The organism is Psychrobacter pacificensis (assembly GCF_018336615.1).
GTDB classification, from domain to species: Bacteria; Pseudomonadota; Gammaproteobacteria; order Pseudomonadales; family Moraxellaceae; genus Psychrobacter; species Psychrobacter pacificensis.
The window spans coordinates 576716-634386 of sequence record NZ_CP048752.1 but is presented as its reverse complement, the minus strand read 5'-3'; the positions used below and the strand labels follow the sequence as shown (position 1 = coordinate 634386).

52 protein-coding genes (2 of these 52 running past the window's edge) are annotated in these 57671 nt (G+C 44.1%); 18 read left to right on the top strand and 34 right to left on the bottom strand.

Features of this window, described 5'->3' with window-relative positions:
• Nucleotides 1–117, bottom strand: partial view of a hypothetical protein gene (locus GYK50_RS02760; RefSeq protein WP_212564220.1) — the beginning only. It extends 183 nt beyond the left edge of the window; only the first 117 of its 300 coding nucleotides appear in the window; it begins with the start codon at nt 115–117; its stop codon lies beyond the left edge, outside the window.
• A gap of 245 nt (nt 118–362) precedes the next feature.
• On the opposite strand from GYK50_RS02760, the gene GYK50_RS02755 reads away from it, so the two are divergent.
• Nucleotides 363–1067 carry a hypothetical protein gene (locus GYK50_RS02755; protein WP_058024595.1) on the top strand — a complete coding sequence of 235 codons (705 nt, stop codon included), beginning with the start codon at nt 363–365 and terminating at the stop codon, nt 1065–1067.
• A 90-nt stretch (nt 1068–1157) separates the two neighbouring features.
• Nucleotides 1158–3044 carry a monovalent cation:proton antiporter-2 (CPA2) family protein gene (locus GYK50_RS02750; RefSeq protein ID WP_093071167.1) on the top strand — a complete coding sequence of 629 codons (1887 nt, stop codon included), beginning with the start codon at nt 1158–1160 and terminating at the stop codon, nt 3042–3044.
• A 23-nt stretch (nt 3045–3067) separates the two neighbouring features.
• Here the strand turns inward: GYK50_RS02750 and GYK50_RS02745 are convergent, their stop codons facing one another.
• The gene (locus GYK50_RS02745) at nt 3068–3997 is read right to left on the bottom strand and encodes a DUF2628 domain-containing protein (RefSeq protein ID WP_212564219.1); all 930 of its coding nucleotides are present in this window, start codon (nt 3995–3997) and stop codon (nt 3068–3070) included.
• Nucleotides 3998–4190: 193 nt separating this feature from the next.
• Between GYK50_RS02745 and trmB the strand changes: the two genes are divergently transcribed.
• From trmB to GYK50_RS02730, 3 genes are all read left to right on the top strand, one after another.
• Nucleotides 4191–5030 carry a tRNA (guanosine(46)-N7)-methyltransferase TrmB gene (gene trmB / locus GYK50_RS02740; protein WP_212564218.1) on the top strand — a complete coding sequence of 280 codons (840 nt, stop codon included), beginning with the start codon at nt 4191–4193 and terminating at the stop codon, nt 5028–5030.
• Nucleotides 5031–6066: 1036 nt separating this feature from the next.
• The gene (gene recA / locus GYK50_RS02735) at nt 6067–7119 is read left to right on the top strand and encodes a recombinase RecA (protein ID WP_071003057.1); all 1053 of its coding nucleotides are present in this window, start codon (nt 6067–6069) and stop codon (nt 7117–7119) included.
• 52 nt (nt 7120–7171) lie between these two features.
• Nucleotides 7172–8257, top strand: coding sequence for a regulatory protein RecX (locus GYK50_RS02730; RefSeq protein ID WP_212564217.1), 1086 nt, complete (start codon nt 7172–7174; stop codon nt 8255–8257).
• 90 nt (nt 8258–8347) lie between these two features.
• Here GYK50_RS02730 and GYK50_RS02725 read toward each other — a convergent pair whose 3' ends face one another.
• From GYK50_RS02725 to GYK50_RS02700, 6 genes are all read right to left on the bottom strand, one after another.
• Nucleotides 8348–9061 carry a YidB family protein gene (locus tag GYK50_RS02725; protein WP_212564216.1) on the bottom strand — a complete coding sequence of 238 codons (714 nt, stop codon included), beginning with the start codon at nt 9059–9061 and terminating at the stop codon, nt 8348–8350.
• Nucleotides 9062–9316: 255 nt separating this feature from the next.
• Entirely contained in the window at nt 9317–9766 is a 450-nt protein-coding gene (locus GYK50_RS02720) for a hypothetical protein (protein ID WP_212564215.1), read from the bottom strand.
• A 52-nt stretch (nt 9767–9818) separates the two neighbouring features.
• Nucleotides 9819–10100, bottom strand: coding sequence for an FAD assembly factor SdhE (locus GYK50_RS02715; protein WP_058024586.1), 282 nt, complete (start codon nt 10098–10100; stop codon nt 9819–9821).
• 94 nt (nt 10101–10194) lie between these two features.
• A complete protein-coding gene (folP, locus tag GYK50_RS02710) occupies nt 10195–11118 on the bottom strand; it encodes a dihydropteroate synthase (protein ID WP_212564214.1) in 924 nt (307 codons plus the stop codon).
• A gap of 164 nt (nt 11119–11282) precedes the next feature.
• Nucleotides 11283–13178, bottom strand: coding sequence for an ATP-dependent zinc metalloprotease FtsH (gene ftsH / locus GYK50_RS02705; protein WP_212564213.1), 1896 nt, complete (start codon nt 13176–13178; stop codon nt 11283–11285).
• Nucleotides 13179–13579: 401 nt separating this feature from the next.
• Nucleotides 13580–14212, bottom strand: coding sequence for an RlmE family RNA methyltransferase (locus GYK50_RS02700; protein WP_071003051.1), 633 nt, complete (start codon nt 14210–14212; stop codon nt 13580–13582).
• Between the two features lie 334 nt (nt 14213–14546).
• Between GYK50_RS02700 and GYK50_RS02695 the strand changes: the two genes are divergently transcribed.
• Both GYK50_RS02695 and GYK50_RS02690 read left to right on the top strand, forming a co-directional pair.
• Nucleotides 14547–14858, top strand: coding sequence for a YhbY family RNA-binding protein (locus GYK50_RS02695; protein ID WP_058024582.1), 312 nt, complete (start codon nt 14547–14549; stop codon nt 14856–14858).
• Between the two features lie 259 nt (nt 14859–15117).
• Complete coding sequence (locus tag GYK50_RS02690) at nt 15118–15843, top strand: DOMON domain-containing protein (protein WP_186473719.1); 726 nt, start codon at nt 15118–15120, stop codon at nt 15841–15843.
• A 414-nt stretch (nt 15844–16257) separates the two neighbouring features.
• Here GYK50_RS02690 and GYK50_RS02685 read toward each other — a convergent pair whose 3' ends face one another.
• Nucleotides 16258–16986 (bottom strand): CHAP domain-containing protein, encoded by a 729-nt coding sequence (locus GYK50_RS02685; protein WP_186473718.1) that lies wholly within the window; start codon nt 16984–16986, stop codon nt 16258–16260.
• 244 nt (nt 16987–17230) lie between these two features.
• Here GYK50_RS02685 and GYK50_RS02680 point away from each other — a divergent pair, with 244 nt between their 5' ends.
• Nucleotides 17231–17746: a hypothetical protein gene (locus GYK50_RS02680; protein ID WP_186473717.1), complete on the top strand. Its 516-nt coding sequence runs from the start codon at nt 17231–17233 to the stop codon at nt 17744–17746.
• 298 nt (nt 17747–18044) lie between these two features.
• On the opposite strand, the gene lpxC is transcribed toward GYK50_RS02680, so the two are convergent.
• From lpxC to GYK50_RS02620, 12 genes are all read right to left on the bottom strand, one after another.
• Complete coding sequence (gene lpxC, locus GYK50_RS02675; protein WP_186473716.1) at nt 18045–18962, bottom strand: UDP-3-O-acyl-N-acetylglucosamine deacetylase; 918 nt, start codon at nt 18960–18962, stop codon at nt 18045–18047.
• A 314-nt stretch (nt 18963–19276) separates the two neighbouring features.
• Nucleotides 19277–20482 (bottom strand): cell division protein FtsZ, encoded by a 1206-nt coding sequence (ftsZ, locus tag GYK50_RS02670; protein ID WP_186475482.1) that lies wholly within the window; start codon nt 20480–20482, stop codon nt 19277–19279.
• Between the two features lie 270 nt (nt 20483–20752).
• Nucleotides 20753–22090 carry a cell division protein FtsA gene (gene ftsA / locus GYK50_RS02665; protein ID WP_286708398.1) on the bottom strand — a complete coding sequence of 446 codons (1338 nt, stop codon included), beginning with the start codon at nt 22088–22090 and terminating at the stop codon, nt 20753–20755.
• A gap of 112 nt (nt 22091–22202) precedes the next feature.
• Nucleotides 22203–22997 carry a cell division protein FtsQ/DivIB gene (locus tag GYK50_RS02660; RefSeq protein WP_071003045.1) on the bottom strand — a complete coding sequence of 265 codons (795 nt, stop codon included), beginning with the start codon at nt 22995–22997 and terminating at the stop codon, nt 22203–22205.
• Nucleotides 22998–23510: 513 nt separating this feature from the next.
• Nucleotides 23511–24590, bottom strand: a complete 1080-nt coding sequence (locus GYK50_RS02655; RefSeq protein ID WP_286708399.1) for a D-alanine--D-alanine ligase — start codon at nt 24588–24590, stop codon at nt 23511–23513.
• A 34-nt stretch (nt 24591–24624) separates the two neighbouring features.
• On the bottom strand, nt 24625–26064 hold the full coding sequence (gene murC / locus GYK50_RS02650; RefSeq protein ID WP_212564212.1) for a UDP-N-acetylmuramate--L-alanine ligase: 1440 nt from the start codon (nt 26062–26064) through the stop codon (nt 24625–24627).
• Between the two features lie 86 nt (nt 26065–26150).
• Entirely contained in the window at nt 26151–27236 is a 1086-nt protein-coding gene (gene murG / locus GYK50_RS02645; RefSeq protein WP_093069410.1) for an undecaprenyldiphospho-muramoylpentapeptide beta-N-acetylglucosaminyltransferase, read from the bottom strand.
• A 277-nt stretch (nt 27237–27513) separates the two neighbouring features.
• Nucleotides 27514–28485: a glutathione synthase gene (gene gshB / locus GYK50_RS02640; RefSeq protein WP_071003766.1), complete on the bottom strand. Its 972-nt coding sequence runs from the start codon at nt 28483–28485 to the stop codon at nt 27514–27516.
• 64 nt (nt 28486–28549) lie between these two features.
• Nucleotides 28550–29266, bottom strand: coding sequence for an orotate phosphoribosyltransferase (pyrE, locus tag GYK50_RS02635; RefSeq protein ID WP_212564211.1), 717 nt, complete (start codon nt 29264–29266; stop codon nt 28550–28552).
• A 62-nt stretch (nt 29267–29328) separates the two neighbouring features.
• Nucleotides 29329–30327: a hypothetical protein gene (locus tag GYK50_RS02630; protein ID WP_071003041.1), complete on the bottom strand. Its 999-nt coding sequence runs from the start codon at nt 30325–30327 to the stop codon at nt 29329–29331.
• Between the two features lie 73 nt (nt 30328–30400).
• A complete protein-coding gene (locus GYK50_RS02625; protein ID WP_071003040.1) occupies nt 30401–31240 on the bottom strand; it encodes an SDR family oxidoreductase in 840 nt (279 codons plus the stop codon).
• Between the two features lie 60 nt (nt 31241–31300).
• Entirely contained in the window at nt 31301–33457 is a 2157-nt protein-coding gene (locus GYK50_RS02620) for an Lnb N-terminal periplasmic domain-containing protein (protein ID WP_212564210.1), read from the bottom strand.
• A 157-nt stretch (nt 33458–33614) separates the two neighbouring features.
• Here GYK50_RS02620 and ampD point away from each other — a divergent pair, with 157 nt between their 5' ends.
• The 3 genes from ampD to GYK50_RS02605 all read left to right on the top strand — a co-directional run bounded on the left by ampD (nt 33615) and on the right by GYK50_RS02605 (nt 36657).
• Nucleotides 33615–34238, top strand: a complete 624-nt coding sequence (ampD, locus tag GYK50_RS02615) for a 1,6-anhydro-N-acetylmuramyl-L-alanine amidase AmpD (protein ID WP_093069401.1) — start codon at nt 33615–33617, stop codon at nt 34236–34238.
• 124 nt (nt 34239–34362) lie between these two features.
• Nucleotides 34363–35913 (top strand): murein biosynthesis integral membrane protein MurJ, encoded by a 1551-nt coding sequence (murJ, locus tag GYK50_RS02610; RefSeq protein ID WP_093069399.1) that lies wholly within the window; start codon nt 34363–34365, stop codon nt 35911–35913.
• 129 nt (nt 35914–36042) lie between these two features.
• Nucleotides 36043–36657 carry a hypothetical protein gene (locus tag GYK50_RS02605; RefSeq protein ID WP_212564209.1) on the top strand — a complete coding sequence of 205 codons (615 nt, stop codon included), beginning with the start codon at nt 36043–36045 and terminating at the stop codon, nt 36655–36657.
• 11 nt (nt 36658–36668) lie between these two features.
• On the opposite strand, the gene GYK50_RS02600 is transcribed toward GYK50_RS02605, so the two are convergent.
• Nucleotides 36669–37280 carry a GNAT family N-acetyltransferase gene (locus GYK50_RS02600; RefSeq protein ID WP_212564208.1) on the bottom strand — a complete coding sequence of 204 codons (612 nt, stop codon included), beginning with the start codon at nt 37278–37280 and terminating at the stop codon, nt 36669–36671.
• Between the two features lie 245 nt (nt 37281–37525).
• On the opposite strand from GYK50_RS02600, the gene ribF reads away from it, so the two are divergent.
• Entirely contained in the window at nt 37526–38593 is a 1068-nt protein-coding gene (gene ribF / locus GYK50_RS02595; protein WP_093069396.1) for a riboflavin biosynthesis protein RibF, read from the top strand.
• 186 nt (nt 38594–38779) lie between these two features.
• On the opposite strand, the gene GYK50_RS02590 is transcribed toward ribF, so the two are convergent.
• From GYK50_RS02590 to GYK50_RS02575, 4 genes are all read right to left on the bottom strand, one after another.
• The gene (locus GYK50_RS02590) at nt 38780–39019 is read right to left on the bottom strand and encodes a DUF2789 domain-containing protein (RefSeq protein WP_212564207.1); all 240 of its coding nucleotides are present in this window, start codon (nt 39017–39019) and stop codon (nt 38780–38782) included.
• Nucleotides 39020–39306: 287 nt separating this feature from the next.
• Nucleotides 39307–40296 carry a malate dehydrogenase gene (locus tag GYK50_RS02585; RefSeq protein WP_178379285.1) on the bottom strand — a complete coding sequence of 330 codons (990 nt, stop codon included), beginning with the start codon at nt 40294–40296 and terminating at the stop codon, nt 39307–39309.
• A gap of 396 nt (nt 40297–40692) precedes the next feature.
• Nucleotides 40693–41334, bottom strand: coding sequence for a T2 family ribonuclease (locus GYK50_RS02580; RefSeq protein WP_058025029.1), 642 nt, complete (start codon nt 41332–41334; stop codon nt 40693–40695).
• 464 nt (nt 41335–41798) lie between these two features.
• On the bottom strand, nt 41799–43931 hold the full coding sequence (locus GYK50_RS02575; protein WP_212564206.1) for a lytic transglycosylase domain-containing protein: 2133 nt from the start codon (nt 43929–43931) through the stop codon (nt 41799–41801).
• A gap of 347 nt (nt 43932–44278) precedes the next feature.
• On the opposite strand from GYK50_RS02575, the gene miaB reads away from it, so the two are divergent.
• On the top strand, nt 44279–45772 hold the full coding sequence (miaB, locus tag GYK50_RS02570) for a tRNA (N6-isopentenyl adenosine(37)-C2)-methylthiotransferase MiaB (protein WP_212564205.1): 1494 nt from the start codon (nt 44279–44281) through the stop codon (nt 45770–45772).
• Nucleotides 45773–45873: 101 nt separating this feature from the next.
• On the opposite strand, the gene GYK50_RS02565 is transcribed toward miaB, so the two are convergent.
• The 4 genes from GYK50_RS02565 to GYK50_RS02550 form a co-directional block, all read right to left on the bottom strand.
• Entirely contained in the window at nt 45874–46110 is a 237-nt protein-coding gene (locus tag GYK50_RS02565) for a hypothetical protein (RefSeq protein ID WP_167669384.1), read from the bottom strand.
• 102 nt (nt 46111–46212) lie between these two features.
• Nucleotides 46213–46941: a LysE family translocator gene (locus GYK50_RS02560; RefSeq protein WP_212564204.1), complete on the bottom strand. Its 729-nt coding sequence runs from the start codon at nt 46939–46941 to the stop codon at nt 46213–46215.
• Nucleotides 46942–47095: 154 nt separating this feature from the next.
• On the bottom strand, nt 47096–48334 hold the full coding sequence (gene argE, locus GYK50_RS02555; RefSeq protein WP_212564203.1) for an acetylornithine deacetylase: 1239 nt from the start codon (nt 48332–48334) through the stop codon (nt 47096–47098).
• A 77-nt stretch (nt 48335–48411) separates the two neighbouring features.
• Nucleotides 48412–49065 (bottom strand): UPF0149 family protein, encoded by a 654-nt coding sequence (locus tag GYK50_RS02550; protein ID WP_212564202.1) that lies wholly within the window; start codon nt 49063–49065, stop codon nt 48412–48414.
• Between the two features lie 212 nt (nt 49066–49277).
• Here GYK50_RS02550 and GYK50_RS02545 point away from each other — a divergent pair, with 212 nt between their 5' ends.
• Together GYK50_RS02545 and GYK50_RS02540 are read left to right on the top strand one after the other, a co-directional pair.
• Nucleotides 49278–49718: a hypothetical protein gene (locus GYK50_RS02545; protein WP_071003030.1), complete on the top strand. Its 441-nt coding sequence runs from the start codon at nt 49278–49280 to the stop codon at nt 49716–49718.
• A gap of 98 nt (nt 49719–49816) precedes the next feature.
• The gene (locus GYK50_RS02540) at nt 49817–50269 is read left to right on the top strand and encodes a cell division protein ZapA (RefSeq protein WP_212564201.1); all 453 of its coding nucleotides are present in this window, start codon (nt 49817–49819) and stop codon (nt 50267–50269) included.
• 133 nt (nt 50270–50402) lie between these two features.
• Here GYK50_RS02540 and GYK50_RS02535 read toward each other — a convergent pair whose 3' ends face one another.
• The 4 genes from GYK50_RS02535 to GYK50_RS02520 form a co-directional block, all read right to left on the bottom strand.
• Nucleotides 50403–50699, bottom strand: a complete 297-nt coding sequence (locus tag GYK50_RS02535) for a hypothetical protein (protein WP_227675646.1) — start codon at nt 50697–50699, stop codon at nt 50403–50405.
• Between the two features lie 249 nt (nt 50700–50948).
• Complete coding sequence (gene glyS / locus GYK50_RS02530; RefSeq protein WP_212564200.1) at nt 50949–53042, bottom strand: glycine--tRNA ligase subunit beta; 2094 nt, start codon at nt 53040–53042, stop codon at nt 50949–50951.
• Between the two features lie 9 nt (nt 53043–53051).
• A complete protein-coding gene (gene glyQ / locus GYK50_RS02525) occupies nt 53052–54038 on the bottom strand; it encodes a glycine--tRNA ligase subunit alpha (RefSeq protein WP_186475479.1) in 987 nt (328 codons plus the stop codon).
• 451 nt (nt 54039–54489) lie between these two features.
• Nucleotides 54490–54702, bottom strand: a complete 213-nt coding sequence (locus GYK50_RS02520; RefSeq protein WP_071003026.1) for a PspC domain-containing protein — start codon at nt 54700–54702, stop codon at nt 54490–54492.
• 581 nt (nt 54703–55283) lie between these two features.
• Between GYK50_RS02520 and nadR the strand changes: the two genes are divergently transcribed.
• The 3 genes from nadR to GYK50_RS02505 all read left to right on the top strand — a co-directional run.
• Nucleotides 55284–56342: a multifunctional transcriptional regulator/nicotinamide-nucleotide adenylyltransferase/ribosylnicotinamide kinase NadR gene (gene nadR / locus GYK50_RS02515; RefSeq protein ID WP_212564199.1), complete on the top strand. Its 1059-nt coding sequence runs from the start codon at nt 55284–55286 to the stop codon at nt 56340–56342.
• A 115-nt stretch (nt 56343–56457) separates the two neighbouring features.
• Nucleotides 56458–57189 carry a nicotinamide riboside transporter PnuC gene (gene pnuC, locus GYK50_RS02510; protein ID WP_058025041.1) on the top strand — a complete coding sequence of 244 codons (732 nt, stop codon included), beginning with the start codon at nt 56458–56460 and terminating at the stop codon, nt 57187–57189.
• A gap of 212 nt (nt 57190–57401) precedes the next feature.
• A protein-coding gene (locus GYK50_RS02505) for an Mpo1 family 2-hydroxy fatty acid dioxygenase (protein ID WP_212564198.1) crosses the window boundary here: on the top strand, nt 57402–57671 show its 5' portion. The gene runs 165 nt beyond the window's last position; 270 of the gene's 435 nt are visible here — the first part of the coding sequence; its start codon is at nt 57402–57404; its stop codon lies beyond the right edge, outside the window.

Here is a 57671-nt window from a genome sequence, read left to right as displayed (position 1 = left end):
AAACCCAAGTGCGAGTATGACACCGGTACAAATGACGATAAAGGCTATTTTGCCAATCATCTTCAATGAGGCTCGCCACTTAGGACAAGCTGCCAGTTCTGATGAGTAGTTACTCATAACGGTCATTCTCAATAATCTGATTGGCTATAAATCATTGTTGTCTTACATAGTATTAAAAATGAAAACCTATGAGCCAATAAAAGAAGAAGGTTTCACTTAAGTTTGCCTAAAACTTGTTTCTACGATTGTAATAGCATGTTAAAACTGATGAAAAACCCTATCTCTCGACCATATTTTTGATATAAATTCTGTATACTTAAGACTGACTACCCCTTTTCACGATCTATTGATGATATAACATTATGTCTAGACGTTCCGCACCCTTTGTCGCCCCAGACTATATCGATGATCCTACGTCAAAAGACGGCAAAAAACACGCCAAAGTTTTGCTATCGACGCTGCAAGAGGACATTGCAAACTTTCGTCATGAGCAATTTCCGCCTGATATTTTGCGCCAAATTCGCGATATGCCTATCTATGAAGGCAACTTAGCAGAGGTACAGGCTTATCAGCAACGTTGGCAAAATCTACTTGAGCGCGCCAAGGATTTTTATCCAGCGGCCAATATGCCACCTGATTATCTGCCACTGCCTGCCAGTCTTGAGATACCGCAGTTTATCTACCATGTTCAGCGCCTACATTTAACCAAAACGCGAGCCAAGGAATCTAAAAGCTTTGGCTCAGTTGGGGCACTAACTGATAAATGTGGTGACTATACTGATGATGAAGTCGCTCGCATGACAGCGGTACTGGATAATGATGACGACGCTCGTTTGGTCGCTCATCGTGAGTTTATTGATCTGCGCGCTTATGTGTTTTGCCGCGATAGCAAGGGTGAGATGCTAGAGCCTGAACGGGTACGTTTTTATCGTACTGGTCTTATTGTCCATGCTTTGCCTGATTTTAAGATTGTCGACAGCAGGCAAACACCGCGCAAGCGCCGCAACGACGCTTATAACAATCCGCTTGCAGATAATGGTGTTTGGAAGATTTATCGCAAAAAATAATGTATGTTTATGCTATATTTTTTCGCGAGTCTAATTTTAGTTATACCCGTTTTAAATTGCTTATTTTGTCCTAATTTCTGAGGATTCCAGATGTTCGCTGCCGCCGCCGGCTCACCAAATTTAATGTTACAGGCCACTATCTTTTTGGGAGCAGCGCTGCTCTTTGTTCCCCTTGGTAAACGCTTCGGTATTGCAACGGTCCTAGGCTACCTCATCACAGGGCTTATATTGGGTCCAAGCGGTTTGGATGTGGCGGGTGATGCTGAAAGTCTACTGCACTTTTCAGAGTTTGGCGTGGTCATGCTGCTATTTATCATCGGGCTTGAGCTGCAGCCATCGCGGCTTTGGGCGCTGCGTCGCTCTATATTCGTTCTTGGCGGTCTACAGGTTGGGCTGACTGGTACACTATTGATGGGGCTATTGCACCATTTTTTCGCCTTACAGCTAGATACTGCTTTTATCGTTGGCTTTGGTTTAGCACTCTCCTCGACCGCTTTTGTGCTACAGATATTGACCGAAAAACAGCAACTTTCGAGCACACATGGCCGCGAAGCTTTTACTATCTTACTATTCCAAGATATCGCGGTTATTCCTTTATTAGCAGTCATTCCGTTCCTATCGGGGGTTCGTGAGCAAAGCTACGATTTACTGTATTTTGGGAAAGTATTTGCCGTGTTTGCTGGTCTCATCTTTGCCAGTCGTTATGTGGTTCGACCATTCTTTAAGTTTGTGGCCTCAAGCGGCGCTTCAGAACTACTAACAGCGGTCGCGTTGTTTATTGTCATGGGCGTGTCTATTTTGATGGGTCAAATTGGTCTATCAATGGCACTAGGTGCATTTTTGACAGGCGTGTTGTTAGCTGACTCTGAGTATCGACACGAGTTAGAAGCCAGTATCGAGCCGTTTAAAGGATTGCTATTGGGTCTATTTTTCATGTCGGTCGGTATGCTCACTGACGTCAAACTCATTTTGGCCAAGCCGATATTTATCATTGGCTGTGCCCTCGCCTTAATGTTTATCAAATTTGCAGTGATTGCAGCCATTGCCAAAGTATCTGGCAACCGCGGGCCAACCAGTATCAGATTGGGTGTGACCTTGGCACAAGGCGGTGAATTTGCCTTTGTTCTGTTCAGTGTCGCCACCGCCCAAAGTGTCTTACGTCCTGATCTTGCCAATACGCTAAACCTTGTTGTTACGATCTCAATGGCACTGACACCATTAGCCTTTTTGTTGTTAGAAAAAATAGGCGAACCATTATTTGCCAAACGCAAACCAAGTCGAGAATACGACACCATTCCCGATCATGAGCATCAGGTAATTATCGCAGGCTTTGGCCGAGTCGGTCAGATCATTGGTCGTGTGCTTCGTATGCATAATATTGAATTTACAGCCATTGAACGTTCTGCCAACCGAGTAGATTTCGTGCGTAAATTTGGTAACCAAGTCTATTACGGCGATCCAAAAAACCCTGAGATTCTACGAGCTGCCGGTATTCAAAAGGCGCGTGTCTTTATTTTGGCCATTGATGACCTAGAGCGCTCCATCACTACCGCTCAGTATTTACGCAAAAACTATCCTGAGTTGATTGTATTAGCCAGGGCGCGTGATCGTCAGCATTACTACCGCTTACGCGAAGTTGGTGTGCGTCACATTTGGCGTGAGACTTACTTGTCCTCTTTAGACATGTCGCGTGAATCGCTACAGCTACTCGGTATCTCTCCGGAAAAAGCTCGAGAGACAGTAAAAACATTCCGTGATTATGATGATGACTTAATTGAGCGTCAGCAAGCCATTTACGATGATGAAGCCAGCATGATTGAGTCTGCACAATCAGCGATGGCAGAGCTTGAAAGCCTATTTGATGAAGATATCGGCAAAGCGCGCAAGATGGATTTGACCGATTTCTACGACGCCTTAAAGAGCCAAGCGACGCCAGTTGACGAACCACACGATACCGCAACAGACTCTAAACACTAGCAAAAACTAGATAGGTATAGCCCCTAGTCAGATAGACAGTTTTTAGGGGCTTGTTTTTTATTTAGTGAGCTTGTGCAATCCCAGTTATCACTGTCTGGTATATGATAAAAAACCAATGTCTGCTCGTTCAGATAGCGGATTGGAAATGTCACGTTCTGGATCGTAGCAATCACCGCGCAATCCGTCTCTAGCACACCAGCCGCTTGACTATCGACATGCATACGTACCTGTTGCTGCTCGGTACTGAGTGGCAAATCTACAGGACACCGCCCAGTCTGCTGATAAATCAACGCCACTCGGTTTTGGGCATTTTTGGCAATGTCATAAGCATCAAATAGCACCTCATTTTCTTTTGGTTTGGCAATAATAGGTAAAAACTGCACCTTAATGACCAATAATGCAAAGGCGAAAAAACCAAACCCCAATGCTAAACCAAATAAACTGACGCCGCCTTCTTTTTTCAAATACGCTTGTTGTGCCGCCTCATCACGTGGATAATCGTTAATCGCATCCGCGATCTCACGTCGCGCCATCCGGTAATAATATGCATCTGTCCAGCGTGCCACCATAGCAGACCAAAACAACCAAATAATCGCAGCAATACCGATCCGCGTCGCCATTTGATAAACGTCTGGCACATAAGACATCGCCACAAACTCAAAGGCAACAAGCACAATGGCGACATTAAGCTGAATAAATGACCATCCTGCCACGCTATACACAATGGCATCCATATAGCGTTTACGGTATAACAGCCAAGGAAACGTCATAAAAAATGCAGCCCAATGCCATTTTGGCGACAGATAGCCTTGCTGATCAAACTGCTCAAAGCGCTTGAGATAATAGCGCTGGGTACGATCACCGATAAACCATTGATCCAGTTGCTTGCGTTTAGCAGGTGTTAATGACTCTTGATAAAACGGTGGCGGTGAATCCGTCTCAATAAATAGCATGACAATACGCTCTACTGACTCTAAAAAACATCCTTAACGATGACACTATGATAACGCTAAAACCCATATCTAGGATAGAGAAACGACAGAACTGAGCAGCAAACGCGCTAAAATAAGATTGTACGTTCACAGTTGTATGGATTTGACTTATAATGAGTCAACATCACTCACATAATTAAGCCTTACAAATCCTATGAGTCAACATTCTGATATCAATGACACCATCAACAGCCTTGACACTACTGATGAGCAAACCTCTAATAATACTAGTGCGCCTATCGATACGGATACAAACGCTAGCCATGAGATAGAACCTGGCTCTGACAAACATATCCGCATCGTTAATACTTTTATGAAGCGGCGTACGCACATGAACAAAAACGCCGAGCTTGCGCTGACTGCACCAGAGTTTTCTGAGTATCTGGTCAATAACAGTTTCGGCGATGGCGATCTTTCAGGTATTGATGATTTGCGAGCATTGTTCGCTGATAGTCCAAATGGTTCTGACGCACCGCTGACCTTGGAGATTGGTTTTGGTTTGGGTGATTCATTTATCGAGATGGCAGCCGCAGAGCCCGCGCGCAATTTTGTCGGTGTCGAAGTGCATGAGCCAGGTATTGGTAAATGCGCTTATATGGCAGGAACGCAGAACTTGAGCAATGTCAAAATCATCAATGGCGATGCTATTCAATTGCTGAAGCAATTACCAGAAAATCATATTGACCGTATCCAGCTATACTTCCCTGATCCATGGCAAAAGAAGCGTCATTACAAGCGCCGTTTTGTCAGTCCTGAGCGTATGGCTATCGTTACGCGCAGTCTAAAACAAGGCGGCTGGTTTCATACAGCCACGGATTGGGAGCACTATGCATTTTGGATGGTTGAAGTTTTGGATGGGTTTGCTGGATTGACCAACAAAGCAGGCGCAGGCAACTTCACCGACCGTCCTAACTTTCGTCCAATGACCAAATTTGAGCGCCGCGGCCTTGAGCGTGGTCACGGGGTCTGGGATTTGATCTATATCAAAGACTAGCAAACACAATCTTGCTATCGATAATTTTGACAAAGCGGCTATTCTATTTAGCCGCTTTTTTATGCCCGTTTATAAGCTTGCTATCACAGCAATAAATATGCTTGGCGGGTCGTTGGTTGCTTTTATCTCGTCATACTCTTGACTTCAAAGCCCTATAGTATGGTAATACGTGGAAGAATCACAAATTGTAATTATGTGAAACATAGCGCTTAGAGCACAGTTTGTCGACGAAAAATCATCTTCAACGCTTAATACTGGAAGCTTGCAATATATAACCTATACACGCAAGCATAGATACCATAAGGGCTTCAAGAGTTCTCCCCATAAGCTGTGGATAACCCTGTGTATAAGTGACCACTTGACAACCATGTGCCTAGGTAACTTAAAGGTTAAGATAAAATCGTTCATTTTTTGTACAATTTAAAAATCATTTAAAAACAATAACTTATATTAAATATAAAGCCATAAAAAATTATTTTAAATATTTTAAAAAATAATTTAGCCGTTTATAATGTTTCACAACCAGTAAAAATGAGTACATTATTTGCTGTGGACAACTCATAAGTCTATTGACAAACATAGCTGTTATCAAGTTCAAAAACACATTTGAACAGATGGCTATCTTCGTGAATCCTCACTCTTATATCGTACGACATTCAGTGTCGTTTAGCGTCGTCCAAGCCTCAATATCGCGCTTGGATTTTGTTATAATTACTCTATCGAATCAATAGCACTACAGAGATTCAGATAGCTATTAGTCGTTAATATTCGACTCAAAAGCTATTGTAACTGTGATTGATTATGAACTTATTTTTATTTCTCTCGTTATTTAATTTTACTGTATAGTAGAGCGATATCTCGATATTACTACTGATAGCAGTCATATGACAACCTGTGTATTTAAACCAGTTGTCAGAGCGCGAATAGCTATATGATTTATCTTATTAGCGCTGCTCAGTATGCACCAGTTATCACTCTTAGACGTATAAATCTTTTATCTATAGCGCCAAATCAATTATCAAAAAAGGAATCCAGTATGGACGACAATAAAGCCAAAGCCCTCAAAGCGGCATTAGGTCAAATTGAAAAGCAATTTGGTAAAAATACCATCATGCATCTGGGTGATGATTCAGCCATTCTTGATGCCGATGTGGTCTCAACAGGTTCTCTTGGTCTAGATATCGCACTTGGTATTGGTGGATTGCCGAAGGGCCGTATCATCGAGATCTACGGCCCTGAGAGCTCAGGTAAAACCACAATGACCTTGCAAGCAATCGCGGAGTGTCAAAAACAAGGCGGCACCTGTGCATTTATCGATGCTGAGCATGCGCTTGACCCTGTGTATGCACGCAAGCTAGGCGTCAATACCGACGACTTATTACTGTCACAGCCTGATAACGGTGAGCAAGCGCTTGAAATTACTGACATGCTCGTGCGTTCAGGCGCAATCGATATGATCGTTGTTGACTCGGTTGCTGCCTTGACTCCGCGTGCAGAAATTGAAGGCGAGATGGGCGACTCACATATGGGCCTACAAGCGCGTCTGATGAGCCAAGCGCTACGTAAGATTACTGGTAATGCTAAACGCTCTAATTGTATGGTTGTGTTTATTAACCAAATCCGTATGAAAATTGGTGTTATGTTTGGTAGCCCAGAGACTACAACTGGTGGTAATGCCCTTAAATTCTACGCCTCTGTACGTATGGACATTCGCCGCATTGGTGCGGTCAAAAATGGCGATGACATCATCGGTAACCAAACTCGTGTTAAAGTCATCAAGAACAAAATGGCACCGCCGTTCCGCCAAGCTGAGTTTGAGATTACTTATGGCGAAGGTACCAACCACTTGGCCGAAGTGATTGACTTGGGTGTCGAGATTGGTGCCGTTGGCAAGGCAGGTTCTTGGTACAGCTATGGCGATGAAAAAATCGGTCAAGGTAAAGCCAACTCTGTGCTTTTCTTAAAAGAAAACCCTGCTATCGCCAAAGAGATCGAAGATAAAATTCGTGATGAAAAGCTTGGTAAGAAAAAAGATAGCAAAGCGCCTGAAACTGACGATGTAGAACTGGCACCTGACTCTGTACAATAATGGTTCACTAGTAACCATTATCAGTAGCTGCTATAAATAATCATGACTTATTATGAAAATTAAAACATTGGCTGAAATCTTAGCTGAGTCGGAAACCGGCTCAGCTAGTTCTGTTGATAGCAAACGAAAAAAACCTACTAAACACTCCTATCAAAACACATCTAACAAATCAGGTAAATCTAGCAAGCTTTCTAAAGTCCCAGATCAAGTTCATTCAAGCACTAGTGAGCCTACTGTTGACACATCATATTTTGAAGAATCTTCTGCTAAGATAAAAAAAAACTCTAAATCCAAAAAACGTAAAAAACGCTTTCATCCAGCGGCTACCTTTACTGCTGAGCCAAGCGATACACCTGCTTATCAGCCACCTGAAGCACAAACCATCAAAGAGATGCTGGCCGAGGTCAAGAACAGCGTACATAGTGGTGATGCAGAGAATGACATAGCTGAAAACGACAACTATGCTCCCTCGTTTGAGCAATCAGAATGCGGAAGTGAACGTCCATCATTTGATGATAGTGCAGTAGAAAACCAAAACGATAATATACCAGCCGCGCTTAAAGCTTACCTGCGTACCCCAGAGCAAAAACAAGCAGAGATTGATGCTATCAAAGCTGAGAGCCGGCTACGTTGGCTTGCCTTCTATTACTTGTCACGACGCGAATACGGCAAAGCTGAGCTCAAGCAAAAGCTAATCGACAAAGAACAAGACCCAGAAAAAATAGATGCCCTACTTGATGAGTTTGAGGAAAAAGGCTATCAAAGTGACTACCGCACCACTCTTATGCTCATACGTGAGAATATCCGTAAAGGTCGGGGACGCGGGCGTATCAAGCAAGAGTTCTATCGTAAAAAAATCGCGATGCCAGGTAACATCGATGAATTGATTGATATGGCAAATAGCGACTCTGAAGAGTTTAGTGAGTTTGTAGATGATAGCTCAGACAGTCTGGTAGATGGGGTAGATTGGCTAAAACTGGCTGTGGTAGCCCGTACCAAAAAATACGGTGATGACCTACCTACTGAGCAAAAAGACAAAGCCAAACAACTGCGATTTTTGCAGTACCGAGGGTTCAATACAGATATCTGCTTTGCAGCACTCAACTACACAGTGGAAACCTTAGATGAGCGATTTTAAAACTTTAATACTACTATAATAGACATAAAAAAGAGCACGTCGTTAGACGCACTCTAAATTTATGACCCTAAGCTTTTTTAACTCAGTCTGTCACTTTAAAGTACCGAGACGATTAGATAGCTGGCTGATAATTTGATCAATCTCTTCGTTGGCTTCTACTTCATTATCTAAATTACCATTGGGCGTTAGCTGGTTCATTACCTCAGGTAGTAATTCAGCCAAACCTTGACGTACTTCTGTTTCGTTTGCACCCGTACGCGCTGCTACTTGTTGAATCTCACGCTCATCAAACAGCTGATTTATCTCATTTGGGTCCAAGTTCTCGTTGGCCTCATTCGTGCTCATCCAAGAACGTACTTGTTCAGCATGGCCCATACCAGTAATTTTCGATAGTGCACCGCCGATACCGCCATTACGCTTGATCCAGCTCAGCACCATTGGCATAAGGACAGCGATAAGCATCCCCTTACCACCAAAGCCACTACTGTTACGCTGACCCCCTAGTACACTGCCTAAAATATCTCCCAGTCCACCAGCGCCTGAGCTGACGCTACCACGCTGATTACCACCAGCCAGACCACCAATGATATCATCTAAACCAAAACCATTATCTGGATTACGATCGTATTGCTGCGGATTGTAGCCACCTGCTTGATTACCGCTGCCCAATACGCTGCCTAGTATATCGCCCAAGCCACCTGTACGACGTGGATTGATACGTTGATTCACTGGATAGCGTTGAGCATCCTCTGGATTCATCGCACTACGGGCCACTTGGCTCACTAAATTCCCTAATAAACTCATGATCTCTTCCTCTTTTTGTCATATTATTTATCATAAGAACCTACTGCTTAATCCTATAAATACTTGCTTTTCGCTTGTATAAATTTGAGAAATGAGACAGTCGGTTTATGTGCTTTGTTATTGACTTTTAATATAACAAAACTCTTTGGAGACCAAGATAGGTATTTTGTTATGACATGTAGGCATTCGTAAGCCTATAACAGATGAGTAAGACTAAATAGAAACGTGAAGATCAATCAGTATATTTTACCCTGTTTAATCCTTATTAATATTGGCTAAAACACTAAGCGTTCGCCATTCCTCTGGGCTTACTTGATCACAAAATATGGTGATAGATAGAGGGCGCTGATAAGGCTCTACTATGTTGAACTCAAGATTTATCGCCCATTGATAGTAATGTGTAGAGAGTAGCTGTGCTTGCCACAGCTCATCGCCTCGACTTGTCTGAATCAACAACTGCCACTGTTTATCCATACGTTGATCAAGTGGTGGCTGACTCAGATGTCGTAGTGTCAAACGTGTCAGAAATAAATAGCCAACAATGGCTAGCGAGACAGTCAAAACCAGCAAATATTGCCACCATGCCAAAGCCGCAAGCCACGCTAAGACAATCATGATCGCAGTTAAACCCACATAGAGCAGCCAGCGTAGCCGACTGGTAGAATGAATAGCTGTATCAATGCGCAGCGCCGTTGCTAGGGTCATATGGGCGCGCCATGAGAAATCATCAGTATTGTGCCTATCAAATACAGAGCCTCTAAACCAAGTCTTTGGTGTGTCGCCATGTTTTTATTTTATTAACGAGTGCCCATATATCATCCTCTGCTGGACGATTTTGATTGGTAAAATAATCCAATAGATCCGGGTCCTCATGGGTGAGCATTTGGGCAAAGGTCTCTTGCTCAGCAGAATCTGCTGTCAGATACAGCTCTTTGACATAAGGATCGATATAAAAATCTAACTCTTTCAAGCCGCGACGAGCTTGATAAATAATACGGCGCTGCTCATTGGTCGGTTCTGGCTGAGTGATACTGGTCATAAAGATACTCTCTTTCATTTCAATAGTTTTTGATGTGGTATTCAATCATAGTGGAAAATTAGATTGTAGATATTGTATTTATCACGGTGTAGCTTTATCGAGTATTTGTATTAATAATACAATGCTCATGATGGTACGCTGATAATTGACTCCATAGTGCCACTGCTTGCTGCATCATGTCTACATTATGCGTGCGAATGATGCTGGCACCTTGTTGTAGCGCAAATATCCCAGCAGCAGTCCCTACTGCGTCTCGTTCTATCGCTTGAGTGGTCTGTACTGTTTTGACACCACTATTGGTCAATACCTCTGCTAAAAAGCGCTTACGTGAAATACCAAACATCATTGGCAAACCCAATACCTGTAAGCTGTCTAACTGACTTAATAAAGCACAATGATGCTCATAGTTTTTGGCAAAACCAAAACCTGGATCAATAATAATATTTTCCTGCTTAACCCCAAGGCGCGTTACCTCTTTGATACGTGTGGTCAGTTCTGTGCTCACTTCATCAATCACATTATCATACTGTGCCAGACTGTTCATCGTCGTTGGCTCACCGCGCATATGCATCAGCATGACAGGAATATCAAGGCTAGCGGCCAGTTCTGCAGCGCCAGTACGTTTTAACGCCCTGACATCGTTCCAAATATCAGCACCAGCATCAAACGCTGCCTGCGTGACCTCTGGGTTGCTGGTATCAATAGATAACCAAATATCATCTCCACAATGCTGGCGTATAGCTTGTACCACTGGCACAACCCGTTGTAGCTCTTCAGTAGTCGATACAGCATCTGCATTGGGGCGAGTAGATTCACCGCCAATATCAATAATAGTAGCACCGTTATCCATCATCTGCTGACAATGAGCAACGGCATTCTCTACCGCATTAAACCGCCCACCATCCGAGAATGAATCTGGCGTTACATTCAAGATACCCATGATATGCGGCTCAGACAAATTCAAGGTTTTATTACGGCTCGATATTTTATAGTTGGGTAAAGGCTGAAATAATGACATGACCGATCCATCATAAATAAGTTGTATAAAATAGCTCGAGAGTTCGTTATCTGTGCTTATGATACCAGTAAATCTTATGACGTCCTAAGCCCTTAAAAGAATGATGACAATAAAAAGGCCCTTTATGATAAAGGGCCTTTTATTAAACTTCAATCAGAACTGCCTTACATCGCTGGTAATGGTGGCGGTGTAGAAGTAGTCGTCTTAATGTCATTTTTTGACAAATTGACTTCGTTATGTTGATAGACTCTTGGTGGACGCGGTTCTTCACCTGCTAGAATATCTTGCAGTTGGTCACGGTCGATGGTTTCCCAATTCATGAGCGCTTCAACCATTGCATGCATTTTATCTTGATTGGCTTCAATCAATTCGCGAGCGATATCGTACTGCTCTTCTAGCATACGGCGCACTTCTTCATCAACCTTTTGCTGCGTGGCTTCTGAAATCGTACGACCACCACCGCCAAAGTATCCTTGCGAGCTGTCATCATCTTCATACACCATGATACCTAGTGCATCAGACATACCGTACTTGGTTACCATGGCGCGTGCCATTTTGGTTGCACGTTCAAAATCATTTGAAGCACCTGTTGACATCTGATTAATAAAGACTTCTTCAGCAATACGACCACCGAACAAAATCGCAATGTCGCTTAACATCTTAGATTTATACATGCTGGTTTGATCGTGCTCAGGCAGCTGCCAAGTAACACCAAGCGCAAAACCACGAGGCATGATAGTGACCTTATGCACCGGATCTGTACCTGGCAGTAGTTCAGCTACTAGCGCATGACCCGCTTCGTGATACGCGGTCGCACGGCGCTCTTCTTCGCGTATCACCATAGATTTGCGCTCAGGACCCATGTATAGCTTGTCTTTTGCATCTTCAAAATCATTCATGTCGACGCTGTTTTTGTTACGACGCGCGGCAAACAAGGCTGCTTCGTTTACAAGGTTAGCAAGCTGTGCACCACTGAACCCTGGCGTACCACGAGCAAGAGAACCTGCATCGACACTGATGGTGTTCGGCAACTTTCTTAAGTGTACTTTTAAGATTTGCTCACGGCCTTTGATATCTGGCAAGCCCACTTGAACCTGACGGTCAAAACGACCTGGACGCAATAATGCTTTATCAAGCACGTCAGCACGGTTGGTTGCAGCAATAACGATAACACCTTCATTGCCTTCAAAACCATCCATCTCAACCAATAATTGGTTCAATGTCTGCTCACGCTCGTCGTTACCGCCGCCCATGCCAGAGCCACGATGACGACCGACTGCATCAATCTCATCAATAAAGATAATACAAGGGGCGCTCTTTTTCGCTTGCTCAAACATGTCGCGTACACGTGATGCACCAACACCAACAAACATCTCAACAAAATCAGAACCTGAAATTGAGAAGAACGGTACTTTAGCTTCACCAGCAATGGCTCTTGCTAACAATGTCTTACCCGTACCCGGTGGACCTACCATCAAGATACCACGAGGAATCGTTGCACCAAGTTTGGTAAATTTATCCGGATCACGTAAAAAGTCAACCACTTCAACGACTTCTTCTTTGGCTTCTTCACAACCAGCCACGTCTTCGAAGTTCACCTTGATTTGGTCTTCCGTCAGCATTTTGGCTTTTGACTTACCAAAGCTCATTGGGCCGCCGCCTTTACCGCCTGCACCGCCCTGCATATTACGCATAAAGAATAAAAACAGACCAATAATCAGTAAAATTGGGAAACTGGCTATCAGTAGTTGCATCAATACGCTTTGGCGCTTTGGTGCGGTCCCTTGGACTTCGACTTGGTTCTCACGTAGCATTGGCATCAACTGGTCATCTGACACAGCCGGTCTAATGGTCTCAAAAGATGAGCCATTTTTCTTTTCGCCGGTGATCTGTTCGCCGTCAATTTCGACACTGGCTACTTGGTTTTCTGACACAGCGGTCACAAACTCAGAGTAGTTAAGGTTATCTGGCTCAGATGATTGATCAAAGCCGCTAAACACCAGCACTAAAACGCCGATTACCACCAGCCACAATAAGGTATTTTTTACCATGTCGCTCACTAGTTATTCCCATCCCTTACTTATTGGTGTGTTTACTAAACACGTGACGTCTATAAACGTATTGCTCATTTTTAACGAGTATCCCGATAATAAAAAGCTGCTAAATTAAATTTATATGATTTACAGGTAGCATAAAAATTGCTTTTATAAATAATCAGTATGAGATAAACATAGATATACGATCATTGAGCTTGTAAAACGCTTATTATCAGACGACTTTGTCTAAAACGTATGCTAAAAACAAAGGTAATATACCATGATATATGGCGCTAACCTGCATAATTCAAGCAGGTTTCACGATTATTCAGTTAATGAATGTAGCGCTTTTTATACGACCATAATGATAGTTTATGGTGACTGATTAACTCGCTTACAATAGCAGCAACTCATTGATGTTAAAACTATTTAATCGCCACCCAAAACATCTCTTTTGAGCGCGGACGTGACGCACCTGGTTTTATACTACGAATCTTACTAAAATCCTGCTGCATCTGCTTGCGTAATTCTTGTGTGCCTTCGCCCTGAAACACTTTCATAATAAGTGCGCCACCTTTTGGTAAGGTTGATAAAGCAAAGTCCACTGCCAGCTCGCATAAGTACATCATACGCGGCTGATCGATAGCGCTATTCCCCGCCGTATTGGGTGCCATATCAGACAATACCACGTCGACTTGCCTATCGCCTACTTCTGCCATAATGGCGTCAAACACTTCAGCTTCACGAAAATCACCCTGAATAAAGGTAACATTAGGCAAAGCATCCATGGGCAAAATATCAGAGGCAATCAAGATACCGTCGTCACCAACCAACTGTCCCGCTACTTGAGACCAACTGCCAGGCGCACTACCCAAATCTACCACCGTCATGCCTTTTTTAATCAGGTTGGTTTTTTCGTTAATCTCTAATAATTTATAAGCGGCACGGGCACGGTAGCCATCTTTTTGAGCCTTTTGTACATAATGATCGTCAATATGCTCTTTCATCCAAGCACTGCTGCTCTTTGATAGTTTTTTGTTTTCGATACGCGTGGCCAAAATACCTGCTCCTATTGCTTTACTCAATCTAGCTGCTTTAATTGCGCTATCACTTACAAACTGATACTAATCCGTTGCGGATTATTCTAAATACGGTGTTAATCAGATTTTTTATTCATGGTTGGTCGCAAACTGACCAAATTCTATTGGTTAAATGACTGTTTTATAAGGCAGTAGCGTTTATAATGTACCAAACATTCAGTTTAACATTTTCGTCACGTAAAATCGTGCAAAATCCTGCTGATCTCATGCAAGATGGTCACAGATTATCTATAATGCTCCATAACTGTTTTTGACAGTACCATTTTTATTTTTACCAACACCTAGGAATTCTATGCAACTCGATAACGCTACCATCAAACGTCTAAAAGGCATCGGTCACGAGCTAAAGCCTATCGTTATGATCGGCAACAAGGGTATTACCCCAACCATTACCGAAGAGATTGATCGCGCGCTAACAGATCATGAGCTTATCAAAGTAAAACTGCCTGCTGGCACCAAAGAAGAGCGCGACATCGTTGGCGCTGAACTTGCTAAAGCAGCTAATGCGTCTTTGGTCCATTCCATTGGACGTATGGCATTATTGCTACGCCAAAACCCAAATGCCAACCCTAAACTGTCTAACCTAGCACGTCACGCGCAGTAATATGTCATGACAAGCTTTGCTTGAATAACAGTAGGCCGCATCAGCTTAAATAATGACGGTAACTATAAAAGCCGCGATGCATCTTGCTCGCGGCTTTTGTCTTGTCTGCTGGTTTTGGATCTGCTTAGTGTGTCGTATCAGCCTAGGGCATATCCCTATTTAAAAATGGTGATAAACGTTTGAATTCGGGGTGCACCCTAGTTATTCCGTTTAATCTTTTACCATTAATTTTTAAAAGTATTATAGAGTTTGATAAATAATGAACCAATTTTTTAATCTTGTTATAGCCGCCGAGACGCTAGAAAAAGACGCACAGCAACTGGACGTGACGGTAGAAGCATTACAGCGTATTTGTGTCAAGGTGAACGCTAAGATCGTTCGACAGCCAGTATTACAATTACAGTTAACCTATCAAATTACTTTACCCAGTCAAATATTAGCCAATCAATTGGTTTGGCCAACTTGGCAGCAAACCCGAGTAGGATTTGCTGATTATCTGTGGGAAGAGACTTGCCTTGAATGCTTTATCACGGGTGACACTCTAAGTGATGAGGCTGCTACTGAGATTCAAGACGCTGAACCTTACATTGAGATTAATGCCAACCCTGATGGCCGCTATGCACTCTATAATTTTAAAAGCTATCGTCAACCTGCCACATTGCCACCAGCACCTTTATACGAGACTGATGGACACACACGTGCCTCTATTGAGTGGACGGATAATATAAATACACAGGACATAATACAGAAATCGTTGTTTGACAAATCACCAGCAGCGTATTCCATTCATCGCTTCGAGCGAGGCTTTAACGTTCCTCTGGTCGAACTTCCTAATCAAAAATACGCCATTGCAAATACGATTATTGAGCAGATACATCCTTGTGTTATTTTACAGCTCGGTAAGACCGCTTTATATTTTGCCTCTCAGCACGCCTCCCCGCCTGATTTCCATAATCGCCACTATTGGCCAAAATTTGCACTTTGATTTACTTTTATGATCTGCACTCACTTAGATACAGTTATTATTAGATATCATTAGGGCGTATTGAACATTCGCAAATAGGCACTGCTGATCGCTAAAATGGTTCCAGACAAGGCACAAAGTGACGATAATGCAGATGCCTTAGCGAGATTTGTAACGCAGTATGGGGCAATTTTAGCATCAGCCCCAACGATAAAAGCAGGGGACAGGACTCTTTTTTGCCGCTTCATCGTTAAAAATAAGCGCTTAGAATGACTAAACTTATTATTTTTAACATCGAATCGCCTAAAAAATAGTCGCTGTCAGTGCCATGGTCGAATGTTCAACACGCCCTATTTAAAGCACAAAAAAAACCCAGCAATGTCATAAAGAGCATTACTGAGTTTGGAGAAAACTTTTAATTCGTTTAACTGATACTTATTTGTCAGCCATCGCAAGGTAGATACCACGGTCTGATGCATCATCAACATACTGCGAATCACGCCATGTGGTATAGCTGTAAGTACCGCTATATGGGCTGATGCTGTTTTGACGGAAATCAGATACCCAGTCATTGCCATCAAAAATCTGGATATGACCATGTGGACGGCTTGAGGTGCGGTTATAGACAACGACGTCACCAACTTGAGGTTCCATATCGTTACTAATTTTGGTAAAGCCTGCTTGGGCTAGTGTGCCACGAGAGGCATATTGATAAGCTGAAGGATTAGGCGTAAATTTGTAACCTGCTGACTGTAGCGCTTTACGTACATAGCGAGCACAGTAGCCAGAACTTCTAGATAGTGCAACTCGTGAGGCATTTGCTGCTGCGATAGCAGGAGCAGAATTGCGATCAGGAACACGACTTGCTTGCTGTTGACGCTGCTCATATGACAAACGGCTAGTGAGTGAGGCAAGCTGATATTCTTTTTGCTTAGCATGAGCGCTTAAATTGTCAATGGCTTGACTGATCTCATCGTTGCTATATACATGAGCACCACTGTTAGTGCTGTAGATGTTGCGACTAGAACCATAGTTCGCAGAAGTAGAGATATTTGTGATGGTATGATTCAAGGTATTATTTGGTTGAAAGGTTGTTTCGGCAGCACCACTCGTCTGTGCGATACCCATTCCCAATACTGACAAAATTAATAAAGCTTGTTTCATAAATTTACTACCTATTGTTAATACAAGTCTGCTCGTCATCCGTGACGAAACATCAATTAATTTAGAGGATATAATCATTAAAAAACATGATAAAATCCTTATCACAACAGCTCGTTCTTTTATAGTGACTAACACCAGTATCACCACCCGTTTAGTCAACTACCTCATAAAATTTTGCTATATATCGCTTTTAGCATGTCTATTCTACATATCGAGTTTGTCACCTAATAGATGAGTCATCACGATGTCAAAAAAACAGCCTAATCGGCTTGCCCAGCTTATAGATCATCAAGCCTTTGCTGGTAGCGCGCTACCTCAACCTCTTGCTAATAACATGCGGCTATATATAGAAGCGACCAATGAGGTAAAAGAGCTGCTGGTAGACTGTCTACCTGAGGAAATCCTCAATACTTGTTGGGTCGTAGGTTTAACCTCTGAGCAGTTAATACTCAGTGTGGGTTCGATGACAGCTGCTAATCATATTCGCTATTTACAGAATGCGTATTTGCAAGTATTAACAGAGCAGTCAATTACATTTAAACAACTCAAGCAAATTCGCGTTGTAGTAGCTAAAACATTTGCTGATAATTATTCATCTAGACAATCATCAGCGTTATTAGCAACCTTGCCCAAACCTAGTAAAGCCAATGAAAATCAGGCTCTTAGCCAAAACACAAAACGGACTATATCACAGGCTGCAGAGCATGTCACCACTGATGAAAATCTAAAAAAAGCCCTCCTACGCCTAGCAAATCATTAAAAATACAGATATTACAATGTAAAGTTATGTAAATAAAACCATAAAGTGAGATTGGTAACGCTGCTTTTTTGTAATGTCTTAAACAAAAAAAATCATCTATTGATGCTATTCAATTTATGAATAGCATCAATAGATGATTTGGAAATCACCTACAGCTTTTACGCACTCTGCCTTAGAATAAAATTCACAAAATGCTATAGACTATATATTTAAAATATTGCATATTATATAAATGTAATTATAGCGTTGCTATGTAATATTGCGTAAATGTTTCGATACTTCGTGTATATTCCTGTATTTATCCTTCAACTGCTAAACCATTTAGTGGTGAATATTCGATCGGGCATGTTACATTGTCATCAAAAGTTACAATTTCAAAGTTATTTTTATCAGAGAGTATTTCACGCACTAACAAATTATTTAATGCGTGACCAGATTTGTAGGCATTGAAACGACCGACGATAGGATAACCAATCAGATATAAATCCCCGAGCGCATCTAAAATTTTATGGCGAACAAATTCATCATTAAAGCGTAGGCCTTCTTCGTTAAGAATATTGGCATCATCGATGACGATGGCATTTTCCATACTGCCGCCCAAGGCCAGATTATTCTGACGCAATTGTTCTATGTCACGCAAAAAGCCAAAAGTACGTGCTTCGCTTAGCTGCTCAATAAAGTTTTGGGTCGAGAATTGCAGTTGAGCATGTTGAAAATTTTTGTCGATGGCAGGGTGATCAAAGTCAATCTCAAAATTCAATTCAAATCCATCGTAAGGGCGTAGCTCTGCCCATTTATCATCTACTTTGACGCGTACTGGTCGTACAATCTTAATGAATTTCTTTAAAGCATCTTGTTCACAGAATCCTGCATCAAGTAGCAAAGCAACAAAAGGAGCGGCACTACCATCCATAATCGGTATTTCTGAAGCAGAAACACGAATCAATAGATTATCTACCCCAAGCCCAGCGATCGCACTTAGCAAATGCTCAACCGTACCTACACGCGTACCACCAAATACTAAGTTTGATGACATCATGGTGTCTTGCACCAAAAAAGCACTTGCTGGAATAGGCTCGCTGCCTACAATATCAGAGCGCTCGAAAACAATACCAGTATCAACCGGCTGTGGATGAAACTCCAAGTCAACAGGCTGACCACTATGGAGACCAGTACCTGTAACGGCTATCGCTGTCTTTATGGTTCTTTGGTTCATGGCTGTCTTCTCACATATTTTGTTACAATTGACATAGTGTACCACTACCTTCCCCATATCCGCTACAAATAAAAAGAGTTAATTTCCTTATCTCTTTGATTGATAACACTTATCGTCATTATCTCATCATATATTTTCACAGTTTTATGCCCTATTGAACGCTTCGAAACACTAGATTCTGGATATATTTTTTCGATTAGAAACATTTTGCGATACTCCTGATTTTGTTACTCTCCTTTTATAGGCCAGTCTTTTGTAGACACAAAAAAGCCAGCGTTTGAGCGCTGGCTTTTTTTTAATTTAATACTAAAAAACTATTTGTTCTGTTGACGCTTCAGATAGTCTTGGATGCTATTGGTTTTAGTTTTTGTCTGCTCTTGAGGCGCGCTTGGACGTGCAGTATTAACGTTATCTTGATGCAGTTGAGCTTGTGATTTCTTCTGACTATTTAATGCACTGGTATGTACATTAGGATCAACGGGTTGTGTACTATTGACAGAAGGAACAGGTTGCTCAACCACTTCTGGCTCTTGCCCTGCGTTTTCATCTAAGGTCAGACCTGTTGCAATAACCGTTACATGCAAGTCATCACCCATTTTTTCATCGATTACAGAGCCGTAGAAAATATGAGCATCGTCGATGTCTGTGATTTCTTCGACGATTTCACTGATTTTGCTCATCTCATCGAGTGATAACGACTCAGAGGATATAACGTTGACCAACAGGCCTTTGGCGTTTTCTAAGCGTAAATCATCAAGTAGTGGCGATCTGATGGCTTTTTCTGTGGCTTGACGAGCACGATCATCACCGCTGGCGCGGCCAATTCCCATCATAGCGTGACCTTTGGCTGTCATCGCGGTGCGAATATCGTTAAAGTCAATATTGATCATACCTTCGCTAGCGATAGTCTCTGCAATACCTTGAACCGCATGTAGCAAAACATCGTCCGCTTTTTTGAAAGCGTCTTGCATAGAGATGTTGCCGTATACGCTCATAAGCTTGTCGTTTGGAATCGTGATAATCGAGTCCACGAAATTGGTCAACTGCTCGATACCTGCTTTCGCAGCTTTAATACGTTTGCCACCTTCAAATTTAAATGGTGTGGTCACAACCGCAACCGTCAATACCTCCATTTCTTTGGCAATACGTGCAACCACGGGTGCTGCGCCTGTACCTGTACCACCACCCATACCAGCAGTGATAAATACCATATCTGAGTGTTCAAGCAATGCACGGATAGCTTCTTCTTCGCTTTCTGCTGCTTCACGACCAACTTCTGGATTTGCACCTGCACCTAGACCACGGTTCGTTTTTGCACCAAGTTGTAGTTTGTGCGGTGCAGTCAGACGATCTAGCGCTTGCTTATCTGTATTAGCACAGACGAACGTTACACCTCTAATCCCTTGTTGTACCATATGTTCAACCGCATTACCGCCGCCGCCGCCAACACCGAATACAGTGAAGCTCGCTTGGCCGTTATTTTGAAGCTGGTTATCATCTGGCATGGTGTATTTTGACATAAAAAAGATTCTCCAGTTGCAGATAGCGTGTAGGTCGATACGTAGTAACGCACTCATATGGCGCGCTATCGACATACTATATATAAATGTATTTAAATAAAACAGGGCTATGGATCAAATAGTTCAGCGCGGACCATAATAGGTCATCATCGCTTAAGGTATTACTGTTACTGCTTAGCGCATTACTTTCAATATGACTTCAATTTTTACTTACTTTATTTAAGAGCATCCTACAAAAGCGCTTATGCTCTAAATGTTTGGTAAGTATGTCTATAGTATTTTTTTCAACACATCAGCAAAACGTTTGCCTGCGCTTTGAAAGACCCCTGTGACTCGATTTTTTTGAATCGTATCAGGTTCGCTTTTTTCACTGCGGCGAAACTGCTCACTTTGACTATATAATAGTGTGCCAAAAGCTGTTTGGTAAGCCCGGTCATTGACCTGACTATTAAGCTGTTTAAATGACTCATCGTTATCAAAATGATTGTAAGCACTAATAGCAGGATGCGTATTGGTCAATACCACTGGCATTTTGAGCAGCCGTTTAGCAAACGGTATCATTCCTTTAATCGTACTACCGCCGCCTGTCAGCACGATACCTTTGTCAATATAGCCTATTAAACCTGCTTCATGCAGTTGACGAGCGACTTCAGTGAATATCTGCACATAACGCGCTTCAATGATACGTGCCAAATTATAGATACCGATGTTGATTTCATCGCTCGATCCTTGCGGTTTAAACAAAAAGAATGAGCTTGGGTCAACACTATTGGCATCAGCCGTACCATGAGACTTTTTCAGTTTCTCAGCTTCAATCATCGATATACCAAAATCAGCTGAAATATCCATTGTCACTTCATGGCTGCCAGTAGCAATACAATGCGTAAAAATCAATTTGTTTTCTTTGTAGACACAGATACTGGTTGTACTGGCACCGATATCTACCAAGCAAACCCCTTGCTGACGCTCTTCAGGCATCAGACTATATTCAGCACTGGTCACTGCATCAAATACGATATGGTCAATACCGACATCGCAGCTTTGTAGTAGTTTTTGAATATTTTGGCGGCTAGCGACAGGCATCATCATCATGTGATACATCACAGTGATATTATGTGCCATCATCTCAATTACATCGTCGACCATGAAGTCTTGATCATCAACATAGATACCTTGCTGGCAGCAATGCATGAGATAGTAATCGGATGGCAGATCGCGCGACTTGGCATTAGACAAGGCCTGTACCATATCTTTGGCACGTACGAACTCCTCCTCAACCCTCACCTCTCCAGCACTGTTTTTACTAGATAGCTCAGGTGTTGCGAGCGTCAACCACACGCTATGCACGCGGCAATTGGCAGTATCCTCTGCTTCTTGGATGGCTTGCTTGATAGCACCTTGTAGGCGTTCACGATGCTTAATTTGGCCTTGATAAAAATCGCTATTTTTAACTTGCCCTACGCCTAAGATACGAATGTCTTTTGCAGAGACAACATTGCCAATTACGACATACACTGCCGTGGCACTTAGATGGACAACAACCAAATTTTCGTTATATTTCATGGTAGCAGACAAATTATTACTAAATAGGAGCGCAAATAATGCCATCCTATTGAATCATTAAAAAAAGCGCTGTTAATACGCTATGATGTTGTACATATATTATTCATTTTGGGCAAACAGTTTCGACTCAAGTAACCACTCATCAGTATTACTTCAATTATTTGGGCTCATCAACTGGCGGCGCTGACATATCCCAGGCAATCGTAAAACCATTCTTGTAGCGTAAGTCTACAGATTGCATCTCATCTCGGCGTCCGCTTAACTGATTACCAAGTAACTGGCTTAGATTCAGTAATTTTTGTGCGGTGTTCTCATTATCGACGATGACGCGCAAGCCATTATCAAAACGAATGAGCCAAGTCATTCTTGGTGACAAAATAATGTCTTCAACCTGCATATCAAGTGGCGCATACCAATCATTGACTTGCTGCATTTGCTGCATAATGACTGGCGCTTGAGCCATTTCACCTTGCAGAGTAGCAAAGCGCTCTTGCGTCAAGTCGCTACTATCAGCAGGAACGAACACAGATCCTTTGGCATCAACCAAGCGCTCTGTTCCAAAATTAGCGACTGCTTGCTTAGGTAGTGCAGTAACTACAATGCCGCGTTGCCAGTCTCGAGAGATACTCACTTGATCAACCCATGCAAGGCTTGTCGTAATATCTCTTAATGCTTGCAAATCAGAAGTAAAAAAACTGCTGACCTTTTGCTGATCCATCACTGTCTGCAATGAGTTGTATTGAGCGGTAGAGAGCCCTTGATTGCTGATATGAATCTCAGCAGGCGGTGCATCACGTAACGCTTTACCACCCATTATCAATATTAGTACCAATAATCCTAATACCAATATCATAAAAAGATATCGGGCCGAGGTTGGTAATTGGAGTTTGGATGCTGGGCGACCGGCTTTATCACTCATCAAGTCAGTTACCTCGTTGACAGTTTGAGCCATAACGACCTTTGTCCCTATATTTGCATAAAACTGATCATGCTAATTATTGATGTAAATCTGCAAGTTTTTGCAGAAGCTTATTAAAGCAATATATTATCAAAGACTGTCAATAAAAAGACTGATAGTCAGCGATTATTCTTATTTAAACGTAACATTTTTCTTAGGTTATGAATAACTTATAGGTTATCCCTACAAAAAACGTAAATATTACTAAAACAAAGCTATTCTTACAATATTAACGTATTTTATAGGCAAACAATAGCGTAACGCTCGCTAGTAGCCTTGAATTTACACAAGTTTACATGAAGCTATGTTATAGCAGCTCTAGTGATACATTGACGGCTTTTTTGACTAAAATCGCCATGCTACAAAAGTAATAAAGCTGAGCAATGATAAACCTCTATATAATTTATCATTGCCCATGCTTTAACATAGCTCATTTACTCAATATGGTTGTCATCAGACTCATTGCTAAAAAATCGTGATAAATATGATGAGCGCCACATCAAAAAATTAGACTGTCTGCGATAATATGTGCCAGCACAATGTGTCAAAATCCATGCCTCTAGCTTTGGCTGCCATTGGTACCAAACTATGACTGGTCATACCGGGCACGGTATTGATCTCAAGCAACCAAAAATTCCCTGCTTCATCCTGCATGGCATCAATACGTCCCCAACCTTTTGCATCTACAGCACGGAATGCCGCCAGACTTAACTCTTGCAGATGCTTCTCATCAGCAGCGCTCAATCCGCAAGGAATATAGTAGCTGGTATCGTTACGATTATACTTGGCCTCAAAGTCATAGAAATTGGTGATATCAGCAGGCTCAAGTCGAATGACAGGATAAGCTTCGTCATCGATAATCACAATCGTAAACTCACGTCCTGTGATCCAGCGCTCAGCCATCACGGCATCACCACACTGTACTGCTGTGGCATAGGCAGCAGGTAACTCATCGAGATGATTGACCTTGGTCATACCGATACTTGAACCTTCGTGAACGGGCTTGATGATAAGCGGCAGTCCTAGCATATTGACCACTTGCTGCCAGTCAGTGTCTGCCGTCAATAATGAAAACGGTGCTGTGGATAAGCCGCAACCTTGCCAAAGTTGTTTGGTACGCACTTTGTCCATACCTAATGCTGATGCCAAAATGCCAGATCCCGTTTGCGGTATATCAAACCACTGTAATACACCTTGCAATAGACCGTCTTCGCCGCCACGACCGTGCAAGACATTAAACACGCGATCGTAATCACGTAATTCTGTGATGTCTTGATGCTTAGGATCAAAATGAGTGGCGTCGACACCTTTGTTTTGCAGTGCCTGCAATACAGCCGCACCGCTATCCAAAGACACGCTGCGCTCATTACTACTACCACCATAGACCACAGCGACCCTGCCGAACTGACTCGCGTCTGTGACATGACTAGTTGGTGCACTGATAGACGTCTCGTTGTCTATATTATTTGACTCACCGCTCGCCTCACTCTTATTTTTTTCTGCTTGGGCAGCCGCGACTAACGTTGGCTCTGGATTGGTAATTGCTTGGCTTTTTTGCTCTGGATTATCTTTACTATTCGTTGTCATGAAGATGGTTCCTAAATTTGAGCTTGGTGGTAGCTTACTTGATGTAAAGGTTATTGGCTGCCAAATCAACAGCAACCTGCCCTACATTACCCGCGCCTTGCGTGATAAGCATGTCATTGGCTTTTAATAAACGCTGCATAACTGGCGCAAGATTGTCTTTGTCAATAATCGTCGGTTCAACTTCACCGCGCAGACGGATACTGCGTGCCAACGATTTGGTATCAGCCCCTGCAATCGGGCTCTCCCCTGCTGAATATACATCCAATAGTAGCAGCTCATCAACACCTGATAGTACGTCGACAAAATCGTCATAACAATCACGGGTACGGCTATAACGATGCGGCTGGAATAGCATGACCAAACGGCGATCAGGGAAGCTTTGGCGAGCCGCTTTGATCGTAGCGTCTACTTCTTTTGGATGATGACCATAATCATCAATCAATAAGACATTGCCATCATCGATATCGACAGAAGCATGCTGCTCAAATCGGCGGCCTACCCCTGCAAACTTCTGTAGGGCACGCTCAATCGCGGCATCATCGACACCTTCATCCGTGGCCATGGTGATGGCTGCCAGTGCATTGTAGACATTATGCGTGCCAGGTATGTTTAATGTCAGACGCAGCGGTTCACGGTCACGGCGCAATACGGTAAAGTGCGTCTTGGTACCTTCTGCCACCAGATCGACAGCTTGTACGTCATTAAAAGGCTCAAGGCCAAAGGTCAATACTGGGCGACCAATGTCATCAATCATCGCATACAGTTCAGGATCATCACCGCATACCACGGCCAACCCGTAAAACGGCATGTTTTGCAAAAACTGAATATAAGCAGCTTTTAACTTATCGAAGCTGTTCTCATAGGTTTCCATGTGATCTTGATCGATATTGGTCACAATTGCTGCCATTGGGCGCAGTGATAAAAAAGACGCATCGGACTCATCCGCTTCTGCTACCAAGAAACGGCTGTTGCCTAGTGCTGCATTTTTACCTGAGGCATTTAGCTTACCACCAATCACATAGGTAGGATCTAGCTGTCCTTCTGCCATCATGGTGGTGAGCAAACTGGTCGTCGTCGTTTTACCATGCGCACCAGCAACGGCAATACCATGACGATAGCGCATCAACTCGCCAAGCATATCGGCGCGGCGTACGACTGGCAGGCGAGCTTCAAGTGCGGCTTTTACCTCAGGATTGCTACGATCAATCGCTGATGACACGACGATCACGTCAGCGTTGGCAATATTTTTGGAATCATGACCAATCGATATTTTGATACCAATCTGCTGTAGACGCTTCGTCACCAGGCTTTCTGCAATGTCAGAACCACTGACTTGATAACCTTGATTGTTCATTACCTCAGCGATGCCGCACATGCCTGAGCCACCAATACCAATAAAATGCAAATGCTGAATACGGCGCATTTCTGGTATTTCAATCAAACGCTTAGGAAGGGCTTTGGCAGAGGTAGACATAAAATTTTCTCTTTATTAAGGGATAATAAAAATTAAAGGACAGTAAAATATGATCAGTAAAAAATAACGAGTGGCAAAAGCCGAAACTATAAGGCTTGCCAAATAATATCAGCCACTTGTTTACTCGCACTGCGATTGGCAAGCGCATGACCTTTTTTGGCCATTTCAAGGCATTTCTCTCGATTGAGTACGCTAAGCTCATCGCTTAAACGTTTGGCCGTTAGCTCTGACTGTGGCAATAAAACCGCAGCAGCATGCGAGGTCAATGTGCGCGCATTGGCGGTTTGATGATCATCAACCGCATGTGGTAGCGGTACAAAAATAGCAGCAATACCGACATTTTGGATTTCAGTCACTGTCAATGCACCAGCGCGGCAAACGATAATATCTGCCCAGTTGTAGGCGGCCGCCATATCATCGATAAAGGGTTGCACTGTGAACTGATGCTTGCTTAAATCTTGCTCACTATAAGCCGCCTGAGTGGCTGCTTCGTTATTGCGTCCGCATTGATGGAGGACTTCAAACGGTTGGTCTAGCAAAGCCAGTGCTTTTGGCACGGTCTCATTCAATACCTGAGCACCAAGCGAGCCACCCACGACCAGTAGTTTAAGCGGAGAGCTATCATTGATATCATAACGCACCTTTGGCTCTGCGACACCAGTGATGGCATTACGCACAGGATTGCCAACTGTTTCAAGCTTGGCATCTTGTTCACTATTGGCAAAAGTGTTCTCGAATGCTTGTAATACTTTGGTAGACAGTTTAGACAGATAACGATTGCTCATGCCAGCGATGGCATTTTGTTCATGGATAACCAGCGGTGTATTGGTCAGACGTGCAGCAAGTCCACCAGGCGCACTCACATAGCCACCAAAACCAACGACCACGTCAATCTGATTGCTGCGAATCACTTTCACCGCAGCCATCGTCGCTGACAATAACGTTACTGGCAGCTTAACTAAACGACCCACGCCCTTACCGCGCAGCCCCTGCATATTGATGGCATGAAAAGGATAACCCGTCGGTTCAACCAAACCATTTTCCATACCATTTGGCGTTCCAAGCCAATGAATAACCGCACCGCGACCGGTCAGCTCGTCGCTCACTGCAAGCGCGGGAAAAACATGTCCGCCCGTCCCAGCTGCCATCATCAATATGTGCGGTGTTTTCATGGAGATCTGCCTATCTTTATTTTACTGATATGAAGGATTTGCCCTACTACTATGATGCCATTTACTAAAAAAATGACACGGTAAAAGCCCGCATAGTATAGAGGAAATCATTGTCTTATATACAGTACTTTATGCAGTAAAAATAACAAAAAAACCAAGCCATGAGCTGGCATGACTTGGCGTCATTTACTACTGACATACGACCATACAAGGCAATGATAAACGAGGTATTAAGACGTACTTTCTTTAATGGACATCTGTCTTAGACTGTCTAAAACTATACCGTAAATTTATTTTCGATTGCCATGATAAAGTCGGTCGCGATATCGGTACCGCACTGATCATCAATCTCACGTACGCACGTTGGGCTGGTGACATTAATCTCAGTAATACGCCCACCGATCAAGTCCAAACCCACGAACATCAGACCTTTTTCTTTGACAATCGGCGCCACAACTTCTGCCACTTGACGCTCAATATCGGTTAATGGCATCGCCACACCGCGACCACCTGCGGCAAGATTGCCACGGGTCTCGCCTTTGCTTGGGATACGCGCCAAGCTATAGTCGACCACAACGCCATCTACAATAAGTACGCGTTTATCACCTGCTTTAATCTCTGGCAAATAACGCTGCGCCATGATTGGTAAAGTCTCAAGCTCAGTCAGCACCTCAATCGTCACGCCAATATTTGGACTATCAGCAGTCAGACGGAAGATACCCGTACCGCCCATACCATCTAGCGGCTTAACGATGACATCTTGATGCTCAGCGATAAACTTGCGAATGTGAGCCTGTTTGCTGGTCACAATCGTTGGGCTCATATACTCACTAAACCACGTCGCAAATAATTTCTCATTACAATCACGGATGGCTTGCGGATCGTTGACCACGAGCACGCCTGCTGCTTTGGCATGATCAAGCATATAAGTGGCATAAATAAAGCGCATATCAAACGGTGGGTCTTTGCGCATCAAAATCACGTCATAGTCAGCAACTGAGCCTGTCGTTTTATCACCCAGTGTATAAAAATCTGCAGGATCACGCTTCACCGTAAGCGGCTGAGTATCGACCATTAATTGTCCACGATCCAACCACAAGTCATGAATCTGACAGTAACCAAGCTGATGACCACGGTCTTGAGCGGCCCACATCATAGCGAGACTGGTGTCTTTTTTATAATTGACCCGCTCGATAGGATCCATAATGACGAGTATTTTTAGCGATTTTTCTTGGTTTTGTTGGCTCATTGTTTGACTCATGGTAGGGCTCACTTACGTTATATTATTAGTATAAAACAGGCTCAGTGCCTAACTATACACCGTACTGCTCACGGTAATGTTGCATTTTGGCTAACTGGGTCGCGTCTTTATGTTGGCCGTTTTGTGCACCATGGTCATCTGCCAGATAACTGATTAAATCGTCAATATCAACCAATGCCCGTACTGGCACTGCTAATGTGGCAGCAAGCTCTTGAATAGCAGAGTGCTCAGCTTGGCCTTTTTCTTTGCGATCAAGCGCGACGATAATACCCGCAACGCTTGCTCCTGCTTGCTCTAAAATCTCGACCACTTCACGCATCGCTGTACCTGCTGTGATGACATCGTCAAGCACCCATACGGCCTTGCCATGCACATCAGCGCCGACCAAATTGCCCCCTTCACCGTGGGTTTTGGCTTCTTTACGATTGTAACCCCATTTTGCATTGATGCCATGATGTAGCCATAACGCTTGTGCGGTCGCTGCGACAAAAGGAATACCTTTATAAGCCGCACCAAAGATGACTAGCTCTTGCTCATTACCGTCATTATTTGCCGCAATTATCTGTTCAGCTAAGGCATCTGCATAACCACGTGCTAGCAGTGATAACATCTCACCCGTTGCAAGCAGACCTGCATTAAAAAAATATGGACTGATACGACCAGACTTGAGGACAAATTCGCCGAATTTAAGTACTTGGTTATCTAAAGCCAGTTGAATAAATTGATGAGATGAAAACGTTGGGTCTTGCAGGCGCGATACGTGAGACATGATGACATTCCTATGGGCAAAAAGAGGGGCGAAAAAATTTGCATTATTGTACGCATTATTGATCAGCTTGACCAACCGTTGATCTCGTAATCCTGCATATTGGCATAGCGAGTCAACAAACCACTACGCGACGAGATATTAAAATAACTCTGTCCATCTGCCCGCACTTGTATCTCCCAGCCTAAATGATACGCAGCAACAATGATGTGACCAGCAAATATCCGGATCTGACGATATGCGTGGCGCTGCGTAGGCTCACAGACAATCTGACTGAGCAAATAACTACGTACGTGCTGGCAAATTTGCGCGGCACTATAGCTATGATTGATACTTTTACGAGTACTACATTGCTTTAGCGCATGGACAGCAGCGCTACAGGCCATAATATCTGTCGCCAAACTGCCCTCGCCTGTCTCAAATTGCTGCGGTTGCAAAATCACTTGCCAATCATCGGCATACAGGCTACTCAGCAGTTCATCAGGATTATAGCGTTTGATCAATGCGCGCAGAGAGGCTAAAGACTCGTTAACTTTGTCATTGTTATTTGGCTCAGCCATCTCGTCGCTATCAGCAGAGCCAAACCCATAACGATTGAGTTTTGGATAGGTACGAATCGCCTGCTGGATATCTGACATATCTAATAATGTCATCTTTGATAATGGCGATAATAAGGGCTGATCACTGTGATTTTGATAAAAGCTATCAGGCAATTCGACAAGCTGTGCCGCCTTGAGTAACGATAGATGCTCCGCCAAGGCTTCTGACGCAATCAGCGACCATTTTGATAAGCTATCTGCATTAGGCTGATAGAACCGCGTCGAATTACCATAAAGCCGGCGCAGCTGACCATCTAGGAGACGAGCAGGCTCAGGAATATCACTCAATGGTCTGGCGGGATCAAGGGGGGATCGTTTGGGATCAAAGTTCGGATGTACGATCGCAGGTTGCTGTGAATCAGCTAGCATAAAAGACTGCCCAGCATCGCCTTTTGTGAGCTTGCTACCTTCTGCTGCCAGACTGGCATGAGACAAATGGTCATCAGAAGTAAACGGCTGAGTCATGAAATCTCCATAAACTATCACATATAAAACGAACAAAAACGTTCAAACCGAACAATGATCTTAACGCTAAAAACTACGCTTGATGGTCTAAAATATCACGATAGCCTGTCTGCCAATCAGCGTACTCAAGCCAAGCTAAAGGAATGTTGCTATGTAAACGCTTTCCTGTCACTGATGTCTTTTTTTCATCGATAGTAGGCGCGGCTTCGCCGATTTGTTCACTCAACCAAACACCAAGCTCAAAAGTGGTCACAGGTCTGTAGTCTGTCGCAAGATAGAGTGGCTTTGGTGCGGCTGTCGTCAACACATTGGCAATGATAGTGACCAAGTCGCGATCCATAATACGATTGCTCCAATGCTCGGCGGCTACTGGCTCTTTTTGTGGCTCGCGCGCTTTACGCACGCGCATAAGGCGCTCACGTCCATAAATGCCGCTAGGTCGAATGATGATGGCTTTATCACCAAAGCTTTGCTGCAGTGCTTGTTCGGCTTGTAATATAACCTTTGATGCGTCACGCTCAGGCGTCATAGGTTCAGTATGCTCATCGATCCATTCGCCATTGTCTTGACCGTAAACACCAGTAGAAGAAATAAACACGACGCGCTGCAGGTTCGCCAGATTAGCAGAAAGCGTTGCCAAATGCTGGCTGATCGCTAAGTAACTGTCATGATAACCGCTGGTCGAATACTCATCAGGGGTGACGATAATCGCAATATAGGTAAATGATTGCAGCTGCTCGCTCGTCAGAGTCAGCGCATCAGCCTGCAAAAAATGGGCGCTATCCACTAATGCATAATGATGACGCTCACTACGAGCCAGCCCTGTCACCGAAAAGCCGTCTTGTGCCAGCTTATTGGTAACAGGCAAGCCGATATCACCTTGCCCGATAATAAGTATATTTGGTGTACTCATAAAGCATCTTTCCTTTTATACCACTTATACAACGATTACAGCGCTAAAAGATAACTCTACTTAAAAATACCGTCTGTATGACAGCTGTATATCCTCATTCGCATCGACGCGCTCTTGCCAGTCGTAGCTGGCATTGATACGTAGTGCTTGTTTTTTATCAATATCGTATTGTAAACCGAGGCTTGAGATCGGTTGCCAATAATGACCACGAACGTTGGACTCATCGCTGCTGCCATGATACCAATATGGCAATTGCAATTCAGCTTGCGCGCGTAACTGATTGTTAATCTGATAACGACAGCCGGCATTAACGCCTGCCCCTACCCGAAAGCCTTTATTGATAGCGCGCCCTGCTTGCGCGGTCCCGGCCAAAAACGTATAGCATAGTTGCGGCGGCATCTGACCCGTACCACTGCTTGGCGTACCAAATGCCCACGACCAGCCCGTCTCATAACCCACACTACCCACCAGATGATCTCGCCCGCCCTCTTGTGAGCCATCATTCACTCGCGTCGCCTCAATGCTTGTACCCCACGTTTTGCCTTTTTTGCCAGCATTGATAGGATTAAAAGAGCGTCCACGAATCAAAGTCGCATTTTGCAAGACCACGCTGTCTGGTTGATTGGGCTTATCATCATCTGTGTCATATAGACGTAAGGTCGCAGCTACCCCTTCTAAATTAAAAAACTGTGAATACCCTGACGCGTGGTCAAGCGTATCATGAAACCCTGCTCTAAACCCAATATCGATATAGTCATTGTCACCGCGCTGACCGATAGCTATCACTCCCAACTGTAGTGGATGCCTATCTATTGGATTATTATCCGATACCTCGATTTGACGTTTGCGTAACCGTTGTCCATCATCTGATAGGCTTGATACAGGATTGATCTGTGCCGATTTTATCTCATTTAAGGTTTGTTTGGCGCTGTTATAATAGCCCAACTGCGCGCGTTGTTGCTTAACGTCATTAAGCTGAGCTTGACGCAACGTATTGTCGGCCGGTGTATAAGTGGCATTTGCCAAAAGATTTTGACTGTTTAATAACTGAATGACATCAGAGGGCACGACCACATAAGCCAGTTGCTTCAATAAATTCTGCTGCGGACGAATAACGTCAATCAGGCGCAGAATCTCAGAAGCACAATTATCCGTGGTAAAGTAATATGGCATTTTTAGCGACTTGGTCTCCCAAACATGGCGCATAACCTGCTGTACTTCACTAGATGTCAGATTCAACTGATACGTCCACGTATCACGCTCGTCATCTTGTAGATACTTTGCGAGCTTTTGGGGATAAGGATCAATCTCGATGGCGCTGTCATAACTGCCAATCATGGATTTGGTCGCATAGATTGGAAAGCTATCGTTTGGATCACCATCCACCGTATAATTGAGCGCATACGCCTGACTGATTTGATTGGGATCTGCTACGCTCGATTTTGAATCAATGCGCAATAACGTATGACCAAAGGCAGAGAGTGGGTTGTCCAAATACTCCTCAGCAAACACAATAGATAACTGCTCAGGCGCCAATGTCGACATCCAGTCATCCAGCTCTGGACACTCAGCCGATAGACTCGCATCATCGATAGACAGCGTCTCTTTTAGCCATGCCACTCGTGCTGGGAAACGGCACAGAACGGAATTATTATTGGCTTGAGTTTTTATATGAATGTTTGCTTGGTTATTACCAGTTGTCTGCGATGTGAATTCTTTTGCCAGTGCGACTAGTGTCGCGTCTAATTCTGCGGCTGAATCCTGCTGACCGTTATCACTCAAAAAAAAGCGTGGATCATCGACCAGACTCTCCGTTTTCTTTTTAGATAAAATGCTGCTTTGATTATCGTAAAAATACAATAAGCGTCGCCATGTTGTATGCTGTGCTAGATTATCAGTTTTTGCCTGTCGACGCCATGTTGCCAGTAATTGTTCTGTCGCCATATCTGACCCAGACGCAGTATTATTTTGAGTATTGTTTCCAGTATTACTGAGAGTAGATGTCTCAATGCGAACAGCATCTTCAGCGTCACTAGGTGACGTACTATCTGATAATTCAGATGAGAGCGCTCCTTCGGTGACCAATAAAGGCGTCGGTAAAAATGCCTGCGTGTTTGCAGAAAACAATAGCGCCGCTATCGCCAATGGCAGTCGCGCTCGCTGACCAATGGTTATTAGAGTATAAGTTCCAGACGAAGACATCGGTTTTATAGACATGAGGCGGGCTCTCACACGTTATTATTTATACGCTATTCGCGCTGTGAAGGTTTATTCTGCTAGAGACTCAAATGATATAAGCAAGCTGCGACCATCTAACTACTTTGATAAACTTTCTATCACAACATCACCAATACTGTTATAAAAAGAGAGCTTTATGCCCGATTCATCATTATCTACATTGCCAATGACAATCACAGATGGTTTGCTGTCAGCCGCTACTTGGCTGGCCTCACCAAACTATAATATCAGGCCAGAAGGTCTAAGTATTGATGCCATCATTATTCATAATATTAGCCTACCACCCAATGAGTTTGGTGCGTGCGACTCTAGCGGCACGCATTATGTAAAAGCATTATTCACTAATCAATTAGATTGGGATGCGCACCCTTATTTTCAGACAATCAAAGGTGCAGAAGTGTCAGCGCACCTGTTTATTGAGCGTGACGGGGCTATCACTCAGTTTGTCAATTTTAACGAACGCGCTTGGCACGCTGGACGCTCTAGCTACTTAGGCCGACCTGAATGTAATGATTATAGCATTGGCATTGAGCTTGAAGGGTCAGATTTTGTGTCCTTCACTTCCGCTCAATATGAGAAGCTCGCAGCGGTAATCGCGGCTATTTATGAAGCGTACCCGAAAACGCAGCGACATTTGACAGGGCACAGTGATATTGCGCCAGGGCGTAAGACGGATCCTGGTGATTATTTTGAATGGGCAAGGTTGCGGGAGCTAGTTGCAGGGTTATTACGAAATAACTCTTTATCACTGCAAAAATGATTTCCACATCCAATCCATTTATCTCCGTGATGAAAGTGCTATAATTCGTCAGTTTTTTTGCAACAGCAAATCAGCACACTAGCTCTTACACAACCCTGTACACAACTTAGCAAGATAGGTTCTCATGGCAAAAAGTCGGTTATTTCGTTCAACCATGGTGGTCAGCAGTATGACCATGTTATCGCGTATTTTAGGTTTGGTACGCGATGTCGTATTGCTAGGGGTTTTTGGGGCTGGCGGTTTGATGGACGCCTTTTTGGTCGCCTTCAAAATCCCAAACTTTTTGCGACGACTGTTTGCTGAAGGGGCGTTTAGCCAAGCATTCGTTCCTGTGCTGTCCGAGTACAAGGAAAAGTACAGCTTACAGCAAGTACAGATTTTAGTCAGTCGCACCTCGGGCGCACTCTTGCTGGTATTGTCGATGCTGACAGTTGTTGTTATCTTAATCGCGCCTTGGGTAGTGACGTTGTTTGCCCCCGGGTTTGCCGATCAACCTGACAAATTTGCCATTACCGCTGAATTACTCCGCCTTACCTTCCCTTATTTGCTGTTTATTTCTATGACGGCTTTTGCCAGTGGTATTTTGCAAAGTTATGGCCGTTTTGCTGCGCCCGCCTTTGCCCCAGTCCTATTGAATTTATGTATGATTGGTGGTGCGCTGATTTTGGCGCCGATGTTTGATACGCCTATTATGGCGCTTGGCTATGCCGTGGCGATCGCAGGACTATTGCAATTCTTAATACAACTGCCTCAGCTATGGCAACAAAAACTACTGGTCGCGCCCAAGATTGACTTTCAGCACGAGGGCGTTCGCCGCATTCTAAAATTAATGCTGCCGGCTATCTTTGGTGTGTCTGTCACTCAGATTAACTTATTGCTGAACACCGTTTTTGCCTCATTGATGATTGGTGGTTCGGTGTCTTGGCTCTACGCGGCTGAGCGTATGAGCGAGCTACCACTAGGGCTAATTGGTGTGGCGATTGGTACGGTCATATTACCAAGTCTGTCAAAAAGTGAAGCGCAAAAAGACGATGTTAGTTTCAAAAAGACCATCGACTGGGCCGCGCGCCTTATCATTTTGGTCGGTGTGCCTGCCTCGGCTGCGCTCTTTGTACTCGCAGATGTGCTGATGCAAGCCCTGTTCTTACGTGGTGAGTTCACCCTTCGTGATGCCCAGATGAGTGCACTGGCATTGCGTAGTATGGCAGGTGGTATCTTAGGATTCATGCTGATCAAGATCTTTGCCCCTGCATTTTTTGCGCGTCAAGACACCAGAACACCTGTCAAAATCGGCATCATTTCTGTTATTGCCAACATGGTATTTAGTGTCATTTTTATCGGGATATTTTATTTCTTAGAAATGCCATTACATGGTGGCCTAGCCTTGGCAACGACGGGCGCAGCGTTCGTAAACGCAGGCTTGCTCTATTACTTCTTACACAAGCGCGATATTTTCCGTTTTGGCCCCCATTGGAACAAACTATTCACACAGTTTGCCATTTCAACTGGCTCCATGATCGGCGTACTTTATCTCATGTTACCCTACTTTCCTACTGATGAAGCCCAGTGGCAACGCATCATCGCACTCATGATTATGTGTGTCGCCGGAGCGCTCGTTTATGGCGTGGTATTGCTAGCGACAGGTGTCCGTCCTCGCCAGCTCAAACACGGTTAAGCCAACGTAGATATAGGCATGAGCTTGGCTTACGAAACCAAAACAAGCCTATCATCAGAATTGACAATGCTTGCCACCAATCGTTGTCATAATGACCTATTAATGAATAACTGACATTTGAGGTTCGATATGACAACGAAACAGCCACTCTTCCAGCGCTTACCGCTTCTCCTTGCAACAGGTGTACTCGGTACTGGACTACTGCTGAGCGGTTGCAGCAACAATGAGTCTGCAGTCACTGAAACTGCTACCAACAATGAAGAAGTTGCAGCTGTCGTTGATACTTCAGAAGAAGACACAGCTGAGCAAAAAGAGACAGCAGATAGCACAAGTGAAACGACTCAGGTCACAGATGATACTGAGAATACAACGACCGTTGATAATGACAATATCAATCCAGTCACTGCTCCGATTAACCAAAAAAGCCTAGTGACCAATCCGACCGAAGCGGGTACGCCAGAGGATACGGTCAAAAAAGCACTAAATACCTTGTATTATGGTGATGTGAAGGATGCGGCAGGCTACTATCAAGTAGATATGGCAAATTTTGAGCAAGAGCTTGCCAACACTCAATCGGCGTTTCAACAAACGGTCGATGGCGTGACGATTACTGACACAACGTACAATGATGACAAAACGCGCGCCACCATCACTGGCGAGTTGATGCTCAAAGGACAAAGCGACCCTGCACCATTAACCTATCAACTACAGAAAATAGATGGTCAATGGAAAATCTTGGGTTAAGGCATTTTGCTCTAATTATCTGCAACGTTGTCCGATGCCACGGCTTTACCAAGCATCACGACATCAGCGATAAACCCGTCCATATCGCAAACTTCTGGCATATATCCCCACTGCTCAAAGCCAAGTTTACGGAACAGTCCCAAACTTGGCTGATTGTGGGCAAAGATAAGGGCAACGATATTTCTGATTCCTAAACTGGGCGCTTGCGTCAACATCCAGCGTGTCAACAGACTGCCCAACCCTTTACTCTGATAATCTTGGTTCAGATAGATGCTGATTTCAGTGCTGATATGATAAGCGGTACGCGCATATAAATCACTGAAACTGCCCCATGCAACAATTGGTAGTTTTGTACTCTGTCTATCGGCATCACCTTCTAGTAATGCTTTGACTACATAAATAGGCCTCGTTGGACTATCTAAATGCTCATCGAACCAAGCTGTACGTTCTTCGAGCGTTACTAATGCCAAATTTGCCGTTGCTTGTTTGCCAGGAATACTTTGGTTATAAATCGCCAAGACTTCTGCCAAGTCTTCTTTACTGGCACGTTGTACCATAAACTGCTGGGTCAGCTGATGTGTCAACGGGGCAGTTGCTATGACATCTAAGGCAACATCGGACATAGAGTCTCCATATTAATTGGCATTATTATTGGTATTCATGATGATAGTAAAAAATCGTCATACTGATAATAGACGTATGTACAAACCATGAAATTCATAGAGCGTCATTCATACTTGCATTATCCGTAGACTATAGGATGTTAGTGTGGCTATTTTACTTTATAATGGCTAATTTTCGACACATCAATTTTGACCATAGATGTGTTTTTTCGTTTTTTATCTGGTCTCATCATAGCTGAAAACTTATGAAAACCTATTTTCTTGAGCAACTGATTGCATCATCAAATGCCGCGTCTACTACTAATGACCCAGTAGAGTTAGCGCCTTGTGTGCTCACTATTGGCAATTTTGATGGCGTACACCTTGGTCATCAGGCAATGCTGGCACAAGTTCGTGATATTGCGCATACCCAAAACTTGGACGCTGCGGTCATGATATTTGAGCCACAACCACGTGAGTTTTTTGAGCCAGCTAAAGCCCCTGCGCGTTTGACCAATCTAGCAGAAAAGCAGGCACTCCTAGCACAACATGGGGTTAAAACCTTAGTGGTGGCAGGTTTTGATGAGGACTTTCGCTCATTATCAGCACAAGCCTTTGCCGATATATTAGCCAAGCGCTTAAATGTAAAAGCGCTGGTACTAGGTGACGACTTCCGCTTCGGTCATGATCGTACTGGCGATAGTCAGTTTTTGCGCGATTATGGTTTGGATGTGACTAACCTACATACCATCACTGATAGCAATATTGACAACGACCACTTGAATGATGTCAATAATGAAGCTGCACGTATTAGCTCTACTCGCATCCGTGACTTGCTATTGGCAGGTGATATTCACGCTGCCAACATACTGCTGGACCGCGACTACGCCATTACGGGGTCGGTCGTCCGTGGCGATCAAATTGGTCGCACTATGGACTTTCCTACTGCCAATATTGATTTGCAGCGAATAAAACCCGCTTTGCACGGTATTTTTGCCGTTGATGTCGTCAGCTTAGATGAGAATGGAGAGGTCATACCTGATGGTTTAATAAAGCTGGCTACTGATAACAATATAGGCGTCGCAGGTTTGCGTCCACATAGTTTGTTCGGTACCGCTAACATTGGCAAAAGACCCTCTGTTGATAAAGGTGATGACTGGCGATTGGAAGTACACTTTCCCAAACTAAAAGCAGATTTGTACGGATTGAATCTAGAAGTGCGCTTCTTGCACTTTTTGCATGGTGAGCGTCGCTACGATGGTTTGGACGCCTTGAAAGCCGGTATTCATCAAGATGTCACTGACCTACTAGAATGGCGTGATAACCAAGTTTAGCAGTCAGACGTATCTTACATTTTATCAAGTCCAAACTTTTTTGCTGTTGCGATTCCGGTATGTCCTTGACGATAGTATGCGATGACTTGAAGCTTAAAGTCTAGATCGTAACGTATAAAAATACCCCATAAGTTGTGTCCAACTTATGGGGGTCGGTTCACTATATTAGGTTTTTTATATCAGCTTTTAGGCATCAGGATGCATTCGTACATTTAACTCATCAATCGTCTCTACCCATGCTGCATCGTTTTGCCATTCTTCTTGCAAGAACATACGCTGGCTATCGGTCCAGAAATCAGCTTCTATCAATTTCTCTTCACTTGATAACTGGTTGTCTGCGATAAACTTATCAATTGCTTCATCAGAGCTATCTAGACCTAACTGAGCAAATAGCTCATTCATATTATATTCTGGCTCACCCAACATACTTTTCTCCTTAAATGGTGTAGTGGAAATTGTGCTTATTATTTAAATTAACCCATTTATTGTAGCAAGCTTTGTGCTAATAGCTGTTAATCAACGTTTATCTAACGTTATCAATTGTATAGGCAGCAAACAGATATTGCCATTTCAAAAGATGCGATAGATTACTTTTTATTTCATCATATCTTTTGGATAAAAAAACTTATAGACATAAAAAAGCCCTCCTATATTAAGAGGGCTTTTCTTTTTCACTCATTACTTAAGTTAAGACAGCTATATAACTGCTTAGCTTATGGTAGTAGGTGTGCTACTGCATCACGCTCTTCGCTCAGCTCTTGCTCAGTGGCGGCCATTTTCTCTTTTGAGAATTCTGATGACACATCAACGCCGTCTACGATAGACCAGTCGCCGTTTTTGCATGTGCATGGGAATGAGTAGATAAGGCCTTCAGCGATACCATATTCCCCATTTGAGTAAACACCCATAGAGACCCAGTCGTTCTCGTCAGTACCGAGTGCCCACGTGCGCATATGGGCGATAGCAGCGTTGGCAGCAGAAGCTGCAGATGAGGCGCCGCGAGCTTTAATGATGGCCGCGCCGCGCTGCTGTACTTCTGGGATATACGTGTTTTCGTACCAATCACGATCAACCAACTCTAGCGCTGGTTTGCCATTGACAGTCGCAGCCGTTAGGTCTGGATACTGGGTCGATGAGTGGTTGCCCCAGATGGTCATGTTTTTGATATCATTGACAGTGCTATCAGTTTTTTCGGCCAGCTGTGCCATCGCACGGTTGTGATCTAGACGAGTCATGGCAGTAAAGTTACGTGGATCAAGATCTGGTGCGTTACGCTGAGCGATTAGCGCGTTGGTGTTGGCAGGGTTACCGACGACCAATACTTTTACATCACGGCTAGCCACTTCGTTTAATGCTTTGCCTTGTGCTGAGAAAATCGCAGCGTTGGCTTCTAGTAAGTCCTTACGCTCCATACCTGGGCCACGTGGACGGGCACCGACGAGTAACGCGTAGTCAGCATCTTTGAATGCCACATTTGCATCATCAGTTTGGACAATACCAGCAAGCAATGGGAATGCGCAGTCTTCTAGTTCCATGACCACACCCTTTAGGGCATCAAGCGCTGGTGTGATTTCAAGCAATTGCAAAATAACTGGCTGATCTTTACCTAGCATCTCGCCAGATGCAATACGAAATAGCATCGCGTAGCTGATATTACCAGCGGCACCAGTGACGGCAACACGTAAAGGCTGTTTCATTGACATTGAATACTCCCTAATTGATGATTAGATCATTCATGATTGTAATAGATGATTATCTTTTTAGATATCGACTTGTTTGCTGCACAAAGGCAGCGCTAAACCGAGAGCTAGTGTAGCACTTCATCACAGCGACCGTCTAGATACAGTCATAGCCCCATTAGGGACTATATTGTTACATTTTATACGAAAAGAATATCTATAAGCTCAGAGCCTATAAATAAAGGGCTGTATAATTTTTAGATACGGTCCATAGTATGTTTTACTGCTATGAGATGAGTAAATAAGAGCATAAAAATGATAATGTAATACGGACAAGTTTACTCAGATTTTATTAAAAACAGTACCGAAAAGGATGTAGAAAAAGAACGGTAGACTATCTAAAAAATAGTTAAATAAAAGCTATCTACCACCTGAAATGATGAATTGGCTGCCGCAGTTATCTACAACATTGTGACAAGTGCCAAAACTGCTACCCTCATAGCACACATGGATATCCGTCAGTATCGATTGACGACGACTGCCTTCTTGGCAAATGAGATCGACACTATTTGATGACATACCACTATTTAGGCGCGTCATTTGACTAATAAATCGAGATTTAGAGACTGTATAACTGTTGCCCGTATTCAGCTCGTTAGGAAGCTTTAGTTCACCAGCGTAGTTAGTGATTTGTCGGAAGTAGCGACTGGCACTCAGTGGGCTACAAGCACCATAGCGCTGCCACGTTTGGCTACGTACTGTCGTATCAGGCATGATGCGATTGACAACCTTTAGTTGTAGTGGTGTCAAACGTGGCTCGCTACCACGACCACAGCGTTCGCCGTAGCCCATGTCTAAGCCTGAAACTGTTAACGAATAGCCTTCTAGACATTGACGCATGCGGGCTCTTGTCGGCTGCATGCTACATAGCGCGGGGGTCATCTCGACCATCAATACGCGCTGGCCAGCTTTGACCGTGCTCGCCGCATATGCTGGCGTAAGCATAAGACCTTGTATGATTAATAAAGCACCAAAACTCGTCGTTTTATTAACTTTACCCATATGATGCCTATTTTTCAAACTTCCACGGAACTGCACCAAGAAACTGGATGTCTTAAATTTTGAGCTTGTTTCTGCTTTCGTATTAGATGACCGGGGCACCTGAATCAGTAACGGTTGCCGAGTTTTCGATAATACAGGCAGTTTGAAGTATTTTTTGATCATAGGGCTGGGAGCAATTAGCAATGATAAAACATGGGCTATCACTTAAATCATTGTGCTAACAGCATTAAACACATAGCGATCTAAGAACAAGACTGAAGAACATAAACGTCAATTAAAGCAATGGTAACAAAATGTCTTCTTTAATCTATAGCAAAAACGTAAACGTTTTCGTGCTCGTCAACAATTGCAAAATTAAGTTCAGTATTTATTGCATAATGTACTAAGACTTGCTGCCATTTAGCCCATAAAAAATAGACCGTTAACTATAAAAGCTAGTGGTCTATTAAGTACGAATTCACTGATTAAAAAGCAGCAGGTACTGTACCCATACGTTGACTGATTGGCTGACCACGACCCAGCAGACTGCTATAGATAGTAGCGTTTTCCATCACGTGTTTGACATAGTTACGCGTTTCAGGAAAGGCAATCGATTCGACATATTGATCTGCGGCGATTGCGCCATAGGTTGGTTGCCAGCGTTTGGCATTATTGGGTCCAGCATTGTACCCTGCGGTTGCCAGTACTGGCTGATAGTTCAGTTTACTTAAGATATCACCCATATACCATGTACCATAACGAATGTTGGTATCGCCACTATTGGCACGGCTCGCACTATAAGTCTCACCTAAGTTACGCGCGATATATTTTGCCGTATCAGGCATGATTTGCATCAACCCACTGGCGCCTACATTTGAGCGTGCAGAAGACACAAAACGACTCTCTTGACGCATGATGCCATAAGCCCACGCTGGATCAATGCCTGCTGATTGGCTATAGCGCACCACTGACTCTTGGTGCGGCATAGGGTGCGAAAGTGCCAAGCTATTGACTCTATCGGTATTATCGACGGCATAAATCGCCCGATCAAGCCAGCCCATGTCATACGCTTGACGCGCCGCCGCGATAATGAGATTGTCATCACGATTATCACGAGCCTGCTTCACAGCCCAGTTCCACTCGCGGTTGGCATACGCGCGGCTAGCATCAGAGTTATATAAGGCAAATGCACGAGCAAAGTTAGCGTCTTGCATCACGCGCGCGCGGTCAGCGGTACTGACATTAGGCAAATTGCTACCACCTAAGCGGCTGGCATCAAAGCGCTGACCGATCCTGTCTTTTGCCATCAAGCCATAGTAGTCATTATTTTTCGCTAGGTTTTGATACATTTTTTTGGCGGTATTGCGCTTACTGCTATTGCTTGATTGTTCATAGGCGCGTGCCAGCCAGTATTGCCACTGGCCATCCTTCTGAATTTCACCATCCATTTTTGAAATAGCTTCAACCACATCATCCCAGCGGCCAAAGCGGATTGCCGCCATGGCATAGTCTTCCGCTTCTTCAAAGTTAAAGTCATCATCTAAGCTATTGCGGAACCAGTCTACTGCTTCAGCATTAAAACCGTCATCGGTATTGTGGTTCATGCGCTTAACGCCAAGCGTACGATAGGCGTAACGACGCGTTTCATCATTTAATAACTTTATAGCGCGCTGATTGTCTTGCTTGATATCAAAATCTAATTGCAGTGCCGCTTCTCGATAGGATTTATCTGCGACACGGCCAATAGCATATAGGTATAGGTATTGATTGGTTTGACTGGCGGGCTCGCGGCCAAAGCGGCTAAAAAACGATGAGGGATTGAGCTGAATTTCACTGAGCGCCGAATAAGCAATCGGCGTACCTAGGCGTGACGACAGCGCCATGATGTCGCCTGTCTTACCGACACGCAGCATCCGCTTGAGTCGAGCGGCGCGATCCTGATTGCTAATCAGCGCGTTGTTATTCATCTCCATCGCTAGCTGCTCACAAAGGGCTGGCTGCTTTTTGGTGGTTAGCCAAACATCAGATTTGGCTGCCATGGCGCGCATGGTATCACCGCCATTATTGAACCCAAGGGCGATAGCGCAGCGCTCACTGGCATCAGCATTGGTAATCAGATTCGCCACTTGTCTGACAGAGGCGTAGTCATTCGACCCCGCTTTAGTCTCCGCAAAATCAGCCACCAACTTCTCGGCCATGACCGTATCTGGATACTGGCGTACAAACTGCGATACGGCCGCTGAACTTTGTGAATTGAGGTCTAGATTCATCCGCCAGTAAGTTGGATACATGGCAAATAGACCACCGCTCATGATTTGCTCATAATTATAGAGCGCACCCACATCCCCACGATCCGCTGCGATAGCCGCTGTCATAAATGAGTCAATACTACGGTCTTGCTGATAATTTTGCTGATAGTTACCCTCTTGTTGGTAGCTTTCCTCATCACCCCACGTCAGCTCTGCACAAGCCACTTGTGACATACCAAGCGCGCTTATAGCGGTTGCCACACTCAATGCGCTTATCCACAACGAGCCTACTGTGAGTCGTTTCGACGTCTGCTTTTGACTGGTAAATTCTTCATCCTTGATGCTATGAGCAACACGCAACTTTGTCATACTGACTCTCTTTATGATGTTTCTATAAATATATGAATAACGGTTCGCTAAGTACCGCCAAGGGTATCGCAATCATCATACTATACTCATTGTGCTTTCAACTATCTCCTTTACCTTTTGTTAATAAATAGGAGAGCACGGTGTAACATAGAAATGATAACGAGCCTCAGTTTTTATAAATGGTAATATTAATCACAGTAAATAATTGATACTGCTATGAATTATTTATCATATTGACAACCCATCGCCTATGCTAATTTTTCACATTAGTACAGGGTTATGATAAAATACGCCACCTGTTAATCGGCTACTCCGTTATATTTTTGGTCAATCATGGACTTCCCCTTATGAGTGTTACTGTATTCAATCCCCGCATCGATGACGATGCTGCTGCTGAGACGACTGTCACCGCACGTGCTGTCACTGCACTCAAGGAGCAAAGTTCAGCCCAAGCGCCCGTCGAAAAAGCCGCAACCAAGAAGGTATTCATCACCACCCAAGGCTGTCAGATGAATGTCTATGATTCAGACAAAATGCTCGATGTGCTCGGTGACTCGCACGGCATGCAAGTGACGCACAACATTGATGAAGCCGACGTGCTGTTGATGAATACCTGCTCTATCCGCGAAAAAGCGCAAGAAAAGGTGTTTTCAGAGCTTGGGCGCTGGCGCAAACTCAAAGAAAAACGTCCTGATCTCGTGATTGGCGTTGGCGGCTGCGTGGCCTCACAAGAAGGGGATAATATCCAAAAACGCGCGCCATATGTCGATATGGTGTTTGGCCCGCAAACCTTGCACCGTCTGCCTGAGCTGTATGATCAATCCAACGATCAGCGCCACGTGTCACCCAAAAACCGTATTGGCACGATTGACGTATCCTTCCCCAGTATTGAAAAGTTTGACTTTTTGCCTGAGCCAAGAGTCGAAGGATATAAAGCCTTTGTCTCAATCATGGAAGGCTGCTCAAAATATTGCTCATTCTGCGTCGTTCCTTATACACGCGGTGAAGAATTGTCGCGTCCACTTGACGATGTGCTGGCCGAGATTGATAGCCTTGCCGCGCAAGGTATCCGCGAAATCAATCTACTTGGTCAAAACGTCAACGGCTATCGCGGCGAAAAAGACGATGGCAGTATTTGCCGTTTCGCTGAGCTGCTGCATTATGTCTCGCACGTCGATGGTGTGGAACGTATTCGTTATACCACCAGCCATCCGCTTGAGTTTACCGATGATATCATTGACGCTTATGCACAATTGCCAGAGCTGGTATCGCATCTGCATCTACCTGTACAAAGTGGCTCAAACGCGATTTTGGCGGCGATGAAACGCAACCATACCATCGATGTGTATATCGATCAGATCAATAAGCTCAAAGCCATCCGCCCAGACATTCACTTATCAAGCGACTTTATCATTGGCTTTCCTGGTGAGACTGATGAGGATTTCCAAGACACGCTAAACTTAGCAAAAGAATTGAACTTCGATCACTCGTACAGCTTTATCTACTCCAAGCGTCCGGGCACGCCAGCTGCTGAGTTACCAGATGATGTGAGCTTCACCACCAAAAAAGCGCGTTTGGCTGAGTTCCAAAAAGTGATCGTTGACTCGACATTGGCCAAAACGCATGAGATGGTCGGTACAACGACTCGCGTCTTGGTTGAACAAGTCGCGAATCGCCATCCAGATTGCCTAATCGGTACAGCGGACAACACCCGTACGGTGATGTTCCCTTACGATCCTGAGCGCAGTGATGAGCTGCTTGGTAAAATTGTCAGCGTACGTGTCACCGATTTTGTCAGCCCGCATATGGTGAAAGGCGAGCTAATCGAAGTATTAGCCTAACTGTTAAGGTAACAATGGTTAAATTATAAGTTTGAATAAGAATAAAAAAGCCGTTCACTATAATAGCGAACGGCTTTTTTGCGGGTGAATGTTAACCATCACTATTCTGATAACCAATCTGTCTTTCGTAGCTGCTGCTTGGTCTCACGGCGACGTTTCTTGCGGACGATATCGATATCTTCCTTTTCATGAATACCGCCTTTTCTTAACAGCGGGTCAAGCGCTAGATAATTACGCGGTTTCACTGCGCCTAGCGAGTGCTGTGCACCTGATTCAGTCTGCTTGTCTAGCTGTCTCTCAATTTGTTTAGCCTTTTTTAACGTTTGTTTTAAGCTCATATAGTTACCTATTAGATCTCTTGCAAAAGTACTAGTTTATTGACTTCAACTAACGGAGTTACAAGGGCTGACGATGACTTATGCAAGAAGTCTAATAACTTTTTATAGCATAAAACTATTAATTACTTCAGCAAACAAAGCCGCTGCAATGATGATAAAGATAATGCCGCAACCACGATTAAGCCACGCTAAACGATTACCAACATCGAGCCAGCTTGCCAGCTTTTTTCCGCCTAGCGTACAGACAATCTGCCAAATTGTTTCGCTCATGAATAGCCCAATGGTCAATAAGATATATTGCGGCCATAGTGGCGCACTAAAATTAATAAACTTAGGAAAGAACGCTGCGAAAAATAATATCGCTTTTGGATTAGATAAAGATACCCAAACCCCTGTACGGAATAAAGTGAGATTGCTCGGACTTGTCTTGACCGCAGCACTCGACAGCGAGCGCGGCTGCAGTGTACCAGCTTGACCTTCAAAAGCCCCATAGTCGGCCTCAACCTCAGCACTTAACTCTTTGGCATCGCTCATCAAGCTACCATCACCCGCATCACGCCATGAGCTGATGCCCAAATATACCAAGTATGCCGCGCCCACGGCTTTGATAATTGTGAGCAGCCATGGCGACTGGCGACTGATCACATCCAGCCCAAGTAAAGTCGATAGCAGCAAGATAAATAGCCCAAGGCTCAAACCTGCCAGCGTCCATAATGTGCGCTTCACACCATAGTTCATGCCATACTGGAATGCCAACAACATGTTGGGACCTGGTGTCGCAGAAATCAAAAAAGTACTTGCGAAAAATACTGCAAATAGATGCCAAGACATCAGCTAACCCCTACTTTGTTATATATAAATGCTTCTTATACGAACAGCCACATCGCCAAAAAAAGAAATACCGCCATTCAGGCGGTATTATTGATACTTCTCACATTATATACATATGTTTGCCACTTTTATAGCGTATCGACACCTCTATAAGCTACTTGGTAGTACAACTGTCTAATAGTTTTTGCAAAAAGCCGTCACAACGTTCGATTTCGATCAGTTCAACATATTCATCCGCTTTGTGTGCCTGCTCAATACTACCAGGGCCACAGATGATCGTAGGGATGCCTGCATTGGTAAACTGACCACCTTCCGTTGCGTAAGCGACTTTATGACGCTCATCATCCCCTGTCAGAGCTGCTATTAATGATTGTAGCTCAGCGCTGTTATTATCCGTCATGGCAGGAACACTCTCTTCCTGCATCAGCTCGATACCCGTCTCAGGCGCACGCGCTTGCATTTGCGCATTTAACTCAGCAACTTTTGCTTGAATGGGCGCTAGTATATCGTCTTGGGTCATGTGCGGCAGGTTGCGATAGTCAAAAGTGAACTCACACAGATTGGGCACGATATTGGTGGCTGTACCGCCGTGTATAGTCCCTACTGACAATGTCGAATAAGGCACGGTAAACAATGCATCATTGTCATCACGAGCGCTCAGTTCTTCAGCAAGCGTGTCAACATAGCCCACCAATTTGCTAGCGTAGCTGATCGCATTGACCCCTTGTCCAATCAATGAAGAATGCGCCGATTTACCATGGACACGGCAACGATACACCGCAATACCTTTATGCGCAACCACCATCGCCATATTGGTTGGCTCACCGACGATGCAATAATCAGGGGTGATACCGCGCGCTTTTAAATCCGCCAAAATCAATGGCGCACCCAAACAGCCCACCTCTTCATCGAACGACAGCGCGAGGTGCAATGGGCGACGCAGCTGACCGCTACTTGATAGCTGTACAGCTTGTGGCAATATTGTCAGCGCACACGCGATAAAACCCTTCATATCGCACGCACCGCGTCCGTATAGCTTGTCACCACGTATCGTCGCGGTGAACGGCTCTGATGTCCAGTCTTGACCATCGACAGGCACGACATCAGTATGACCTGAGAGCACCAAACCGTTATTAATTTGGTCAGCGTTTTCGCCAGCGGGTACAGTCACAAACAAGTTGGCCTTGGTCTTTGCCTCGTTAAAGGTCAAATCTACCGTCAGACCAAGCTGCTCACAATACGCTCTCACATCATGAATCAATGCGAGATTGGAGTGTCGACTGACCGTATCGAAAGCGATAAGCCGTGTCAGCCAATCAAGGCTATTACTCGGATGCGTAGCAGGGTTTAACTGTTGGTCATTGCTAGCATTGTCATTAGTATCTTGGATCATAAAATATCCCTATTATGATTTTTAAGAGTTATGTCTTAAAAGCCATTTCTTAAAAACTATGAGGTATCAGATTTGTCTTATGATGGATTACTCTGATTCATCACGTCAAGCACGGGTGGCACCGGTTTTGGCAACTTGCCTTCTGCTTGTAGCTCTTTGGTCGTTTTGGCATTGATAGATAGTCCAGCAATCAGGGCGATGTCTTTTACAGGCTTGCGCTTACGCGTCGCAAAGCTCACTGGCACCATACGAGCAAACTCGTAGATATAAAGATAAGACTCCTCTCCCCCCTCAAAATCCTCTTCTTCTTCTAACCGAATGCCACCAATTTTAGCCAAATCTGAGAGCATCTCATTCTCTTCGCTACTCAAATTACAATCAGTAATACCAAAACCCGTCATAAAGCCGTTTGACCACTGTTTCAATGCCATCACGCGCTCGTATAAATCATGTTCATCATCAGGGATCAGCGGCATATAAGCGTAGGCATCATCTTTATCTTTTAACTGAAACACCGTGTCTTCTGCTTCTTCTGTCAGCAACGTCAATGCCGCCTCTGGTAGCGGTGCAAAGCTCAGCTCTTCAAACACCTTTGCCCATGTGGCCTCATCAGGCGCGTTACACGCCGTCATCAGCCCTGTCATCAGGCCGTGCACCTCACTGATAGACACGTCGGTCCAATCATCAAACGCAGTCAGCCAAGTATTCCAGCCAGAGATATTATCATTCATAATAGAGGTCCTAGTAGTTGATTACTGTTCAAAAAATAAAAATAGTCACGACAAAATGTCTGGGACAAATCATCGATAGATAAAAGTAAAAAGACAAAGCCTCGTACTTGTAATTACTTTGTTGATATAGATATTATGCGGTCACCTATGGCATTATTAAATGCAGCGAACAAAATTCATTCACGCTTACTTGTTAAGGATAAAAACTGACTATGTATGATCAACTTAGAATATTAGAAAAAATGGTACTCGACATCAAAAAACAGTATCAGCTTGTCAGTGCTGAACTTAGCAGCCTAAAACAACACCCTGTTAGCGATGCAAAAGAAGTCTCTGCTCTAAAAAACAAGCTTGATGCCAGCCACAGCGAGCGTGATGGCGCAAAAAAACAATTAAATGACCTCGACAAGCGCTATCAAAGCCTTGCTGAAGCGCACCATATGATTGGTGAAGAACAAGACAAACTACAAAAACAAATCAGCCAATTACAACAACAAAATAGCGAGTTGCAAAAGCACAATAATGAATTAAAGCAGCAGTATAGCAATATCAAACAACAAAACAGTGAACTGCAAAAGAAGAATCAGTTGGCAGCAGAGCGTACGCAAGTCGTCTTGCAACGCTTAACCCGCATCGATCAAGCAGAAAGCTAATCTGTTGCGACAACCAATAGCAAAAACGGGTGGTTTATGAAACACCCTAACGCGACTTCTATCACTCATTCCACTGACCAAACATTGTAGGATGTATCATGACCGACAACCAAAGCAACGCTATAGAAAAACAGCCAGAAAATAACCCATCACAAAATACTCAAGCACCGAATAAAGACGTAGCCGTACAAAAATCCACTCAATCGGGGGCGAGCACATCCAGCACATCGTCTCAAGCCAATGGTAAAGCGGCTGAGCCCCAGATCAAAAAAGTCGATATCGCGATTGCTGGCGTGACTTATCCAATTTTTTGTCCCGTTCATGAGCAAGAAGAGCTACTATCGGCGGTCTCTTATATCAATAACTATGCGCTTGATCTAAAGCGAGATGCACCAAGCCTCAGTCAAGAAAGCATACTGGTGCTGTGCTGCTTGAATTTATACGAAAAAATCCATGCCAACCAAAGAAGTGATGAAGACCGCTTGCAAAAAGATAAGCAATCACAGGCATTGCTAAATAAAATCATGAAAGACGCCCACTCTATTTTGTAATAGTCGCGGCGTTGTATCAGCAGACAGGTTATTCGAAAGGATAGACAGTCTGATAGAGAGCCGTTCAGCCTGTTAGCGCTTAGTTCATCCATACTAAGCGCTTTTTTATGGTCAATCGTTTTTATCTATCTGCTTACGCATAAGGTTTGTAAGTCTTGCCTGCGTGAAAGTCTGCCTGATGCTCATAATTGCAAAAGAATAATTCTTGGGCTGATTCAGTATTACCATCACTGGTTGTCGCTAAGCTAGGCTTAGTTTCAAGGACACCGCGATACTCCGCCAAACTGTTACCGCAAAAATTGCACTGACGCGGTGTGGTGACATCACCCTCTTTTGGCATCATGCTTTTGGGTGGACGTGGGTACATAAACTTGTAAAAAGCCCACATGGAAGCCCAGATAATAAGAATGACAATAATAACGGCAAACACGGCAGCGCTCCTTCAACGACCAATAAACGTAATGAATAACAAGAGTGATGACACTTACCATGATCCAAGACGCTCGAATGCCTAAATTTTACCGTCAATAATGGTAATGGCACAATGCCTTTACGGTTAATTGTCAATGATGCTGGGTTGTCATTCATGGCACTGACAAATAGCCAAGTGCTATAGCAACAAAAAACTGGCCACAGTGAGCCAGTTTTTGTATCAAAACCTAAGATTAAAGGCTAGCAGTTATAGCTGTAGCTCGCTGATATCAGCCACAGTCAAGAACAAGGCGCGTACCTGCTTGAGCAGGGCTAAGCGGTTATTTTTGAGCGCCGCATCGTCGCTGTTGACCATCACGTTATCAAAGAACTGTGTCAATGGCTCATCTAAGCTCGCCAGCGTTTGCAATACTTGCGTATAGTCCGCTTGCTCAAGTAGTGGCTGTACCACTGTCTGTGCTTGCTGCACATTTGCATATAAATTTTGCTCAGCAGTCTCAGATAGTAGCGTCTCATCAACCGTATCAGCAACGCTCACTTCTGACTTGGCCAATATATTGGCAACACGCTTGTTTGAATCAGCCAACATCGACGCTTGTGACAGCTCGCTAAATGCTTGTACGGCGCGAATACGCTGATCAAAATCAAGCGGCATATGCGGGTTAATCGCTTGTACCGCCTGAATCGTATCGACGCTGACACCCTGCTCGGTATACATCGCACGATAGCGCGAGTTTAAGAACGCCATCACTTGGGTAAAGGTGTCACCCATTTTGGCAATTTTGCTACCTTCAGCATCGCTATAGCCTTTAATAGCTTGCTCAACCAATGCGACAAGATTAATTGGTAGCTGCTTTTCGATCAAAATACGCAAAATACCAATGGCAGAACGACGTAGGCTAAACGGGTCTTTTGAACCCGTCGGTGCTTGGTCAATCGCAAAAATACCAACGAGCGTATCTAGGCGATCAGCTAACGCTAAGCAAATACCAACTGGTGTTTGCGGTAATACATCACCACTGAACTTGGGCAGGTATTGCTCTTCTAAGCTTGCTGCAACTGCCTCAGGTTCCTCATTCAAACGTGCATAATACGTACCCGCGATACCTTGCAATTCAGGATACTCACCGACAAGCGAGCTGGCCAAATCTGCTTTGGATAAAATACCCGCACGTACAGTGTCATCGACGTTGATATCGTGGCCTTGCTGCTGCATTAGGGTAGCAATAAACGCTGCCAGTTTAGCAATACGCTCAGACTTCTCCCAAATCGTACCCAATTTGTCTTGGAATACACGAGTTTTTAGGCTCTCTGTGAGTGCAAATAACGGCTGCTTTTGATCTTGTAAGAAGAAAAACTCGGCATCAGCCAAACGTGGACGCACGACTTTTTCATTACCTTCAATAATCTGATTGGGGTCTTTAGACTCAATATTGGTGATAAAGATAAAGTACGGCTGCAATTTGCCCGTTTTATCCGTCAAGCAAAAATACTTTTGATCCGCTTGCATGGTCGAGATAAGCGCTTCTTGTGGCACTTGTAAAAAGCGCGCTTCAAAGCTTGCTCGTAGCGCAATGGGGAAATCAACCAATGCGGTAACTTCGTCCAACAAATCCTGCGGTACGATAGCATCAGAATTAACTTCATCTGCCAATGCTTTGACTTGGTTTTTGATCAGCATTTGGCGTTTATCAAAATCTGCCACGACTTTTAGACCATCTAACAGTTGCTCATAGTCATTGGCATGAGCAATATCATGGTAGTCAGGGCTTTGGAAACGGTGCCCACGAGTTTGCGAGCCTGTCTGATGCCCTTGGATAGTGGCATCAATAACAGTGTCATCCTGCATCAATACTACCCACTGTACGGGACGGACAAACTCGTTGCGACTTGCGCCTGAGCGCATACGTTTGGCAATCGGTAGGCTATCTAACGCTGTTTGAAAAATAGCTGGCAGTAGCTCGGTAGTCGCTTGACCACTGATCGTTTGCTCAAAGCCGACATAGTCACCTTTATCGGTGTTAATGGTCGTAAGCTCACTCGCTTCGATACCTAAGCCTTTAGCAAAACCCATCGCCGCGCGGGTTGGATTGCCATCGCTATCAAATGCCGCTTTGATAGCTGGTCCGCGTTTTTGCTCAGTGCGGTCAGGCTGCTTATCGCTAATGCCTTCAATTTGAATCGCTAAACGACGCGGTGCGGCAAAGGCTTTAATGCTATCAAAGGTGATCTCAGCTGCAGATAATTGCTCAGTGACACTAGTTTGCAGCGCATCACGCAATGGTTTTAGGCTTTTTGGAGGTAGCTCTTCACACCCCAGTTCAAATAGAATAGTACTCATGGGATGCTCCTATTGCTTGTTCGTCGGTTGATTGTTGTCAGTGGTTTCTTTGGCTAAGCTGTCTGTTGCCGCGTCTTCTTTTGGCAAATACTTCTCAAGAGCTTCGGCGCGGTGCGCCTCATCAGCCAATGGGAAGCCAAGTTTGGCACGAGCTTCGACATAACCAAACGCAACCTTACGCGCCAGTGTACGTACACGCAGGATAAAGCGTTGACGCTCAGTGACCGAAATCGCACCGCGGGCATCAAGTAAATTAAACGCATGAGAGGCTTTTAACACCATCTCATAGGCTGGCAATGGCAGGCCTGCTTCAACCAACTTATCGGCCTGCTGCTCATAAAAATCAAACATCTCACCCATCATTGGCACATCAGCGTGCTCAAAGTTATAGGTCGACTGCTCGACTTCGTTTTGATGGAACACATCGCCATAGGTGACGCGGCCAAACTCGCCATCTGCCCAGACCAAGTCATAGACGCTATCAACGCCTTGCACATACATCGCCAAGCGCTCAAGACCGTAAGTGATCTCGCCTGTTACTGGGAAGCACTCAATACCGCCGACTTGCTGGAAATAGGTAAACTGGGTCACTTCCATACCGTTAAGCCAGATTTCCCAGCCAAGTCCCCACGCGCCAAGCGTTGGTGATTCCCAGTTGTCTTCCACAAAACGTACATCATGCACCAATGGATCGATACCAATAGCGCGTAGCGAGTCCAGATATAGCTCTTGAATGTTAGGTGGGTTCGGCTTTAGTACGACTTGGAACTGATAGTAGTGTTGCAAGCGGTTTGGATTGTCACCGTAGCGACCATCAGTCGGGCGACGCGATGGCTGTACATACGCAGCGTTCCAACGCTCAGGACCTAACGAGCGCAAAAACGTGGCGGTATGAAACGTGCCCGCGCCGACTTCCATATCGTAAGGTTGCAATACCACGCAGCCTTTGTCAGCCCAATAATTCTGTAAGGTTAGGATTAAGTCCTGAAAAGTCATCGGTTGAGGAGTTTGGTCTTGTGTCATCGGGGTTGTCGCTTCAGATGTCATAGTTTGGGTTTTCATAGTAAGTCACTGTGAAATGGGTATGATTAAATAAATCTCTGATAGCACTCATCACCTATTTGGCAACGACGCTATTTGCCTGCTCACCTTACTAAAAATTGACTATTTTATCCATATTTACGTTAACTAAATTTGCGTTGTCGATAAAAACACGCGACTATATCCCTGATTTACGACCGAACCATCATAAAAAACGCCTGACCGGCGACTAATATTGAAAACAAAAAAATACCCAAATGCGTGAGCATTCGGGCAGGAGGAAAATTGTATCTTGGGCATCCTGATGATTCAGGCTTTTTATTTTTGGAGACTGCTTGTTGGACAACTGCTTGTGGTACAGATTTATTTCTTTTAACGGGTATTAATGCCTAAATATCAAGCTTGGTTACTGATAGGAATCGCTATTGGCTTTTGGCATGACTATCCATAATACGATATAGATCAAAATACCCGGTACAGCAGCGCTTAGCGACGAGACAATTACAAATAGTAATCTGACCCACGTAGGTGACCAGCCGACATATTCTGCAATACCGCCCATCACGCCCGCTATCATGCGATTATTTTGTGAGCGATGTAATTTTGCTAACTTAGCCAAACTAAATACCTCTCTGTTATCTATTTTTATAATGTATTTTTTATTTTTTCTTGCTTTTTTAGTCTCAAGGCTACCTTGCCTTGCCAACTTATAAATAAGTATATCAATTCTTGAGAATTTATCTGTTGAAGGTATAGACGTACTTTGTGAGTTTATGATACGTAAGCTTGCCCTAACCTGTCATATCACCACGCAAGCCCCTGATTTTAAATAGTTATTTCAAAATGTTTCAGAATTTACTTTGTTGCTAAAACCTTGCTTTAGCTATTTACACAGTTCATTATTTTTTAAATGAATCAAAGAGATAAGTGGTGTTTTGATAGCAACTTGATAGTGGTAATAAATGCTCAAATCTTCAATTGTCAAAAAATCATCACTCGCTTTTTATTTTTAGATTCACACAAAAACCGCTGATGAAAAACATAATAATCTGCGTAAGAGTCAAATATAAGTCAGATTTACAATAACCTACCTGTAAATCCTCCAAAACCTTTATACCATGCTCATAAGTAACTCAGGTTTTAGAGAATTTATCCTTAAATCTGAAACAAATATAAGCCCAAAACAGAATAAGGATGGCTATGTACGACAACGGATTGATGATTGGACACTTTGAGCCCTTACATTTGGGGCAAATGCGCAGCATATTAGAAGCAGCAGGACAAGCAAAGACCCTGCATATCGTCATTATAACGCATCCATCACCGCATCCAGATTTTACGATCACCTTACAAGACAAAGCGCGTTGGCTACAGATGGCCTGTGCGGATTTGCCATTTATTCATATTCATACTACTGATGAGATCGAGTTACCGCTTCATGAGCATCTTTATGATAGTAGCGAAAATGTCAGGATCGATGTGGCGACTAGTAATGCTAAATTGCAGCGCTTGATAAAGGCATTAGCACTCCCTGCAGAGACAGCATTGTTTATGGCGGAGAACCACCCACTGACGCAGAGTGATGTACAAGAGCAACTTATCCTACAAGTGGTCACTACTACGCTACAGCCTGAGTTCGACTCGTACGCCATTGCTCGCGACCCAGTCGCCCATTGGTCAGCAATCCATCCAGAGGCACGCGCTAACTATACCAAGACCGTTGCGATCGTCGGCGGCGAAAGCTCTGGCAAGACAACACTGGTGCATAAGCTGGCTAATTACTATGGTGCCAGCTTTGCGCTGGAGATGGGCCGTCTGTATGTGGGCACAGATTTGGGCGGTAGCGAAGTTGGGCTACAGTACAGCGATTACGCCCCTATTTGTCTGGATCATGCGCAAGCGATACGCGATGCTAAAGCCAATGCAACGGCTCCGGTTACGATCGTTGATACGGATTTTGTGACCACACAAGCGTTTTGTGAAGAGTACGAAGGTCGCACGCATCCTTTTGTCGCTGCTTGCGTTGATGAGTTTCGCTTAGACCACACCATCATGCTCGATAACAATACGCCATGGGTTGATGACGGCATGCGCTCTTTAGGTACGCCTGAAGCACGTGGACGGTTCGAGCAGCGCTTGCTAGATATTTTTGCTCGTCACGATATCGCGCCGTATATGATTGACCAGCCCGATTACGATGCTCGTTATCAGCAAGTACTGCAATTTATCGATCAGCATATCTATGGCAAAACATTATAAGAGGCATCAAAGAGTGCCCTATTTATCATCATTTATTCAGCTAGCGCGTTGCAGTTAACATTATGTTGTCGTTAGCACTATATTAAAATCAGTATCAATTTTAGAGGAAAAATTTATGCGTATTCAGCTGCTGGATAACATCACCGGAAAATGGTCGATGCAATGGATTATCGTTTGGTTTATTTGCGGTGTGATTGCCTTATCCGCAGGTTTTTGGCTCACAACCGACCATACCACGCTTGATTGGTTTTACTTGGCTGTCTCGTTTATTGGTCTGATTTGTGTGGTGTCACTATCTTTTCGAAAAAACGTCATGGGCAATGGTTTTGGTATGGGCGCAACCGCAGGAGAAGTCATTGTACAGGCTACATCTGGCGCCGTGGGTCTGATGCTCGCGCCCCTATTTAACTTTTTCACTCATGTCTATGGCATTTTTTATTGGTCAAAGCACACCGACCCTGATGGCGACATGATACCAAAATCAGCGAGTAAAGCGGTGTGGTTGATCACTGCCGCATTTATCATCATCGGTCTTGCCCTTTTCCCAACCGTCAATGATCTACTGGCGAGCTACGGTTATGCGGTCGTCGAGGATGATAATAGTCTGTTTTTGGGATTCATCTCTTTCTTTTGGATCAACGTCATTGCCTTTGTGCTGTCTATTACCGCGCAAGCTGCCATGATCCTGCGTTATTCCTTTAACTGGTGGTTATGGATCATCGTCAACTTTGTCTGGCTGATCGTCAATCTCATGTCTGGCAACTATATTTTTGCGATTCAGACGATGGTGTATCAGGTAAACGCCTTTGTCGGTCTCTATGAGTGGCATCGCAGCGAACGAGGTTAATAGCAACATCTGTAGAAAAAAGCGTTTGAGATATTGAGATAAGTCTTACCAATATCGCATTGGCAATACGAGCGAAATTGACTGTGCCGTCTAACAGATAACATGGTGGACACGCGCAATTAGTGCTACAACTGGTACTAATTGCGCATGTTAATATTTAAATTGATAGCGCATGTCAGCGTCTTATTTCATTTACTAACAAGGAGGTTAGTATGTCTCGTCAACCCAAAATGTCCAAACGCACGCTTGAGCAGTGGCTCAGTGAGTATGCGGTCAGTCACCAAAACCTGATTAATAAGAAAATCCATTGGCTATGTGTGCCGACGATTTTTGTGAGTTTGTTGGGGATGGGAATGTCGCTGTCTGTATGGTTTACTCTCGTACTGAGCGCATTAGTCTTATTATTTTATATACGCTTATCGACCCCGCTATTTTTGGCAATGGGGCTGTTTATTCTGATTTGTCTGTCGGTTATGGCGGCT

Coding starts and splice junctions, on each gene's coding strand:
- GYK50_RS02755 (WP_058024595.1), top strand. CDS start 363: ATGTCTAGACGTTCCGCACCCTTTGTCGCCCCAGACTATATCGATGAT.
- GYK50_RS02750 (WP_093071167.1), top strand. CDS start 1,158: ATGTTCGCTGCCGCCGCCGGCTCACCAAATTTAATGTTACAGGCCACT.
- GYK50_RS02745 (WP_212564219.1), bottom strand. CDS start 3,997: ATGCTATTTATTGAGACGGATTCACCGCCACCGTTTTATCAAGAGTCA.
- trmB (WP_212564218.1), top strand. CDS start 4,191: ATGAGTCAACATTCTGATATCAATGACACCATCAACAGCCTTGACACT.
- recA (WP_071003057.1), top strand. CDS start 6,067: ATGGACGACAATAAAGCCAAAGCCCTCAAAGCGGCATTAGGTCAAATT.
- GYK50_RS02730 (WP_212564217.1), top strand. CDS start 7,172: ATGAAAATTAAAACATTGGCTGAAATCTTAGCTGAGTCGGAAACCGGC.
- GYK50_RS02725 (WP_212564216.1), bottom strand. CDS start 9,061: ATGAGTTTATTAGGGAATTTAGTGAGCCAAGTGGCCCGTAGTGCGATG.
- GYK50_RS02720 (WP_212564215.1), bottom strand. CDS start 9,766: ATGACCCTAGCAACGGCGCTGCGCATTGATACAGCTATTCATTCTACC.
- GYK50_RS02715 (WP_058024586.1), bottom strand. CDS start 10,100: ATGACCAGTATCACTCAGCCAGAACCGACCAATGAGCAGCGCCGTATT.
- folP (WP_212564214.1), bottom strand. CDS start 11,118: ATGTCATTATTTCAGCCTTTACCCAACTATAAAATATCGAGCCGTAAT.
- GYK50_RS02695 (WP_058024582.1), top strand. CDS start 14,547: ATGCAACTCGATAACGCTACCATCAAACGTCTAAAAGGCATCGGTCAC.
- GYK50_RS02690 (WP_186473719.1), top strand. CDS start 15,118: ATGAACCAATTTTTTAATCTTGTTATAGCCGCCGAGACGCTAGAAAAA.
- GYK50_RS02685 (WP_186473718.1), bottom strand. CDS start 16,986: ATGAAACAAGCTTTATTAATTTTGTCAGTATTGGGAATGGGTATCGCA.
- GYK50_RS02680 (WP_186473717.1), top strand. CDS start 17,231: ATGTCAAAAAAACAGCCTAATCGGCTTGCCCAGCTTATAGATCATCAA.
- lpxC (WP_186473716.1), bottom strand. CDS start 18,962: ATGAACCAAAGAACCATAAAGACAGCGATAGCCGTTACAGGTACTGGT.
- ftsZ (WP_186475482.1), bottom strand. CDS start 20,482: ATGTCAAAATACACCATGCCAGATGATAACCAGCTTCAAAATAACGGC.
- ftsA (WP_286708398.1), bottom strand. CDS start 22,090: ATGGCATTATTTGCGCTCCTATTTAGTAATAATTTGTCTGCTACCATG.
- GYK50_RS02660 (WP_071003045.1), bottom strand. CDS start 22,997: ATGGCTCAAACTGTCAACGAGGTAACTGACTTGATGAGTGATAAAGCC.
- GYK50_RS02655 (WP_286708399.1), bottom strand. CDS start 24,590: ATGACAACGAATAGTAAAGATAATCCAGAGCAAAAAAGCCAAGCAATT.
- murC (WP_212564212.1), bottom strand. CDS start 26,064: ATGTCTACCTCTGCCAAAGCCCTTCCTAAGCGTTTGATTGAAATACCA.
- murG (WP_093069410.1), bottom strand. CDS start 27,236: ATGAAAACACCGCACATATTGATGATGGCAGCTGGGACGGGCGGACAT.
- gshB (WP_071003766.1), bottom strand. CDS start 28,485: ATGAGCCAACAAAACCAAGAAAAATCGCTAAAAATACTCGTCATTATG.
- pyrE (WP_212564211.1), bottom strand. CDS start 29,266: ATGTCTCACGTATCGCGCCTGCAAGACCCAACGTTTTCATCTCATCAA.
- GYK50_RS02630 (WP_071003041.1), bottom strand. CDS start 30,327: ATGACTCAGCCGTTTACTTCTGATGACCATTTGTCTCATGCCAGTCTG.
- GYK50_RS02625 (WP_071003040.1), bottom strand. CDS start 31,240: ATGAGTACACCAAATATACTTATTATCGGGCAAGGTGATATCGGCTTG.
- GYK50_RS02620 (WP_212564210.1), bottom strand. CDS start 33,457: ATGTCTATAAAACCGATGTCTTCGTCTGGAACTTATACTCTAATAACC.
- ampD (WP_093069401.1), top strand. CDS start 33,615: ATGCCCGATTCATCATTATCTACATTGCCAATGACAATCACAGATGGT.
- murJ (WP_093069399.1), top strand. CDS start 34,363: ATGGCAAAAAGTCGGTTATTTCGTTCAACCATGGTGGTCAGCAGTATG.
- GYK50_RS02605 (WP_212564209.1), top strand. CDS start 36,043: ATGACAACGAAACAGCCACTCTTCCAGCGCTTACCGCTTCTCCTTGCA.
- GYK50_RS02600 (WP_212564208.1), bottom strand. CDS start 37,280: ATGTCCGATGTTGCCTTAGATGTCATAGCAACTGCCCCGTTGACACAT.
- ribF (WP_093069396.1), top strand. CDS start 37,526: ATGAAAACCTATTTTCTTGAGCAACTGATTGCATCATCAAATGCCGCG.
- GYK50_RS02590 (WP_212564207.1), bottom strand. CDS start 39,019: ATGTTGGGTGAGCCAGAATATAATATGAATGAGCTATTTGCTCAGTTA.
- GYK50_RS02585 (WP_178379285.1), bottom strand. CDS start 40,296: ATGTCAATGAAACAGCCTTTACGTGTTGCCGTCACTGGTGCCGCTGGT.
- GYK50_RS02580 (WP_058025029.1), bottom strand. CDS start 41,334: ATGGGTAAAGTTAATAAAACGACGAGTTTTGGTGCTTTATTAATCATA.
- GYK50_RS02575 (WP_212564206.1), bottom strand. CDS start 43,931: ATGACAAAGTTGCGTGTTGCTCATAGCATCAAGGATGAAGAATTTACC.
- miaB (WP_212564205.1), top strand. CDS start 44,279: ATGAGTGTTACTGTATTCAATCCCCGCATCGATGACGATGCTGCTGCT.
- GYK50_RS02565 (WP_167669384.1), bottom strand. CDS start 46,110: ATGAGCTTAAAACAAACGTTAAAAAAGGCTAAACAAATTGAGAGACAG.
- GYK50_RS02560 (WP_212564204.1), bottom strand. CDS start 46,941: ATGTCTTGGCATCTATTTGCAGTATTTTTCGCAAGTACTTTTTTGATT.
- argE (WP_212564203.1), bottom strand. CDS start 48,334: ATGATCCAAGATACTAATGACAATGCTAGCAATGACCAACAGTTAAAC.
- GYK50_RS02550 (WP_212564202.1), bottom strand. CDS start 49,065: ATGAATGATAATATCTCTGGCTGGAATACTTGGCTGACTGCGTTTGAT.
- GYK50_RS02545 (WP_071003030.1), top strand. CDS start 49,278: ATGTATGATCAACTTAGAATATTAGAAAAAATGGTACTCGACATCAAA.
- GYK50_RS02540 (WP_212564201.1), top strand. CDS start 49,817: ATGACCGACAACCAAAGCAACGCTATAGAAAAACAGCCAGAAAATAAC.
- glyS (WP_212564200.1), bottom strand. CDS start 53,042: ATGAGTACTATTCTATTTGAACTGGGGTGTGAAGAGCTACCTCCAAAA.
- glyQ (WP_186475479.1), bottom strand. CDS start 54,038: ATGACTTTTCAGGACTTAATCCTAACCTTACAGAATTATTGGGCTGAC.
- nadR (WP_212564199.1), top strand. CDS start 55,284: ATGTACGACAACGGATTGATGATTGGACACTTTGAGCCCTTACATTTG.
- pnuC (WP_058025041.1), top strand. CDS start 56,458: ATGCGTATTCAGCTGCTGGATAACATCACCGGAAAATGGTCGATGCAA.